Annotated in this window: 41 protein-coding genes and 1 pseudogene; 16 read left to right on the forward strand and 26 right to left on the reverse strand. The window is 71.1% G+C overall.

The genetic code is table 11. The features are described from left to right. Window positions 1-158, reverse strand: a 158-nt coding sequence (locus tag P3L51_RS09900) for an SflA family class IV lanthipeptide (protein WP_354604773.1), incomplete at its 3' end; no start/stop codon positions are given. Between the two features lie 269 nt (window positions 159-427). Here P3L51_RS09900 and P3L51_RS09905 point away from each other — a divergent pair. The 5 genes from P3L51_RS09905 (at window position 428) to P3L51_RS09925 (ending at window position 8,605) form a co-directional block, all read left to right on the forward strand. Beyond that, the gene (locus P3L51_RS09905) at window positions 428-1,609 is read left to right on the forward strand and encodes a phospholipase D-like domain-containing protein (RefSeq protein WP_354604738.1); all 1,182 of its coding nucleotides are present in this window, start codon (window positions 428-430) and stop codon (window positions 1,607-1,609) included. 221 nt (window positions 1,610-1,830) lie between these two features. Then, window positions 1,831-4,608, forward strand: coding sequence for a class III lanthionine synthetase LanKC (gene lanKC / locus P3L51_RS09910; protein ID WP_354604739.1), 2,778 nt, complete (start codon window positions 1,831-1,833; stop codon window positions 4,606-4,608). Continuing rightward, a complete protein-coding gene (ramS, locus tag P3L51_RS09915; RefSeq protein WP_023536623.1) occupies window positions 4,605-4,733 on the forward strand; it encodes a mycelium formation morphogenetic lantipeptide SapB in 129 nt (42 codons plus the stop codon). Before lanKC ends, ramS begins: the two co-directional genes overlap by 4 nt. Window positions 4,734-4,922: 189 nt before the next feature. Next, the gene (locus tag P3L51_RS09920; protein ID WP_354604740.1) at window positions 4,923-6,755 is read left to right on the forward strand and encodes an ABC transporter ATP-binding protein; all 1,833 of its coding nucleotides are present in this window, start codon (window positions 4,923-4,925) and stop codon (window positions 6,753-6,755) included. Further along, complete coding sequence (locus P3L51_RS09925; RefSeq protein ID WP_354604741.1) at window positions 6,752-8,605, forward strand: ATP-binding cassette domain-containing protein; 1,854 nt, start codon at window positions 6,752-6,754, stop codon at window positions 8,603-8,605. Before P3L51_RS09920 ends, P3L51_RS09925 begins: the two co-directional genes overlap by 4 nt. Window positions 8,606-8,639: 34 nt before the next feature. Here P3L51_RS09925 and P3L51_RS09930 read toward each other — a convergent pair whose 3' ends face one another. The 8 genes from P3L51_RS09930 to P3L51_RS09965 form a co-directional block, all read right to left on the reverse strand. Next, window positions 8,640-9,269 (reverse strand): response regulator transcription factor, encoded by a 630-nt coding sequence (locus tag P3L51_RS09930; RefSeq protein ID WP_354604742.1) that lies wholly within the window; start codon window positions 9,267-9,269, stop codon window positions 8,640-8,642. A 511-nt stretch (window positions 9,270-9,780) separates the two neighbouring features. Further along, entirely contained in the window at window positions 9,781-10,449 is a 669-nt protein-coding gene (locus tag P3L51_RS09935) for an O-methyltransferase (protein ID WP_354604743.1), read from the reverse strand. A 322-nt stretch (window positions 10,450-10,771) separates the two neighbouring features. Continuing rightward, on the reverse strand, window positions 10,772-11,584 hold the full coding sequence (locus P3L51_RS09940) for a thioesterase II family protein (RefSeq protein ID WP_354604744.1): 813 nt from the start codon (window positions 11,582-11,584) through the stop codon (window positions 10,772-10,774). Window positions 11,585-11,642: 58 nt separating this feature from the next. Next, window positions 11,643-12,383, reverse strand: a complete 741-nt coding sequence (gene fabG / locus P3L51_RS09945) for a 3-oxoacyl-ACP reductase FabG (protein WP_354604745.1) — start codon at window positions 12,381-12,383, stop codon at window positions 11,643-11,645. Continuing rightward, window positions 12,380-12,637, reverse strand: a complete 258-nt coding sequence (locus P3L51_RS09950) for an acyl carrier protein (protein ID WP_354604746.1) — start codon at window positions 12,635-12,637, stop codon at window positions 12,380-12,382. The genes fabG and P3L51_RS09950 overlap by 4 nt, the downstream gene beginning before the upstream one ends. Window positions 12,638-12,651: 14 nt before the next feature. After that, the gene (locus P3L51_RS09955; RefSeq protein WP_354604747.1) at window positions 12,652-13,689 is read right to left on the reverse strand and encodes a beta-ketoacyl synthase N-terminal-like domain-containing protein; all 1,038 of its coding nucleotides are present in this window, start codon (window positions 13,687-13,689) and stop codon (window positions 12,652-12,654) included. After that, window positions 13,686-14,852 (reverse strand): beta-ketoacyl-[acyl-carrier-protein] synthase family protein, encoded by a 1,167-nt coding sequence (locus P3L51_RS09960; protein ID WP_354604748.1) that lies wholly within the window; start codon window positions 14,850-14,852, stop codon window positions 13,686-13,688. Before P3L51_RS09960 ends, P3L51_RS09955 begins: the two co-directional genes overlap by 4 nt. Beyond that, a complete protein-coding gene (locus tag P3L51_RS09965; RefSeq protein WP_354604749.1) occupies window positions 14,849-16,741 on the reverse strand; it encodes an AMP-binding protein in 1,893 nt (630 codons plus the stop codon). The genes P3L51_RS09960 and P3L51_RS09965 overlap by 4 nt, the downstream gene beginning before the upstream one ends. A 437-nt stretch (window positions 16,742-17,178) precedes the next feature. On the opposite strand from P3L51_RS09965, the gene argB reads away from it, so the two are divergent. After that, window positions 17,179-18,129, forward strand: coding sequence for an acetylglutamate kinase (gene argB, locus P3L51_RS09970; protein ID WP_354604750.1), 951 nt, complete (start codon window positions 17,179-17,181; stop codon window positions 18,127-18,129). On the opposite strand, the gene P3L51_RS09975 is transcribed toward argB, so the two are convergent. The 3 genes from P3L51_RS09975 to P3L51_RS09985 all read right to left on the reverse strand — a co-directional run bounded on the left by P3L51_RS09975 (window position 18,113) and on the right by P3L51_RS09985 (window position 20,593). Next, window positions 18,113-18,634, reverse strand: a complete 522-nt coding sequence (locus P3L51_RS09975; RefSeq protein ID WP_435594416.1) for a GNAT family N-acetyltransferase — start codon at window positions 18,632-18,634, stop codon at window positions 18,113-18,115. The two genes, argB and P3L51_RS09975, sit on opposite strands and share 17 nt — an antisense overlap. Before the next feature lie 81 nt (window positions 18,635-18,715). After that, entirely contained in the window at window positions 18,716-20,320 is a 1,605-nt protein-coding gene (locus P3L51_RS09980; protein WP_354604751.1) for an amidohydrolase, read from the reverse strand. Between the two features lie 60 nt (window positions 20,321-20,380). After that, window positions 20,381-20,593 carry an MbtH family protein gene (locus tag P3L51_RS09985; RefSeq protein WP_354604752.1) on the reverse strand — a complete coding sequence of 71 codons (213 nt, stop codon included), beginning with the start codon at window positions 20,591-20,593 and terminating at the stop codon, window positions 20,381-20,383. 215 nt (window positions 20,594-20,808) lie between these two features. On the opposite strand from P3L51_RS09985, the gene P3L51_RS09990 reads away from it, so the two are divergent. Next, a complete protein-coding gene (locus tag P3L51_RS09990) occupies window positions 20,809-21,906 on the forward strand; it encodes an alpha/beta hydrolase-fold protein (RefSeq protein ID WP_354604753.1) in 1,098 nt (365 codons plus the stop codon). Window positions 21,907-21,951: 45 nt separating this feature from the next. On the opposite strand, the gene P3L51_RS09995 is transcribed toward P3L51_RS09990, so the two are convergent. The 8 genes from P3L51_RS09995 to P3L51_RS10030 all read right to left on the reverse strand — a co-directional run bounded on the left by P3L51_RS09995 (window position 21,952) and on the right by P3L51_RS10030 (window position 42,345). Next, the gene (locus P3L51_RS09995; protein WP_354604754.1) at window positions 21,952-23,652 is read right to left on the reverse strand and encodes an ABC transporter transmembrane domain-containing protein; all 1,701 of its coding nucleotides are present in this window, start codon (window positions 23,650-23,652) and stop codon (window positions 21,952-21,954) included. Further along, window positions 23,639-34,651 carry a non-ribosomal peptide synthetase gene (locus P3L51_RS10000; RefSeq protein WP_354604755.1) on the reverse strand — a complete coding sequence of 3,671 codons (11,013 nt, stop codon included), beginning with the start codon at window positions 34,649-34,651 and terminating at the stop codon, window positions 23,639-23,641. Before P3L51_RS10000 ends, P3L51_RS09995 begins: the two co-directional genes overlap by 14 nt. A gap of 71 nt (window positions 34,652-34,722) precedes the next feature. Beyond that, window positions 34,723-36,513, reverse strand: coding sequence for an ABC transporter ATP-binding protein (locus P3L51_RS10005; protein ID WP_354604756.1), 1,791 nt, complete (start codon window positions 36,511-36,513; stop codon window positions 34,723-34,725). A 58-nt stretch (window positions 36,514-36,571) separates the two neighbouring features. Beyond that, window positions 36,572-37,624, reverse strand: a complete 1,053-nt coding sequence (locus P3L51_RS10010; RefSeq protein WP_354604757.1) for an iron-siderophore ABC transporter substrate-binding protein — start codon at window positions 37,622-37,624, stop codon at window positions 36,572-36,574. Between the two features lie 166 nt (window positions 37,625-37,790). Then, on the reverse strand, window positions 37,791-38,645 hold the full coding sequence (locus P3L51_RS10015; protein ID WP_435594417.1) for an ABC transporter ATP-binding protein: 855 nt from the start codon (window positions 38,643-38,645) through the stop codon (window positions 37,791-37,793). Window positions 38,646-38,703: 58 nt separating this feature from the next. Then, complete coding sequence (locus tag P3L51_RS10020) at window positions 38,704-39,798, reverse strand: FecCD family ABC transporter permease (protein ID WP_354604776.1); 1,095 nt, start codon at window positions 39,796-39,798, stop codon at window positions 38,704-38,706. Between the two features lie 65 nt (window positions 39,799-39,863). Continuing rightward, a complete protein-coding gene (locus P3L51_RS10025; RefSeq protein WP_354604758.1) occupies window positions 39,864-40,922 on the reverse strand; it encodes a FecCD family ABC transporter permease in 1,059 nt (352 codons plus the stop codon). Window positions 40,923-41,010: 88 nt separating this feature from the next. After that, the gene (locus tag P3L51_RS10030; RefSeq protein WP_354604759.1) at window positions 41,011-42,345 is read right to left on the reverse strand and encodes a lysine N(6)-hydroxylase/L-ornithine N(5)-oxygenase family protein; all 1,335 of its coding nucleotides are present in this window, start codon (window positions 42,343-42,345) and stop codon (window positions 41,011-41,013) included. A 241-nt stretch (window positions 42,346-42,586) separates the two neighbouring features. Between P3L51_RS10030 and P3L51_RS10035 the strand changes: the two genes are divergently transcribed. Further along, complete coding sequence (locus P3L51_RS10035) at window positions 42,587-43,534, forward strand: methionyl-tRNA formyltransferase (protein ID WP_354604760.1); 948 nt, start codon at window positions 42,587-42,589, stop codon at window positions 43,532-43,534. Window positions 43,535-43,601: 67 nt separating this feature from the next. Here the strand turns inward: P3L51_RS10035 and P3L51_RS10040 are convergent, their stop codons facing one another. Both P3L51_RS10040 and arsM read right to left on the reverse strand, forming a co-directional pair. Beyond that, entirely contained in the window at window positions 43,602-44,141 is a 540-nt protein-coding gene (locus P3L51_RS10040) for an EF-hand domain-containing protein (protein WP_354604761.1), read from the reverse strand. A gap of 172 nt (window positions 44,142-44,313) precedes the next feature. Further along, window positions 44,314-45,075, reverse strand: a complete 762-nt coding sequence (gene arsM, locus P3L51_RS10045) for an arsenite methyltransferase (RefSeq protein WP_354604762.1) — start codon at window positions 45,073-45,075, stop codon at window positions 44,314-44,316. A 108-nt stretch (window positions 45,076-45,183) separates the two neighbouring features. On the opposite strand from arsM, the gene P3L51_RS10050 reads away from it, so the two are divergent. From P3L51_RS10050 to P3L51_RS10075, 6 genes and pseudogenes are all read left to right on the forward strand, one after another. Beyond that, window positions 45,184-45,579: an ArsR/SmtB family transcription factor gene (locus tag P3L51_RS10050; protein WP_354604763.1), complete on the forward strand. Its 396-nt coding sequence runs from the start codon at window positions 45,184-45,186 to the stop codon at window positions 45,577-45,579. Further along, complete coding sequence (arsB, locus tag P3L51_RS10055) at window positions 45,576-46,685, forward strand: ACR3 family arsenite efflux transporter (protein ID WP_354604764.1); 1,110 nt, start codon at window positions 45,576-45,578, stop codon at window positions 46,683-46,685. Before P3L51_RS10050 ends, arsB begins: the two co-directional genes overlap by 4 nt. After that, the gene (locus P3L51_RS10060; protein WP_354604765.1) at window positions 46,678-47,085 is read left to right on the forward strand and encodes an arsenate reductase ArsC; all 408 of its coding nucleotides are present in this window, start codon (window positions 46,678-46,680) and stop codon (window positions 47,083-47,085) included. The genes arsB and P3L51_RS10060 overlap by 8 nt, the downstream gene beginning before the upstream one ends. A gap of 115 nt (window positions 47,086-47,200) precedes the next feature. Beyond that, window positions 47,201-47,521 (forward strand): WhiB family transcriptional regulator, encoded by a 321-nt coding sequence (locus P3L51_RS10065; protein WP_354604766.1) that lies wholly within the window; start codon window positions 47,201-47,203, stop codon window positions 47,519-47,521. A gap of 242 nt (window positions 47,522-47,763) precedes the next feature. Then, window positions 47,764-48,105, forward strand: a pseudogene (locus P3L51_RS10070) (hypothetical protein); the annotation flags it as partial. Between the two features lie 106 nt (window positions 48,106-48,211). Next, complete coding sequence (locus tag P3L51_RS10075; RefSeq protein ID WP_354604767.1) at window positions 48,212-48,940, forward strand: DJ-1/PfpI family protein; 729 nt, start codon at window positions 48,212-48,214, stop codon at window positions 48,938-48,940. A 48-nt stretch (window positions 48,941-48,988) separates the two neighbouring features. Here P3L51_RS10075 and P3L51_RS10080 read toward each other — a convergent pair whose 3' ends face one another. Further along, window positions 48,989-49,924 (reverse strand): LysR family transcriptional regulator, encoded by a 936-nt coding sequence (locus tag P3L51_RS10080; protein WP_354604768.1) that lies wholly within the window; start codon window positions 49,922-49,924, stop codon window positions 48,989-48,991. Between the two features lie 84 nt (window positions 49,925-50,008). Between P3L51_RS10080 and P3L51_RS10085 the strand changes: the two genes are divergently transcribed. Beyond that, window positions 50,009-50,788 (forward strand): sulfite exporter TauE/SafE family protein, encoded by a 780-nt coding sequence (locus P3L51_RS10085; RefSeq protein ID WP_354604769.1) that lies wholly within the window; start codon window positions 50,009-50,011, stop codon window positions 50,786-50,788. 1 nt (window position 50,789) lies between these two features. After that, window positions 50,790-51,248: a hypothetical protein gene (locus P3L51_RS10090; RefSeq protein ID WP_354604770.1), complete on the forward strand. Its 459-nt coding sequence runs from the start codon at window positions 50,790-50,792 to the stop codon at window positions 51,246-51,248. 275 nt (window positions 51,249-51,523) lie between these two features. Here the strand turns inward: P3L51_RS10090 and P3L51_RS10095 are convergent, their stop codons facing one another. The 3 genes from P3L51_RS10095 to P3L51_RS10105 form a co-directional block, all read right to left on the reverse strand. Beyond that, on the reverse strand, window positions 51,524-52,321 hold the full coding sequence (locus P3L51_RS10095) for a phosphate ABC transporter ATP-binding protein (RefSeq protein WP_381901888.1): 798 nt from the start codon (window positions 52,319-52,321) through the stop codon (window positions 51,524-51,526). Between the two features lie 146 nt (window positions 52,322-52,467). Continuing rightward, window positions 52,468-53,385, reverse strand: a complete 918-nt coding sequence (locus P3L51_RS10100; protein ID WP_354604771.1) for a sortase — start codon at window positions 53,383-53,385, stop codon at window positions 52,468-52,470. A 52-nt stretch (window positions 53,386-53,437) separates the two neighbouring features. Continuing rightward, window positions 53,438-54,346, reverse strand: coding sequence for a hypothetical protein (locus P3L51_RS10105; RefSeq protein ID WP_354604772.1), 909 nt, complete (start codon window positions 54,344-54,346; stop codon window positions 53,438-53,440). Window positions 54,347-54,411: the final 65 nt, after the last annotated feature.

Consider the following 54,411-nt stretch of genomic DNA (forward strand, 5'->3'; position numbering starts at 1 on the left):
TCGCAGGCGACGCGGGTCGTGGCCGTCGGCCAGGGCTCGGGCAGACACGCCTCGATACCGCGACTGGGGTCGAACTCGTCCTCGAACGGGATCTCTTCTTCCTCCACGGCCACGTCGAGTGGGCCGGCGTCGCGGATCTGCACTGCCAGAGGGCTCATGACGGTCCTTGTCTGTGCGGAGAGGCAGAGGGGACGACCCGAGGCGCCAGGGTCGTCATGCTCCTGACAGTTTCACCAAAGCCGACCGCTCCCGCAAGATGGGGACGCCCGGGACGCGGCCCTCTCGCGCCCGCGATCCTGGCCGCGGCCGGGGCTTCGGCCACCACCCCGGCCCAACCCGACACCGGCCTTCTCGACGGCATCCGGCCAAGATCCACAGCCTTTCTGAAACACCGTCACCAGTTCTGGACATGCCATACGATGCGCCGGTGAACACACATAAGCCCATTTTCAGGCGTCGTTCTCTGACAAGCACGCTCCTGCTCATCATGGCCCTGATGGTGACGGTGATCTCCGCACCCTCGGCGTCGGCCGCGACCAGCGACTGCGAGGAGTCGACATCGGGCCGTTACGAGACCTGCTTCATCTACGGTGGCGGAGCCCCGGATCTCCTGCTGGTCTCCAAGATCAAGGGCAAGATCGACGCGACCGCCGACGCGACCGCGGCCGGCGAGACGGGCAACTACATTCGCATCGCCCTCTTCAACTGGTTCGCCGACGGTGGCGGCCAGGACATCGCGAACGCGGTCGTACGTGCCCAGAACAGCGGCGTGAGCGTCCGCGTCGTGATAGGCCCGTCGGATTCCGGGATCAGGACGCAGCTCGTGAACGCCGGTATCGACGTGAAGTACTGCGCCAAATCCTGTATGGAGACCGACCAGGGCTCGATGCACAACAAGTTCTTCCTGGTCAAAAAGGGCGACACGAAGCTGGTGATCCAGAGTTCGAGCAACCTGGGCGCGTTCCAGGCCCAGCATGCGCAGAACCTGCTGATCAGCCGGGACGACGACGCGCTGTTCTCGGCCTACGTCAACTACTGGCGGCGGCTGTACCTCGGCAGCTGGACGTACGACAACGTCTCGTGGGACACCAACACCACCAGGATGATCGACGGCACCTACGACCTCTCGAAGGCGTACTTCTACCCTCAGGCCGGAAGTAATCGGGTCGCCGACATCCTGGGCAACGTCTCGGCCTGCGAGCCGGGCAACGACCGGGTCTGGATGGAAGCCAGCGGGCTGGACGACAGCGGCTACTCACAGAGCATCGTGGCGCAGCTGAAGCGCCTGCGCGGCATCGGCTGCGACATCAAGATCATCGTCCAGAAGCAGGAAGGCCACGACATCCTGACGGGTTACGGGATCGCCGAATCCGACATCCACTGTGACGGCTGGAGCCACAACAAGCTGCTCCTGATCGACGCGAAGTACGCCAGTGAATGGCGGAAGCCGGTGTTCGTCGGCTCCTACAACATCACCGAGAACTCGGCCTACCGCGCCAACGACGCGATGCTGCGCGTCATCGACGGGTCGGTCACCAATCGGTACATCAATCAATTCCAGGCGCTCTGGATGAATCCGCGCACGTGCGACGCCCCCGATGAGGGATAGCGGGTCCGTCACGACGTGAAAGCCGGCTTCAACCGGTGAATGCCGCCGCCGGCTCCGGTCCCGTGTGTGAACACGAGGCCGGAGCCGGGTCGTTGATCCGGTCGCTCACGACACACTCCTGTTACTCGTGCGTAACGCATGGTCGTTCGGTGACATCGGCGACTATGGGCCGCCCTCCGCGGCGTGGCACGGTTGGCGCTGTCGCCGACGAGGGAGGGTGCGTGAACAAGGGTTACGCCGTGTTCTGCGACGCGGACCGGCATTTCTACGACTCACCGCACCACCTGTCCCCCGCCAACGACCCGACCGACCCGACCGAGTTCACCGATTCAGCCGGCACCGCGGTCGGCAGGACGGGCGAGTGGTACGAAGCCGCCCGCCGCCCGGTGCCCGACGGCTGGCAGCGCCATCACAGCGGCGACTGGCTGGCGTTGCGCCCCGTGGAGCACGAACTGCCTTCCCAGGGCTGGAAGATTCACCTGTCGGCCTGTCTGGACAATGCCGAGTCGATTCTCGACCGGACCATGGCCTACTGCTTCGCCCGCCGTATCGCGTTCAAATTCGTACCGAGCAGATATCTGCTCCACACGCGGAACGCCAAATACGCCGACCGCGGCGCCAGCGGGAAATTCATCACCGTCTATCCGGCGGACGAGGAGCAGTTCGGCCGCGTCGCCGGGGAACTCGACGCACTGCTGACCGGGGAGCCCGGCCCGTACATCCTGAGCGACCTCCGGTGGAACGCGGGCCCGGTCCACGTGCGGTACGGCAGCTTCACGCGCCGTGACTGCTACGCCGACGGCATGCTGCGCCCGGCGGTCGAGAACGCCGACGGCAAGCTCGTACCCGATCTGCGCGGACCCGTCTTCCGGATACCCGACTGGGTCACCCCGCCCGACGTCCTGCTCCCCCACCTCGAAGCGCGCGCCGCGACGACCGTCCAGGCGTCGCCGTACGTCGTGGAGCAGGCACTGCACTTCTCCAACGGCGGTGGCGTGTACGTCGGCCGCGACAGCCGGACCGGCGAGAAGGTGGTCCTCAAGGAGGCCAGGCCGTACGCCGGCCTGGCGGCGGACGGCGCCGACGCGGTGACCCGGCTCGGCCGGGAGCGGCACGCCCTGGAGACGCTGTCGGGGCTCGCCTGCACCCCGGAGGTCCGCGACACGTTCGAAATCGGCGGCCACCACTTCCTGGTGCTGGAGTTCGTGGAGGGCAAACCCCTCAACTCCTTCTTCGCCCGCAGGCATCCGCTGATCGACGCGGATCCCGGAGCCGAGCGGCTCGCCGAGTACACGCGGTGGGCGCTGCGCGTGTACGGGCTGGTGGAAAAGGCCGTCGAGGCGGTGCACGAACGCGGGATCGTCTTCAACGACCTGCACCTGTTCAACATCATGGTCTCCGAGGACGAGTCCTCCGTCGTACTCCTGGACTTCGAGGCCGCGGCGCCCGCCGCCGACAACGGGCGGCAGACCGTAGCCAATCCGGCGTTCGTCGCACCGGCCGGCCGACGCGGCTTCGATGTCGACCGGTACGCCCTCGCCTGTCTGCGCCTGGCCCTGTTCATACCGCTGACCAGTCTCTTCGCGATCGACCGGGAGAAGGCGGCGCATCTGGCGGAGGTGGTGGCGCGGGAGTTTCCCGTCGACCGCGCCTTCCTGGACGAAGCGGTGGCCGAGATTCTTCGCGACCCGGGCTGGGACTCCGACCGCGACGCCGACCGGGGCGCCGACCGGGGCGCGGGACCCGATTCGGTCACCCGGGCGGCTTCCCCGAAGCCGACCGCGCCCTATCTGCCGGCCGAGCCCGCCGACTGGCCGTACAGCCGCGACTCCATGGTCCGCGCGATCCTCGCCTCCGCGACCCCGGAGCGCGACGACCGCTACTTCCCCGGCGACATCGCCCAGTTCGCCACGGCCGGGGGCGGTCTCTCCTTCGGCTACGGCACCGCCGGAGTCCTCTACGCCCTCGCCGAGAGCGGCGCCGACCCGTGCCCCCGCGCCGAGGAATGGCTGCTGGAGCGAACCAAGCAGCCGGAGTCCGGCACCCCGCTGGGCTTCTACGACGGCCTCGCGGGCCTCAGTTGGACCCTGCACCGGCTCGGCCATCCGCACCGGGCCCTGGAACTGGCCGAGTTGACACTCCGTCAGCCATGGGACGAGCTCCCCGCCGATCTGCACGGCGGCGCCGCCGGCCTGGGCCTCGCGCTCAGCGCGCTCGGCGAGGCGACCGGCGAGAGCGGACTGGACGACGCGGCCCTGGTCTGCGCGCAGCTCGCCGCCCGCGCCATGGACGCCGCTCCCGCGGGGCCGGTCGCCGACGGAACACGCATCGCCGACGGCACACACCGGGCCGGGCTGCTGTACGGCGGCGCCGGCGTGGCACTCCTCTTCATCCGCCTGTACGAACGCACCCGCGACACGGCCCTGCTCGACCTCGCGGCGCGGGCGCTGGGCAGCGACCTGGACCGCTGCGTACGGAGCGCGGGCGGCACGCTCCAGGTGAACGAGGGCTGGCGCACCATGCCCTATCTGGGCGCGGGCAGCGTCGGCATAGGAATGGTCCTCGACGACTACCTCGCTCACCGCGCCGACGAACGATTCGAGCGGGCACGCGGCGAGATCGTACGGGCGGCCCAGGCCACCTTCTACGCGCAGCCCGGCCTCTTCCGCGGCGCGGCCGGCATGGTGCTCCACCTCAGCCGTACGTCGGTGACGGGCCCCGGCACCGAACCGGCCGACATCGCCCGGCAGTTGGGCACGCTCGCCTGGCACGCGCTGCCCTACCGGGGCCAACTCGCCTTCCCCGGAGAGCAGATGATGCGGCTCTCCATGGACCTCGCGACCGGTACCGCCGGTTGTCTGCTGGCGGTCGCCGCCGCCCACGCGGACGAACCCGCGCGACTGCCGTTCCTCCCGCCGCTGAAGAAGCGGCCCATGAACCGGCTCCTCGTGGAGTCGCGAACAGAACACCGTCCCCATAAAAGAGAGGCACAGTCATGAACCTTCTTGACCTGCAGTCGATGGAGACCCCGAAGGAAGAGGCCACGGGCGACGTCGCCACCGGCAGCCGGGCGAGCCTGCTGCTCTGCGGTGACAGCAGCCTGAGCATCACCACCTGTAACTGACACCGCCGGTCGTCGGCCGGCCGATGACCTGGTGCCGCGAGCGCCGGACGGGCTCTCCATCCCGTCCGGCGCTCGCGGACGTTCAGTCGCGCACCACGCGGGCGGAGGTACGGTGCCGCAGCGCGTATCCGTACGACGCGGTACGGGAGAACCGCACCGGCCGCCGCCCGAACCGAGGGGACCCCCTTCTTGAAGACGCCGTCCGCCCCCGACGACCGTGACGCGACAGCCGCCGGTCTCCTGCTGGGGGCCGCGCGGCACAGCGCGGGCCGCACCGCGGCGGTCTTCCTCTGTTCCGCCGCGTCCGCGGTCGCGTCCCTCGCACTGCCCGCCGTCCTCGGCCGCACCCTCGACCTCCTGCTCGCACGAAGCCCCGATGCGGACCCCTGGCTGCTCGCCTGCACGGCCGTCATCGTCGCCGAGGTACTGCTGGACGCGCTGGTGGCACTGTTCGGCGGTACCACGAGCGCCCGTTCCGCCGCCTGGCTCCGCACCCGGGGTGTGCACCACCTGCTCGCCGCGTGGCCCGGCCACGCCTCCCGCTTCCCGCCCGGCGACGTGGCCGTCCGGCTCACCGCGAACGCCACCGAGGCGAGCACCGCGCCCGTCTCCGCCGCGACACTCGGCGCCTCGCTGCTCGCGCCGACGGGGGCGATCGTCGCGCTCTTCCTGATCGACCCATGGACCGCGCTCACCTTCCTCGCGGGCCTTCCGCTGCTGATGCTGGTCCTGCGCGCCTTCGCCCGCGGTTCCTCCGACAGTGTCGCGAGCTACCAGCACGTCCAGGCCGACATCGCGACGCGCCTGGTGGAGGCGCTGGCCGGGGCCCGGACGATCGCCGCCGCCGGCACCGAGGCCCGCGACCGCGATCGTGTCCTCGCCCCGCTGCCCGAACTCGCCGCGCAGGGCAGCCGCATGTGGCGGATCCACGGCGCCGCCGTCGCCCGCAGCGGTGTGCTCATGCCGCTGCTGACGATCGCGGTCCTGGCGGTCGGCGGCGTCCGGCTCGCGTCGGGGGACATGAGCGTCGGCGATCTGCTGGCCGCCGCCCGTTACGCGGCGCTCGCCGCCGGTGTCGGTACGGCGGCCGGCCTGCTCGGCTCCCTGATCCGCAGCCGCGCGGCGGGCCGCCGGACGGCGGAGCTGATGGCCCTGCCCGCCATGACCTACGGAACCCGGAGCCTGCCGCCCGAGGGGCGCGGCACGCTGGACCTGCGCGGGGTGGCCGTGACACGCGACGGCCGCACCGTCCTCGACGGAATCGACCTGACGATCCCCGGCGGCACATCGGTGGCGGTCGTCGGCCGCTCGGGTGCGGGCAAGTCCACGCTGGCGGCGGTCGCGGGGCGCCTCACGGAGCCGGACGAGGGAGACGTCCTGCTGGACGGTGTCCCGCTCGGCGCCGTACCGCACGACGAACTGCGCCGCGAGGTCGGTTACGCCTTCGAGCGCCCGGTCCTGTTCGGCGCCACGCTCGGCGAAGCGCTGGCCGGCCGCGCACCGGTGGCGGAGGAACGGGCGCGAACCGACGAACGGGTCCGGGCCGCCGAGGAACGGGCGCGGACCGACGAACGGGTCCGGGCGGCGGCACGCGCGGCGAGCGCGGACGCGTTCGTACGGCTGCTCCCGCAGGGGTACGCGACCCCGCCGCACACCGCGCCGCTCTCCGGAGGTGAGCTCCAACGCCTCGGCCTGGCAAGGGCGTTCGCCCGTGCCGGGCGGCTGCTGGTGCTGGACGACGCGACATCCAGCCTGGACACCGTCACGGAGCACCAGGTGGAGCGCGCCCTCGCCCGGGACGTCCGCCACGGCACCCGGCTGATCGTCGCCCACCGCCTCTCCTCGGCGGCCCGCTGCGACCTGGTGATCTGGCTGGAGGAGGGCAGGGTGCGGGCGACGGGCCCGCACGAGGAGTTGTGGTGCTCCGAGGACTACCGAGCCCTGTTCGCCCCTCCGGAACCCACGCCGGCGCCCGCCGCTGAGCGGACCACCGAGCGGACCACCGAGCGGGCCGACCGATGAGCGCCGCCGTGAAGGCGCCGGCCGGCGGGACGCGGCCCGGCCGGGGGATGCTGCGCAGGAACCTGCCGCCCGCGCGACGGTTCCTGGGGAGCAGGAAACGGGTGCTCGTACGGCTGGGCGGCTGGTCGTTGCTGGAGTCCGGGCAGACCTTCCTCGGCGGGTACTGCCTCGCCCAGGCCCTCGATCGCGGCTTCCTCGCCGGGCACACCGGCACCGGTCTCGGCTGGCTCGCGGTCGCCGCCGCGGCGATCCTCGGAGCGGGTCCTCCCGTACGCGGCGTCTTCGCTCAACTCGCCCAGCTGACCGAGCCGTTGCGGGACGCGCTCGTACGGCGCGCGGTCCGGCAGGCGCTGCGCCGGGCGGTCACCGACCCGGCCCGTACCGACGACCGCTCGGACACCGGCGCCGTCTCGCGGCTCACCCACCAGACAGAGATCGTCCGCGACAGTTTCGCCGGACTCGTCCTCACCGTGCGGGCGTTCGTCTTCAACGCCGTCGGCGCGCTGATCGGCCTGCTGGCCCTCGCCCCCGAACTGCTCCTCGTGGTTGTGCCGCCGCTCGTCGTGGGCATCGCGCTCTTCCTCGCCACGCTGCTCCCGATGGCCTCGGCGCAGCGGCGCTTCCTGGACGCGGACGAGGCCGTCGCCGAGGGTGTGGGGGCTGTCTCCGCCGGCCATCGCGACCTCGTGGCCTGTGGCGCGCAGGCGGACGCGGCGGCTCGTACGGGACGGCTGTTCGACTCCGCCGAGCGGACGTCCCGTGTGCTGGCGCGCTGGGCGGCGGTACGTACGGTGGCGCTCGGCGTCGCCGGCCAACTCCCCGTGCTCCTTCTGCTCGTCACCACGCCGTGGCTGCTGCGGCAGGGGGTGACGACCGGGGCGCTGGCCGGGGCGCTCACCTATCTCCTCCAGGCGCTGCTGCCCGCGCTGCACAGCATGATGACCGCGCTCGGAGCGGCGGGGACACGGCTGTTGGTGGTGGTCGACCGTTTCCAGGACGCGACGGCCGTTCCCGGGCCGCCGCTGCCCGCGCCCCGGCCGCCCGGGAACGGCCGTGTCGTCGGATCCGTACCCGGTCCCCACGACCGCCCCGCACCGGCGGTCGAGGTCCGCGCCGTCACCCACGCCTACGGCCCCGACTCACCCCCCGTACTGGAGCACCTCCACCTCACCGTCCGGCGCGGCGAACACATCGCCGTCGTCGGCCCGAGCGGCATCGGTAAGTCCACCCTCGCGGGCGTCGTCTCCGGGCTCGTCACGCCCGACCTCGGCACGGTGCTGCTCGGCGGGGAGCCGGTGACCGGCGGGACGGCCCAGGAGCTGGCGGAGCGCCGCGTCCTGATCCCGCAGCAGGCGTATGTCTTCACCGGCAGCGTCCGCGACAATCTCCTGCACCTGCGGCCGGACGCCTCGGACGACGAACTGGCGCACGCCGTCGCGGTGTTGGGCGCCGAGCCCCTCGTGGACCGGCTGGGCGGCCCGGAGGCCGTACTCGACCCCCGGGGACTGTCCCACGGTGAGCGCCAGTTGCTGGCGCTGTGCCGGGCCTATCTCTCCCCCGCGCCGCTCGTGGTGCTCGACGAGGCCACCTGCCATCTGGACCCGGCCGCGGAGGCACACGCCGAACGCGCCTTCGCCGCGCGGGTCCTTGTCGACGGGACGCGCGACCGTGACGGCGCGCTGATCGTCGTGGCCCACCGGTTGTCGTCCGCGCGCCGGGCGGACCGGGTGCTCGTGCTGGACGGCACCGCACCACGGTTCGGGACGCACGACGAACTGCTGACGAGTTCCCCGCTCTACCGCGACCTGGTCGGCCACTGGCAGCACACGCCGCCGGCCGCCGACCGCTGAACGCGCCGGGCCGGATCCCAGGTCGCGGCCACCGCTACAGCCATCCCGCGTCCTGGGAGATGCGGATGGCGTCCATGCGATTGCGCCCGCCGACCTTGCGTATGGCGGAGGCCAGGTAATTGCGTATCGTCCCGCTCGAAAGATTGAGCGAATTCGCGATCTCGCTGATCGGCGCCCCCTGCGCCGCGAGTCCCAGTGCGCTCAACTCCCTCGGCGTCAAGGGAATCTTCGTCGCCTGGAGGAAATCACAGGCCAGGGAATCGTCCACGAATCGCTCACCACGCGCGACCTGGTGAATGCCCTCGATCAACCGGCTCGGATCGCCGTCCTTGTTGACATATCCCAGCGCTCCCGCCTCGAATGCCCTCAGCAGCGCGCCCGGCTTTCTCGCCGGGGTCAGCACCAATAACGCCCCCATGCCGCCCTGCCCGTTGCCGGATCCGGACCGCCCCGTGCGCGCCGGGTCATCGAGACAGTCGATATCGGTGACCCAGACGTGCGGCGATGGTCCGTGCGCCCCCTGGCGGCTCGGCCGTTTCGGACAGGCCGACACGTCGAGTGTCTCCTCGCAGCGCAACAACGCCACGAGGGCCGAACGGAACAGTCCCACCCTGTGTACGACTTGAACAATGATCATGCGCGCCCCCTTGTAGTGCTCGGTCACCCATCGACATCACATCCACTGCCCGTCTTGCGCCGACAGGAACTCCGTACCGACCGGCAGGTGAGGCACTTTTCATACCGCTGTGAGCCCCCGCCATGCACGCGCGCTCCCCAGTACGCCCCCCACGATTTATTCGCTACTCGCCTTCCCCGGAAAAGCTGTCACATCAACTCGACAAACGGAAAGAAAAAGGGATATCCAGTCAACCGGCGATTGAATCAAGTCGAATTTTCGGGGGTGACCAATCCTTGCCGCCGGGCCGCATATGCCCCGCGCCTGGGCCGTCGGCGAACAGGTCTCACGGATCCCTCTGCTCGAAGCAGGGCGCGTGTTCCGGTCACGGGCCAGGGGCGGGGGAGCGGACCACCGCCGAGTGGCGTGCGGGAACGCCGCGTACGGCGACGGCCGACACCTCCGCGGGTGCGACACGGTGCCGGTGGGACGCCAGGTCTGAGCCGGGCGCGCGGCGGGAGCCGGCCACGCCCCGGCTCCGCGGCGGTGACCGGCGCGGTCAGCGTCTGCGGGCGATGGTCAGGCCGTCCGCGATCGGCAGGAGCACGGACTCGACCCGGTCGTCGGCGCGCACGTGTGCGTTGAACTCCCGGATCGCCAGGCCGTTGCCCTCGGCGTCGGTACGTGCCGCCTCGCCGCCGTACAGCACGTTGTCGGCGAGCAGCAGCCCGCCGGGACGCACGCGCGGTACGAGTTCGTCCCAGTAGGCGCGGTAGCCCGGCTTGTCGGCGTCCAGGAAGACCAGGTCGATCAGCGGCTCCGTCGGCAGGGCCCTGATGGTGTCGAGGGCCGGGGCGATCCGGAGGTCGATACGGTCCCGGAGACCGGCCTCCTTCCACGCCTCCTCGGCGATGGCGGTCCATTCCGTGGAGACGTCGCACGCGAGAACGCGCCCGCCGGGGGCCAGCCCCTGGGCCAGGGCGAGGGTCGAGTACCCCGTGAACGTGCCCACCTCCACAATGCTGCGAGCACCGGTCAGGCGGGCCAACAGGGTGAGCAGGACGCCCTGTTCGTGCGGAATCCGCATCCTCGCGGGGCCGCCGAGCGCCTGGGTGCGGGCGATCAGCCTCTCCTGGACGGGGGTTCGCGGTTCCGCCTGGGCAAGGACGTAGTCGTAGAGATCGGGGGTGAGGGGAACCGTCTTGATCGCGTCCGCGCGGCTGCTCATGTCGTGAGTCCTTCGGGAGGGGCAGGGAGTGGGAATCTGATGCCCGCCGGGCCAGGAGGAGATGGGCGGGGCGGCGGGGCGGCGGACCAATTGTGCCTCGCGGGCCCCGCGGCACCCGGGACGCGGCGTGCGCGGCGGTTTCGCGTCGTACGACAAGGTCGGCCAGGGACCTGGAGCGACCCGGCGCGCGGTCGGACAACGCACGATACCGGCGTGACCCGCTCCGCCGTCCCAGAAGGACAGGGGCGCCGCCACGCCGGTCTCTGGCACATTTCCCTGACACCGGCCCCGGACGCGGTGAGTGACACCGGTCAGGGGCCGCCTACGGGTGCCCGGCCGGTCCCCCACCCGGTGTGTGCGTCGGCTTCGGCCGGAGCAGGGCGCGTACCGTCCGGGTGATGTGCCCGGTCAACTCCTCCCGGTGGTCGTTCAGATAGAAGTGCGCTCCCGAATAGGTGTGCAGCCCCAGGAAGTTGTCCGTCAGATGGGGCCAGGCGTCCAGATGGTGGCGGGCCACCACGGTGTCGTCCGAGCCGGTGAAGAGCGTCAGCGGCACCGGAAGGGGCTTGTCGGGTGTCTCACGGTCCCAGGTGTCCGCGAGTCCCAGATCACTGCGCAGTACGGGGGCGAACGCGTTCCAGAGGCCGTCGTCGCTCAGCAGTCGCTCCGGGGCGCCGCCCGTGGCCCTCAGCCAGTCACGGAGCGCCGCCTCGGAATCGAGGCTCCGGCTCATCGGTGGCCCCACCGAATCCGGTTGGGGCGCGCGGAAGGACGACATCCCCAGCCAGAGGGGCAGTTGGCGTGAGGTGTCCGCGAGGCGGCGCGTGAGCGCGTAGGCGACGCGGGCCCCCACGCTGTGGCCGAAGAACGCGAACGGCCCGTTCAGCAGTGGTGTGAGGGCGTCGTCGAAGAACGCCACGAGGTCCGCGCAGTCGCCGATGAGGGGGAGGCCCTGCGCGTTCCCGCGGCCGGGCGCGTCCAGCAGGCAGATGTCCCAGTCGTCCGGGAAGTGGCGCGTCCAGCCGCGGTAGAGCAGATGGGAGCCGCCCGCGTGGTGGAAGAGGAACAGGCGTACCGCGGGGTCGTCGACGGGCCGGCGCCGGGTGACCGGGCCGAGCGGGGCGATGGCACTCATGCGTGTCCTGCCCGTCGTAGAGGATTCGGGCCCGGTGTCACCGGGGCGGCCACGCCGTTCACATCACCAACCCGCCGTCGACGCCCAGGACTTGCCCGGTGATGTAGGAGGCGCGCGCGGACAGGAGAAACGAGACCAGGTCGGCCACCTCCTCCGACGTGCCGAACCTCGACAGCGGGATCTGGCCGAGATACTTCTTCCTGGCCCGCTCGGACACGTCGGCCGTCATCTCCGTCTCGATGAATCCCGGCGCCACGGTGTTGGCCCGTATGCCGAATCTGCCGTACTCCTTCGCCATGGCCCGGGTGAAGCCGATGATCCCGGCCTTGGCGGCGGAGTAGTTGGTCTGTCCGACGCTTCCGTGGACTCCCGCGATCGAGGACAGCGTCACCAGCGAGCCCGCCCGGCGCTTGACCATGCGTTCGATGGCGGGACGGCAGATGTGGTACGTCCCGTCCAGGTTGGTGGTCAGGACGTCATGCCACTGGGCGTCCTCCATCATCGCCAGCGGTTTGTCCCGGGTGATGCCCGCCGCGGTCACCACGGCGTCGATCGGGCCGAGTTCGTCCTCCGTCGCGGCGAGGAAGGCACGGCTCTCGTCGGCGTCGGCGACATCGGCCCGCATGGCGAGGACACGGGAGCCGAGGGCCGCCGCCTGCCGCTCGGTCTCCTTGGCGGCGTCGCCGCGGGAGACGTAGCAGAAGGCGACGTCGAATCCGTCCTGGGCCAGCCTGGTGACGACGGCCCGGCCGATTCCCCGGGATCCGCCGCTCACCAGCGCTATTCGCCTTTCGGTCACGCCGACGACTCCTCGGCCAGCAGCGATTCGACCAGAGCGCGCAGTTCGGTGAGGTTCTGTACGGAGCCGATGGAGGTGTCCTGGACCGGTACGGCGTAGCGCTGCTCCAGCTGGGAGGATATTTCCAGCACCATCAGCGAGTCCATTTCCAGATCCTCGGCGAAGTGGTCGCCGTCACCGACCTCTTCGGGTTCCAGCTCGAGCGACCGGGCGACGATCGTGCGCAATTCCTCGACGTCCACTGTCAATTCCACTGCGGATTCTCCTTTCATTCGGCGTCCGGGCCGGTCAACAGGAGGGCGGCTGCCGCGTCATCGGCGTCGGCACCTCCCGCCAGCGCGAGGACGGCTTTGGTTCCGTGCGTTCGGATATGGACGGCGCCGACGGCGGCCTGGAGGACTCCCAGGGCGCCCGAGCAGTGTCCGAGTCGCGCCGTGAGGTCCAGGCTCCGGCCGGCGTGGGTGTCCGGCGGTCGCGCCAGGTCGCCGGTGAGCCGGAGTCCGACGGGTGCGGGTGCCAGGGATTCGGTGACCGCGACGGTGGGCGCGAGTTCGGCGCCGCGCGTGTAGGCCGACAGGCGCGCGTAGACGCCCGCCCTTCGTACGGAGGCCTCGCCCGCCGCTTCGAGCACCAGGGCGCACGCCACGTCGGGAACCGGCCGGCCGAGCAGTTTGTCGGCGTGTTCGGCGGCCGGTTCGACGCCGATCACGACCGCTCTGCGGCAGCGGCCCGCCTCGATGAGGTTCCGGGCCCAGTGCACCGCGTCCAGGCCGCTGGTGGCCCCGTTGCAGACGGTGAGGTTCGGGCCGCGCAGCCCGTAGCGGATGGCGACCCAGCCGGCGACGACATTGCTCGACGTCTGTGGAAGGCCGAGCGGACTCAGCCCGGTGACCGTGTCGCGGGCGATGGTGTCGGTGAAGTCGCAGGCCATCCGCAACGTGCCGAGGTTGGAGCTGACCACCACGGCCGTGAGGTCCGCCATGTCGTCGGCCCCGGTACCGGTCTTGGTACCGGCCGCGGCATCGGCCTCGGTGCCGGCCGTCACCCGGAAGCGCCCCTTCTCGTCGAGCAGGCCCGCGTCGTCGAGCGCCTGCTCGGCGGCGTACAGGGCGAGCCGAGACGCACGGTCCTTGTGGCGCATCTCCCGGCCCTTCAAGGCCGTCGCCGGATCGAATCCGTCCGTAGGAGGCAGGGCGGTGAGCAGATCGCGCACGGACCGCAGGCCGGGCACGGCCAGCCCGACGCCGGTGACGACGGTGCCTTTCGGTAAGGGGCGTACGAGGGCCGCCGCTCCCGCGTCGGTCATGCCGCCGCCTCGACGAGCGCGACCGCGTTGATTCCGCCCATGCCGAAGGCGTTGATCTGCGCGGTGGTGATGTCGGCCGCGGTCGCCCCGCCGCGGACCAGGCCGAGTCCGGCCGCCTGCTCGATGGGCTCGGCCAGACCGAGCACCGGCGGGACGGTGCTGCGCCGCATGGCCAGCACGGCGACGACCAGGCTGAGGAGTCCGGAGCCGCCGAGCGTGTGGCCCGTCATGGATTTGATGGCCGTCATCAGCGGGGCCCTGCCCGTACCGGCGAACACCTCGGCGAGGACGGCGGCTTCGGTCTCGTCGTTACGGGGCGTACCGCTGCCGTGCAGCATCACCAGGTCGATGTCCTCACTGCTGACACCGGCACGCCGATGCGCGTCGAGAACGGCCGCGCGTATGCCGTCGGGGTCGGGTGCGGTGGCGTGGCCAGCGTCGCAGTTCATACTGACGGCCTTCAACCGGGCGAGCGGACGCCGGTCGTGCGTCCCCGGGCGCCGGAGGACGACCGCGACGGCGCCCTCTCCCATCAGCATCCCCTTGTGGGACACGTCGAACGGCCGGAGCTCTTGCGGGGATTCGTTCTGCACCCGGTCCAGCATTCCGAAGGCGCTCTCGGTAATGGAGTCCGTGCCCGCCACCACGACCGTGTCGGTCGTGCCGGACTCGATCATGTCGGTGGCCAGGCCCAGTGCGTACAGCGAGGCGGAGCAGGCGTTGGCGAAGGTGTACGTGGAGACAGCGCCGAACGCGTCGCGCAGGGCGCCGCCGAAGTGGAGGTCGGCGGGGTGGAGGGGGGTGCCCTCGGTCCACCACAGTTCCGTGCTGCGCTGCTCGCGCAGCGTCGTCCCGACGAGCACCGGTGTCCGGGAAAGGTCGTCGGACAGGCCCGCGTCGGCGAGAGCCTGCCGGACAGCGTGGATCAGCCACTTGGTCGCCCGCAGCGGCTCGTCCCGGTGGGCGGCGGCGCGGTCGTCGGGAGTGCGGCCGGAAGGGGCACGGTCGTCGATCTCGTAGGCGTGGCGGGTCCGGTACTTGCCGCTGTCGAAAGCCTTCAGCGGGTTGCGCGTCTCCTGCCCGGCGCAGAGCGCGTCGAATATCTCCCCGGGTGTGCGGCCGATGTTGGCGACCGCCCCGCTCCCGGTGATGTCCCAGGTCACGGCTGGTTCACCCGCTGACGGAGCTGGAACGCGGCCAGCTTTCCGGTGGAGGTGACCGGCAGTTGGTCGAGGAACTCCACCCGGGCCGGGCGCTTGAAGGGGGCCAGGCGCGTGCGGATGGCGGCGGTGATGGACCGGCGGACCTGTCCGGTGTCGGATCCGGTCTCGGCGACGGCGTACAGAACGGCCTGTTCCAACCCGTGCGCGTCGGCCTGGCCCACCACCACGCACTCGCGGACGCCTTCGACGGACCGCGCCACGGCCTCGATCTCGCCGGGCGGGACCTTGTAGCCGCCCAGATTCAGCAGGTCGTCGGCGCGGCACAGGTGCACCACGGCGCCGTCACCGCCGGCGTCACCGTCGGCGTTGCGGATCGCGATGTCGCCGGTGTACACGCCACCGTCGGCGAAGGTCTTCGCCGCGGCGTCCGAGCGGCCGATGTAGCCGAGCGCGACCGTGGGGCCGCTGATGTGGAGCCGCCCTTCGACGCCGTCGGGTACCGGGAGGCCCTCGGCGTCCCGGATGGTGGCCCGAACTCCCGGCACGGGCAGGCCGATGGTCCCGGGCATCGGCCGGCCGGCGGGGGTCGCCACAACGATGTGCAGTACCTCCGTCGCACCGAGCCCGTTGATCAGTTCGGCGGAGAAGGTGTTCTGGACGCGCTCGCCGAGCGGGGCCGGTAAGTTCTCGCCGGCGGCGACGCACAGCCGCACCGACTCCGTCCACAGGCCGCCGTCGGACTGGGCGTCGGACGGGGCGTCGGACGTGTCCGCGGAATCGGCGGCATCGACCATCGCCGCGTACAGGCGCGGCACCGACCAGACCACCGTCGGCCGATACCGGTCCAGGGCCGCCGTCACGGTGTGCAGATCGACGCCGCCACGCAAGAGGACCGCCCGAGCGCCGGCCGCGAGCGGGAAGAGCACCGTCCCGCCGAATCCGTACCCGAAGGACATGCGTGCCGTGGACAGCACCGTGTCGTCCTCACGCAGCGCCAGCAGCGAGCCGAATCCGGCCAAGGCCGCCTCGATGGCACCCGCGCTGTGCCGAACTCCCTTGGGCAGGCCCGTACTTCCCGATGTGTACTGGATCAGCGCCTCGCTCTCCGACGGCCAGGCGAACGCGCCGTCCCGGCCGGGGCCGTCGGCGCCGTCCTTACGGAGGTCCGCGACACCGTCCGATCCGCCGCCCGATCCGCCGTCCTCGCGGAAGTCCTGGCCGGCGATCCGGCGCCGGTCAGCGAAGAGGGCTTCCAGGGCTCGCTGCCGCTTGGGCGCGGCATCCAGGTGGATCACGCTCGCCCGGCAGTCGTCGGCGATGTAACCGATCTCCTCGTCGTTGAGGAGAGGGCTGACGACCGCCGGTACGCACCCGCGCCGCCACATGCCGAGGGCGGCCGCGACCGTGGTGACGGAGTCGTCGGCGACGATCAGTCCACGGGTTCCGGCGGGGATGTCCTGGGCGGCCAGCGTCGCCGCGTATCGCACGACGGCGTCGTGCAGCCCTCTGTAGGAGAGGTCGCCGGTGTCGGGGTCGGTGTACGCGATCCGCTCCCCGCGGCCCTGGGCGAGGTGGACTCCCACCAGCCGCTCGACGAGGTCGACGGGCTGCGGCCCCGCCTCCGGACGGCTACTGCCGCCCAACTTCCCGAGCAGCACCGCCGCGGAATCCTCGACGCAGCGCATGGCCGCCGCCTCGACGGGGCTGAGTTTCACCTTGAATTCTTTCTCGGTACGGACGACGACCTCGGTCTTCTCGAGAGAATCGAGGCCGAGGTCTTCGTAGAAGAGCGCGTCGTCCTCGACGTTTTCCTCATCCGTTTCAAGAACTTCGGCCACGATCGTCCGTAATTTCTGCAGTGGTGTGCCGATATTCGCTGCGCCAGACACGAGGTGACACTCCTTCATGTACGCCACTGTCCGACGGCGGCAGAAATTTGCACGGGGCACGGATTTCAAAGCGGCGCGCCGAACAGAGGCGGTCCAAATGAGCCATTGACGAACCAGGTCGATCATTACCCTTGGCCGCCGATTTCACAAACGTCGAAAACAGGCCGCCGGGCGGGTCATCGGTGCGTCGATGGCGCGAACACTGCGGATGCACGAGTACACGGCCTCGGTCGGCAACTGCCCTTCCCGGGGCGGAGAGTTGACCTTCACCCGGCCGCCGGGGGCGACAGGTCCGACACGGACCAGAATCGTCGCTATTTAGGTTAGGCTAAGCTAAGAACACCCGGTGGATCGACCCGATACGGGCCCCGCCGCCGGTCCACGCCGCACGGAACCACCTCACCGGCGCGTTCGACACCCCACGAGAGACGGAAACCATGACGGAGCGGGCCGCGGTGGCCGGAACTAGTGGCGGCGCCGATACGGTCGTGGTCAAGTTCGGCGGCAACGCGATGGTGGACGCGAGCCTGCAACGGACGTTCGCCCAGGACGTCGTGGAGCTGTGGCGCGCGGGTCTGCGCCCGGTCGTGGTGCACGGGGGCGGGCCGCAGATCAGCGCGATGCTCGACCGACTCGGCCTGGAGACCCGGTTCGAGGCGGGCCTGCGGGTGACCACTCCGGAGACCATGGAGGTGGTACGCATGGTGCTGTCCGGCCGGGTCCAGCGGGAGTTGGTCGGCCACATCAACGCCCACGGGCCCTTCGCCGTGGGGATGACGGGCGAGGACGCGCACACGATGACGGCCGTGCGGCGGCCGGCCTGGGTGGACAGCCGGCCGGTGGACATCGGTCTCGTGGGCGACATCGTGGACGTGAACCCGGGCATGGTGCGCACGCTCCTGGAGCAGGGCCACATCCCGGTGGTCTCCCCCGTCGCACGCGGCGAGGACGGTCAGGTCTACAACGTCAACGCGGATCTCGCGGCGTCGGCCCTGGCCGTGGCCCTGAACGCCGCGCGCCTGGTGATACTCACCGATGTGGAGGGGCTGTACGCGAACTGGCCCCACAGCACCGAGGTGATCGAGCACGTGACCGCCGACGCGCTGGACGGGCTGCTGCCGGGGCTGGCGAGCGGGATGCTGCCGAAGATGGAGGGCTGTCTGCGGGCCGTTCGCGGCGGCGTGCGCAAGGCGCACGTACTCGACGGCCGCGTCCCTCACGCGGCGCTGCGGGCCGTCCTGGACGAGATCAGCCCCGGCACCACCGTGGTCCCCGACGACACCCCGGACGGCAGCACGGACAGCCGTCCGGACAGCGACCACGACATCGGCCGGGCCCACGGCCCGGGCAACGCCCGACGGGCGCCCACCGTCACAGGATCCTCCTGAGGATCCGCGCGTCGCGCCGGGGGTCCAGGGACGCCGCCCAGGACGCGGGCGCCAGTCGCGCGGGCGCGGGCGCGAAGCCGTACCGGAGGAACAGACCGCCCCCGCCGGTCGTCGCCGTGAACAGGGCACCGAGCGACTGGGCGCGCGCCGTCGCCAGCGCGGCGCGCAGGAGCCCGGCCCCCACTCCGTGTCCCTGCCGGTGCCCGGCCACACAGAAGCTGTAGAGCACGCCTACGGGCCCGCGACCCTCTCCCGGGGCGCCCTGGTGCACGCGCAGGCCCACACAGCCGTCGAGGGGGCTTCCGGGGGCCTGTGTCACGAGGAAGTCGGCGGCGTGGGCGGCGTAGAGCGAGGCGGGCCGCTCCCGCAGCGCCCCCGAGCGCACGAAGGGCCGGGACAGTTCGGCGAGTGCGGCGGCGTCCTCCTTCCGGGCGGAGCGCACGGAGGGGGTCGGCGCGAGGAGCGCGTGCGACTGGGGGGCGGGGCGCGGCGTAGCCGTGATCAAGGCTTTCCTTCCTCGGTTCCACGATCGAAGGACGGCTCGGCGCCGTGGCACTCCGACGAGACAAACGAGATTAGGTTAGCCTTACCTTACTTTCAAGTCCAGTCGGGGACGGCCCTGTTGGACCGCCGCCTCGCGGCCGTCGACATAGGTGGCCACCACCTCGATGTCCCCGATGCGCGCCGTGTCGACCCGCCGGGGGTCGTCGCCGAGCACGACCAGGTCGGCGGACTTGCCCGGGGTGAGGCTGCCCAGGGTGTCCTCCCAGTGGCAGGCGAAGGCGCCGGCGACCGTATAGGCGCGCAGGGCCTCGTCGACGGTGATGCCCTCGTCCGGGCCGATCACCTGGCCGGAGCCGGCGGCCCGCTCGACCATGAACTGGACTGCCCGCAGCGGGGATCCGTCCGTGACGGGGCGGTCGGAGCTGCCGACGAGGGGGATGCCGTGGTCCAGGAACGCCCTCCCCCGGTAGAGCCACGGGGCCCGCTCGGCGCCCATGATCGCCGCGTAGTCGTCGCCGAAGTGGCGGAGGAAGTTGGGCTGGACGACCGCGCTGACGCCGAGCCGCGCGAAGCGCGGGAGCTGGTCGGGGCGGATCAGCCCGGCGTGTTCGATACGGTGCCGGGCGCCGGGGCGCGGGCGGAGGCGCTGGGCCCGTTCGAGGGCGTCCAGGGCGAGATCCGCCGCGCGGTCGCCGATCGCGTGGACGGCGAGCTGCCACCCGGCGAGGTGACCGGCCACGATCGTGTCCGCGAGCACGTCCGGGTCGTCCTGCAACTGGCCTGCGTGGTCGAGCCCTTCGTACGGGCCGCTGAGCGCGGCGGTCCGGGCCATCATGCCGCCGTCCGTGTAGATCTTCAGCGCGCCCAGGGAGAGCCGGTCGTCACCGAAGCCGGTGCGTATGCCGAGGTCGAGGGCCCGGGGAATGCCGTCGTCCTCGTGCGCGCCGGCCGGGCGCAGCCGGTCGGCGGCCACCATGAGCTGCACACGCAACGGCAACAGACCTTCCTCGCGGGCGAGTTGGTACGCCCCCAGCTCGACCGGACTGTGACCGAAGAGGGCGCCGCCGATGCCCGCTTCGGCGCAGGCGGTGACGCCCTCGGCCAGACAGGTCCGGGCGGCGCGCCCGATCGCCTCGGCCAGCTCCCGCTGGGAATGGGGCAGGCGCAGCGCGCGGGCGGCGCCCATGGCGCCCTCGGTGAGGAAGCCGTTCTCGTGCGGGATGTCGGCGGGGAGCAGGCCGAGGACGGCGGAGTTGACGACGCAGCCGTGTCCGGAGTCGTGCAGCAGGAACACCTTGCGCCCGTGGCTGACCGTGTCCAGTTCGGCGGCGGTCAGATGACGGCCCAGGGCCCGCTGGTCGTAGCCCGCGATGCTCAACCAGCCGCCGGGCGAGCCCTTCCGGGCGGCGGCTTCGGCCACGACGGCGAGCACGTCGTCGATCCGTGTGCGGCCGGCGATGCTCGCGGTGTTCGCCTTCAACCCCGTCCAGGCCAGGTGCACATGGGCGTCGATGAACCCGGGCAGCACGGTGGCGCCCTGGAGGTCGATCACCTCACGTGCGGGCAGCGAGGTCACGGCCTCGTCCAGGCCCACGATCCGGCCCCGCCAGATGCCCAGGTCGTGGGCGACGGGGTGGTCCGGATCCATGGTGAGGAAGCGCGCGTTGGTCAGTCTGCTGCAGAGCATCGGCGGTGCCCCTCCGAGGTGTCAGCTGTCGGGGCGGGTTCACCGCGGGACCGCTGGAGGTCACACGTCCGTGGACGCCGCGAGGGATCGGGGGCGCAGATCGGTCCAGCGGGTCTCGACGAAGTCCAGGCACGCCTGTCGGGTGTTCTCGTCGAAGACGATCGTCCACCCCCCGGGCACCTCGGCGAAAGACGGCCAGAGCGAGTGCTGCCCCTCGTCGTTCACCAGGACCAGGAAACGGCCTTCGGGGTCGTCGAAGGGGTTGGTACTCATGGGCGGGTGCCTCCTCGGGGCCGACGCGGCGGGTGACGGCCGCGTCGGGTGGGTGCGTCAAGTCGTCGGCGTGGGGCGGTCGGTGAGCCGCGAGGCGCGCTCGCGCGGCCGTACGGTAGGTGGATCGGGGATGGAAGGAGAGACTACGTTAGGTTAGGCTCCCCTAATCAATGGCGAGCCTAGCCTTTCCCCTTCCCTCTCACAAGGAGACGTCGATGCGCCTCGCGGCCGACAGGGAGCACTCCTTCGCCGAGTTCGGACTGCCCGGCGAGCCCGGCACCGACGCGTTCTGGGTGACGGCGCGCACGCCCGCTTCGGTCCCCGCGGACGACGGTGGCTGGCTGACGTTGTTCCTGTGGCGCGGGTCCCCGGCGAGTGTCGACTTCGAGAGCTGGTCGCCGCCGGTTCCCCTGCGCCGATGGGGCGACACGGACTGCTGGTACGCCGAGGTGCGCATGCCCGCGCGGCTGCGGGTGACGTACCAACTCCGCGCGGGCGACACCGCGTACGCCGATCCGTTCAATCCGGTCGGCGCCGGCGGTGACCGGTCCGTGGCCGCGACCCCGGACGCCCCGGACCAGCCGCACTGGCCCGCCCTCGGCCCCGAGGACGTCCTGCCCCTCCCCCGCGCCCGGCTCCGCTGGAACAGCGCACGGCTCGGCGGGCGGCGTACCGTACGCGTCCACCCGGTGGGCGGCGGCGGACCGGTGGTCCTGCTGCTCGACGGGGACGACTGGCTGTATCTGCACCCGGCCACGACCGCGTTCGACTCGGCCGTCACCGGCGGCGACATGCCACCGGTCACACTCGTCTTCCTGCCGGCCAAGGACCGGGAGGCCGAGTTCGGGTGCCGCCCCGAGCTGTGGGAGGCCGTACGGGACGAACTGCGGCCCCTGGTGACGGAGAGCGGCGTACGCGCCGACTGGGACCGGCTGGTGGTCGCCGGGCAGAGCCTCGGCGGGCTGAGCGCGCTGTACGCGGCCCTGGAATTCCCGGAGTTCGTGTCCCGCGTCGCCTGCCAGTCCGCGTCCTTCTGGTGGACTCCCGACGCCATGGGCCTGCCTGACCCCTTGGGCGGCCCGGTCGGCGGCGACGTCGCCGCGCGCCTGCGGGAGCGCCCCGAACTGTCGGGTCTGCGCGCCGCGTTCGACGTCGGCGAACACGAGACGCGGATGCTGCCGCACTGCGAGCTGACCGAGACGCTGGCCGAACAGGCGGGCGCCACCGTGCGGGTCTCGCGGTCGCCGTCGGGCCACGACCGGGCGGGCTGGCGGCACGCCCTGCTCAGGGACGTCGCGTGGGCGCTCCGCTGAGCGGTTCCGGGCCGTACGGGAGGATTCCCGGAACCGCTCAGCGGCTCATCGCGTCACGGCCAGGCAGTAGTCCTCGTCCGTGGCGAGCAGGTTGCGGTGGGTGTCCTCGGCGACGACGACCCCGTCGTCCAGTACGAGGACCCGGTCGGCGGCGTCCAGGAGCGCCGGGCTGCTGGTGATCACGACGGTAGTACGGCCCCGGCGCAGCTTCGCGACGTTGCGCGCGATGAGCTGCTCGGTGACCGCGTCGACGGCCGTCGTCGGGTCGCGCAGGACCAGGACGTCGCTGTCGGTGGCGAGCGCGCGGGCCAGGGACAGCCGTTGGCGCTGCCCTCCGGAGAGGTTCGCGCCCCGGTCCCGGACGGCGTAGTCCAGTCCGTCGCGGTGGAGGGCCACGACGTCGGTCAGCATGGACGCCTCGACGGCCTCGGGGACCATCCGGCTGGTGCCCGACGGGTCGATGTTCGTACGGAGGGTGCCCGCGAAGATCTCCCCGTCGTACGGGTTCACCAGCATGTGCTCGCGGACCGCCTCGATCGACAGGTCCGAGATCGCCCGACCGCTGACGCGTACCACTCCCTCGTACGCGTGGGGCGGGACGTTGACGGCCAGGACCGACGCGAGGTCGGCCGCCGCGCGCGGCTGGTAGACGGTGATCGCCACGAACTCACCGGCGGGCACCTCGAACTTCAGCCGGTTCAGGGAGCCGTACCGGACGCAGTCGACCTCCAGGTCGCCGCCCGCGGCCGGGCGCTCCGGCCCGGGGGTCGTCACCGGCGGCGCGGTCAGCACCAGCGCCATCCGGTCGGCCGACGCGCGCGCCATCATCACGTACTTGGGCATCTCCGAGAACAGCTTGAGCGGTTCGATGATGAACTGCGCGAGGCCGACGGCCATGACGAGTTCCCCGATGGTGATGTGGCCGCCGAACGCCAGCCAGCCGGCCGCCAGGGTCACCGCGGCGGCGAGGACCGCGTTGAGAGCCAGTGCGGTGCCCGCGTACGCGCCGTTCACCCTGGCGACCGTGATCGCCTGGCGCCTCGCGTCCGAGCTGACCTTCCGGTACGACAGGAAGGCCGCGTGGTTGCCACCGAAGCCGTGCAGCGGGCGCAGGCCGGTGATGAGGTCGGCGACCTTCGCGCCGGCCCGTGCCACCCGCGCCTGCTGTTCGCGCGTACTGGCGCCGATCCGCTTGGACATCACGGCCAGGATCGACAGGATCGCGACCGTGCCCGCGATCACCAGCAGGCCGAGCCGGATGTCGGCCAGGCCCAGCGCGACCGCCGTGACCAGCACCGCGACGAGCGAGCTGATCAGCAGCGGCACCACCTCGATGATGTCGGCGGTCTGGTCGGCGTCCTCGGTGGCGATGGTCAGCACCTCGCCGGACTTCAGGTCGACGTCCCTGGCCACCGGCTGGAGTCCGCAGGCGGCCACCCGCACCCGCCAGCGGTGCGCCTCGGTCGTGTTGGCCTTCTGCAACGTACGCATCCCGAACCGCCACGACAGCGAGACGGTCGTGATGATCACGGCCAGCGCGGCGATCGACAGGCCGAGGGCGCCGAGGCTCCGGTCCCGCATCGTGTGCTCGACGATGAGGCCGAGCGCGATGGGGAAGGCCGTCTCGCCCGCCTGGTACAGGCCCATGAGGCCGGTGCCCTTGGCCATGGCGCCGACGTTGCGGCGCAGTGCGGTCCGGAGGATGTCCGACCCCGGGGAGGGTCGCTGCGGGTCAGGAGTTTTCATCAAGATGGCGGGCAATCGCTTCCGGGGTTCGCAGGGTGAACAGGTCACGGATGGTGACCACTGGACCGTACTCACGGCGGAGCATGCCGATCAGCCGCACCGCCAGCATGGAGTGCCCGCCGAGGGACACGAAGTCACTCACCGCGCTCACCTCGTCGTCGTCCAGGTCCAGGGCCTCGGCGAAGAACTCGCACACCGCTGTCTCGGTCCCGGTCTCCGGGCCACGCTCGCGCGCCGTGGTCAGCGCGCCCAGCGGCTTGGCCTCCGGCAACGCCTTGGTGTCAGCCTTCCCGTTCACCGTCAGCGGGATGCCGTCGACCTCGGCGTAGTGCGTGGGGCGCAGGAAGTCCGGCAGGGCGGCGCCCACTTGGGCGGCGACCGTCGCCAAGTCGGCGCCGTCCAGGACGAGATAGGCGGCCAGCCGGTACGCGCCGTCGACCTGCGGGTCGGGCTGGGCCACCGCGGCGACGAACCGGACCGCCGGGTGCGCCGCGAACGCGGCCTCCACCTCGCCCAGTTCGACCCGGTGGCCCCGGATCTTGACCTGCTGGTCGGTACGGCCCAGATACGTCAGGTTCCCGTCGGACCGCCGGACCACCAGGTCCCCGGTGCGGTACATGCGTTCGCCGGGTGCGCCGAACGGGCAGGCGACGAAGCGGTGCGCGGTCTGGGCGGGCTGCCCGAGGTAGCCGCGCGCGATGCCGATCCCCGACACGTACAGCTCACCGGGAACGCCGTCGGGCAGGGGCCGCAGCCACGGATCCAGCACGTACACGTCGGTGTTGTCGATCGCCACGCCCACCACCGGGTCCTGGCACTCGAAGGTGCCGACGCCGAGGGTGTTGATCGTGTACTCGGTCGGTCCGTACAGGTTGTAGCCGACCGTCCCCTCGGTCTCGGCGAGGCGCCGCCACAGCGTCGGGGTGACGGCCTCGCCGCCTAGCAGCACCAGCGCCGGCCGCCGTTCCGGATTGTCGAGGAGTCCCTCGGCCACCAGCTGCTGGGCGTAGGTCGGGGTCACGTTGATGACGTCGATCCCGTGCTCCAGGCAGTACTCGACCAACCGGGGCGCGTCGCGGCGTAGTTCCTCGTCGCAGATGTGCACCTCGTGGCCGTCGGCGAGCCACAGCAGCTCCTCCCACGACATGTCGAACGCGAACGACACGGTGTGCGCGATCCGGAAGACCCGGTGGTCGTGCTCCGCGAGGACCGGCTCGAAGATGCGGCGCTGATGGTTGATCAGCATGTTGGTGAGCCCGGCGTATTCGGTCACCACGCCCTTGGGCCTGCCGGTCGATCCGGAGGTGTAGATCGTGTAGGCGGGGTGCCGCAGGCGGTCGGGGTCGTCCGCCGCGAACGTCCGGTACGGCTCGGCCTCGGGCAACGGGCGGTCCAGCTCGATCAGTTCACCGGTCAGCCGTGGCGACACGGCGCTCACGGTGAGGGTCACCGCCGGGCGGGCGTCCGCGACGATCGCGGCGATCCGCTCGTCCGGGTGGTCCAGCTCCAGCGGTACGTACGCGGCGCCGGTACGCAGTACGGCGAACAGTGCCACGATCGAGTCGACGGAGCGCGGGATCGCGAGCCCCACGGTCGTCTCGGGGCCGATGCCCCGCCGGGCGAGCACACCCGCCACCGCGCGGCTGCGGTCGCGGAGTTGGGCGAACGTCATGGCCGAGCCGTGGGCGACGAGCGCGACCCGCTCCGGATCGCGGTCCGCCGCCTCGTCGAACCGGTCGACGACGGTGTCCGTGCCGACGTGCGTACGCCCGGCGGGCTCGGGCGCCGGTCCCACCCCGTGCAGCGCGCCGACCGGACCCGTCGACCGGGCCAGGTCTTCCAGTACGCGCAGATAGCCGTCGAGGAGACGCCGGGCGTTCGCCGGGTCGTCGTCGCGGTGCTCCAGCTTGACCGTGAGCCGCTCGCCGGGCGTGACGACCCAGGTGAACGGGTAGTGCGTGGAGTCGTCCGCGCGCACGGAGTCGATGCCGTGCCTGGCGTTCATCTCGGCGAACGCGTCCATGTCCAGGAAGTTCTGGAGCACGAACAGGTTGTCGAACAGGGTGGTGTGCCCGCTGGCGCGCTGGATCTCGCCGAGCCCCACGTGCTCGTGCTCCATCGCCTCGACCCTGGCCGTCTGTACGGCCGACAGGTACGCGCCGACCGTGTCGTCGGGTCGTGCCCGGGTCCACATGGGCACCGTGTTGAGCAGCACACCGACGATGTCGCCCAGCCCCTCGCCCTCGCGGCCCGAGACGGTCACGCCGAACACGGCGTCGCCGCGGCCGGTGTGCGCGCCGAGGAGGAGGCCGAACGCGCCGGTCAGCACCGAGTTCAGTGTGACGCCGTGCGCCTTCGCCGCTTCCCGCAGCAGGTCCGACAGTTCGGCGGACATCGTCCGCACGAGCGCGTGCGGCAGGTCGTCCGGGAGGGACGGTTCCGGTCCGGCGAGCAGTGTCGGGCCGGTGAGACCGGCCAGGTGGTCCGCCCAGAAGCGTTCCGACACGGCGGCGTCCTTGGCGGCGAGTGTCCGGGCGTACTCCTCGAAGCTCGGAGTGGCCGGGGTCGCGGTCCGCGGCTCGCCCGCGAGGACGGCCTCGTACGCGTCGAACAGGTCGCGCAGCAGGATCTCGCGGGACCAGCCGTCCCACAGCAGCAGGTGGTAGCTGAGCAGCAGGCCGTCCCGGCCGTCCGGCTGCCGCACCACGGTCAGCCGGATCAGCGGCGGCTCCCCCGGGTCGAATCCGGTGTCCCGGTCCCGGGTGCGTATCTCCTCGACCTCCGCGTCCGTCGCCGGCGAGACGGTACGGACATCGACCCGCCGGCCGGCTTTGAGGATCTGGACCGGGTTGCCGTCGTCGTCGGTGGTGAAGCCGGCGCCCACGACCGGGTGGCGTGCGATCACGTACGCCATCGCCTCGGCCAGCGCGTCGGCGTCCAGCCGCCGGTCGAAGGTGAACCAGCTCTGCGCGACGTAGTGTCCGGCCGAACCCGCCATCTGGGCCTGGAAGAACAGGCCCCGCTGGAGGGGGGTGACCGGCGCCGTGCGCTCGGCCGTCGCGGAGGCGTCCGCGACGTGCTCCAGCGCGCGCCGCCAGTGCTCGGTGATCTCGTCGGGGATCCCGTCGGCGAGGGTGAAGGCCGCGTGCAGGGATCCGGTGGCGTCGTCGGTCCACGCGTTGACCTCGACGGCGTACGGGCTGCCCTGATCGCCGGCGGTGAGACGCAACGCCCGGGACTCGCCGCCCCGGCCGAGGTAGTTGAACAGCACCTGCGGGCGGGCGGTCAGCAGCGGGGCCGTCTGCGGGTTGAGGTACCTGAGCCGGCCGTAGGCGACATGCCCGCACTCGTCCGGCTGACGTTCGTCGATCTCGCGCGCCGCCGCGACCGGGTCGGTGTGGGCGGTGAGCCGTACGGGTGCGATGGAGGTGAACCAGCCGACCGTACGGGTGTAGTCGTGGTGGTCGAGGGCGGGGACCCGGCCGTGTCGCTCCAGTTCGATCGCGAGGTCGGTGGGCGAGGGCTGACTGTGTGTCAGCGCGGCGCGCAGCGCGCCGCACAGCAGCTCCGTGAGCCCCACGCCGAGCGCGGCGGGCGCGGTTCGCGTCAGCCGCTGGCTCACGTCGGGCGGGAGGACGACGGTGGTCTCACGCAGTTCCCGGACGGCGGGCAGCAGCGCCGGCGCCCGGAGCGTGGTGACCCAGTGCCCGAGGTCGTCGATGACCTGGGTGGACCGGGACGCCAGCGCTTCGGCGTACTCGGCGTAGGAGGTGGTCGGCGGTGGCAGGGCCGCGCCGCTCATGGCGGTGGCCAGGTCGTCCAGGAGGACCAGCCAGGAGACGGAGTCGACGGCGGTGTGGTGCACGGTGACGACCAGGGTCCGGCTCGCCTCCAGCCAGGAGAACGCGATGACGTCTCCGGACTCGGGGTCGAGCCGTCCGGCGGCCTCGTTCGCCACGGCCGTCGCGTCGGTCCCCGCCGCGCGGTCGACGGTGACCTGGCGGGTGGGTTCGGTGCGCAGCGCCCACACGCCGTGCTCGACGCGCAGCCGCAGGCGGAGAACCGGGTGCGCGGCCACGACGGCGTTCGCGGCGCGCTCGGCGTCGGCGAGGCCGGTGCCCTCGGCCGCCACCAGTGTTCTGGCCTGGGCGAACCGGGCGAGCGATCCGCCCAGTTCGCGCTGGCGCAGGATGATCGGCGTCGGTGTCAGTGGGCCGTCCTCGCGGCGGGACACGGCGGGCGCCCGGTCCCGCGGGGTGCGCGTCCCCAGGTTCTCGGCGAGCGCGCGCGGTGTCCGGAACAGGAATACGTCGCGGGGCGCGATCGGCAGCCCGAGCGCCCTGGCCCGGTTGATCACGGTGATGGCGACGATGCTGTCGCCCCCGGCCATGAAGAAGTCGGTGTCGGCGTCCACGTCGGTGCCGGGCAGCGTCTCGGCGAAGACGCCGACCAGTGCGGCGAGCGCGGAATCACTCGCGGCCACCGGGATGTCGTCCTGTGCGGCGAGCGCGGTGAGGGCCTTGCGGTCCAGCTTGCCGTTGACCGTCAGCGGCAGGCTGTCGGCGTGCAGTACCCGGCCCGGCACCATGTGCGCGGGCAGCTTCGTGGACAGCCGTGGGGCAAGGTCGCCGGGCACGCGGCCCACGACATGCGCGACCAGGTGGTCGCCGCTGTCCGCGACGGTGACGGCCACATCGACCACACCGTCCAATTCCCTGATCGCGGACTCCACTTCACCGAGTTCGATACGGAAGCCCTTGAGCTGTACCTGGTCGTCGGCGCGGCCGGCGAACTCCAGCTCGCCGTCGAGCGTGCGCCGGGCGAGGTCGCCCGTGTGGTACATCCGGGAGCCGTCGTCCGCGAACGGGTTCGCCACGAACCGGCCCGCGGTCAGCCCCGGCCGGCCCAGATAGCCGAGCGACACCTGTTCGCCCGCGACGTAGATGGCGCCCACCCGGCCCGGCGGGACCGGCCGGAGCCGGTCGTCGAGCAGGTAGGTGACCAGGCCGGGTATCGGTCCGCCGATCGGGCTGATGTCGTCGCCGGCGCCGAAGTCCTCGTCCGTCAGGACCCGGTGGGTGACATGGACGGTGGTCTCGGTGATGCCGTACATGTTGACCAGCTCGGGAGCGCCGGATCCGGGACCACCGGTGCCGTGCCGCTCGACCCAGCCGCGCAGTCGGCCGAGATCCAGCGCCTCGCCGCCGAAGATGATCCGCCGCACCGCCGTGACCGGCTCGTCGGCGTGCCGGTCCGCCTCGATGAACTGGTAGAAGGCCGACGGGGTCTGGTTGAGCACGGTCACACCGCGCTCGCGGACCAGCCGGTGGAAGTCGACCGGGGAGCGCGTCAGCCCGTACTCCGGCACCAGCAGCTCGCCGCCGTGCGCCAGGGCGCCCCACAGCTCCCAGACGGCGAAGTCGAAGGAGAAGGAGTGGAACTGGACCCATACGTCGTGCGCGCCGAAGTCCATGTCGGGGCGGGTGTTCGCGAGCAGCGCGACCACGCTGGAGTGCGGGACGACGACGCCCTTGGGGCGGCCGGTCGAGCCGGACGTGTAGATCACGTACGCGGGGTCGTGCCGGCCGGCCTCGGGCGGCTCGGTGGTGACGTCCAGGAGCGGTTCACCGCCCTGTCCGTCACCCTGTTCACCGTCCTGTCCGTCACCCTGTCCGTCGCCCTGTACGAGTACGCGGGCCGACACGCCCGCTCGGGCGAGCAGGCCGGTGAAGCGGTCCCGCTGGTCACGGTCCACGAGGACGACCTGCGGCGCGGCGTCGGCCAGGATGTACTCCAGTCGTTCGTCCGGATACGCCAGATCCAGCGGTACGTACGCGCCGCCGGCGGTGACGACCGCGACGAGGGCGACGACCTGCTCGATGGAGCGTGGGACGGCGACGGCGACCCGCTTGCCCGGCCGGACACCGGCGGCGCGCAGGGAGAAGGCCAACTCGTCCTTGGCGTCGGCCAGTTCGCGGTAGGTCAGGGACCGGGAGCCGCCGTCGAGAGCGCACTGGGTGACGGCGGTGGCGGCCGGGTCGCGGTCCGCCGCGGCGTCGAACAGTCCGCCGAGGGTGGTCGGGGTGATGGGCGCGGGACGCCGGCCGGCCTCCGGTGCGACTTCGTCGGCCAGGCCCTTGACCAGGGCGTCGGGCCGGGTGAGCAGGCCGGTGAGGGTCCGGGTGAACGTACGCAGGATCCTCTGGGCGCTCGCCTCGCGCAGCAGTTCACCGTCGTAGATCAGGTTGAAGCGCGGGCGGCCGTCGAGGGTGCGCTCCACCACCAGCGTCAACGGGTAGTGCGGGGCGCCCTCGTTCGCGATGTCGGTGATGACCAGCGTGTCGTCCGGTCCGCGCAGAGCGCCCAGATCGGTCGCGACGTCGAACACCACCAGGGTGTCGAACAGGGCGCCGACTCCGGCCTGGCGGCCGATGCGCGCCAGCGAGACATGCTGGTGCGGCAGGACGGCGCCCTGGTGGTCCCGTACGGCGGCGAGCAGGTCGCGCGCCGTGGTCGTGCCGTCCCAACGGCCGCGCACGGGGATGGTGTTGATGAACAGACCGACCATCTCCCCGATGCCGGGCACATCGGCGTCGCGTCCGGACACGGTGGAGCCGAAGACCACGTCGCTGCCGTGCAGGAGGCCGCCGAGCGTCACCGCCCAGGCGCTGTGCACGGCCACGCTCAAGGGGACACCGGCCGACCGGACGGCCGCGTCGATGTCGCCGACGCCGTCCCCGGTCGCACCGTCGGCACCGGGCTCGACGGCGATGTCGGCGAACCGGTCGGACGGGATGTGCCCCTCGGCGACCAGCGACGGGCCGGGCAGCTCGGCGAGTTCGTCGCGCCACACCCGGTCGCTCTCGTCGGCGTCGCGTTCGGCGAGCCGGCTCAGGTAGTCGGAGAAGCCGCCGAGCGCGTACACGGTGCCCGGCGCGTGGTACTCCGCCAGCAGGGCGCGGAGCATCGGTGGCACCGACCAGCCGTCGGCGATGATGTGGTGCACGGTCTGCACCAGGACGGTGCGGCCGGCGCCGGCGCGGATGAGCGTGTACCGCATCAGGGGCCCGGTGGCCAGGTCGAACCCGGCGCGGCGGTCCCGCTCGGCGTGGTCGCGTATCTCGTCGTCGGTGATGCCGGGGCGGTCCAGTGTGCTGAAGGGCGCCTCCACACCGCTCTCCAGGACGGAGACCACCCGGCCGTCGGCGAGCGCGGTGAACCGCGCGGCGAGGTTCGGGAACAGCGCGAGCAGACGGGTGGCCGCCGCCGCGAGCCGGTCGGCGTCCACCTCCCCGTCCAGGGTCAGCAGTTGCTGCTCGACGTAGCTGCCCGCCGAGTCGTCGTCGAAGACGGAGTGGAAGTACAGCCCCTCCTGCAACGGCGTCAGCGGCAGGATGTCCCGCAGCGCCGGGCCGTCCAGGCCGTCGACATCGGCCTGCGTGAGCGGCACCAGGCCGAAGTCGCTGGGTGAGTGGCCACCCCGGTCGAGCGCGGCCAGACCGGCGAGGGCCCCGCGGAAGTACTCGCCGAGCGTCGCGACGTCCTCGTCGGTGAACATCCCGTCGGGCCAGGAGATGGTGGTGACCAGTTCGTACTCGCCGGTCGTGGCGGCGGGTTCGGCGATCGCGTTGAACTCCAGGGCGCGCGGGAGGCGCATCCTCGGGTCGCGCTTCTCTCCCAACTGCCCCGTAGCACCGGCGAGTTGCCAGTCTCCGGACGCTCCCGCGTCGAAGCGGCCCAGATAGTTGAAGAGCACCTGCGGTGCGGGCGCGTCGAACTCGGCGTGGGCCAGGTACCGCAGGGCGCCGTACGAGACGCCGTTGTCCGGTACCCGGGCGAGGTCTTCCTTGACCGCTTTGAGCGCCGCGGCCAGGTACTCGGGCGCGGTGAGATCGGCCGCCGCGCCGGGGTCCACGGTCACCGGGAACAGGGTGGTGAACCAGCCGACGGTGCGCGACAGTTCCGGTTCGAAGCCGGCGCTGTTCGCCACGAACCGTCCCTCGCGGCCGTGGCCCTCGAGTTCGATGTGCGCGTACGTCTGGTCCTGCCCGAGATCGCGGCGCCACCGGGCGAGGGTGACGGCGAGCGCGGTCAGCAGTACGTCGTTGACGCCCGCGTGGAACTTCGCCGGAATCTCGCCCAGCAGCGCCGCCGTGACGTCGGGGCCCGCCGTGACGGTCCGCGTGCGCTCCCGTGCGACGGTGTCGGCCCCGGACAGGGCGCGCCTGCCCACCGGTGCGTCCACGCCGGGCAGTTGACGCCGGAAGTAGGTACTGTCCGCGTCGAACGCGGCACGCTCCAGGAGCTGCGTCCAGCGGCGGAACGATGTGCCGACGGGGGGCAGCTCGACCGGCGCGCCCGAGGTGAACTGCCGCCACGCGGTGGCCAGGTCGTCCATCAGGATCCGCCAGGACACCCCGTCGATCACCACATGGTGGACGGCCACGACCAGTTGGCGTGCCTCGCGGCGCCAGACCGCGCGCAGCATGACGCCGTTGTCCGGGTCGAGCCCGCCGGTGGCGAGCGCGACGCACTCGTCGAGCGGACGGTCGCTCTCCTGACCGCCCACGACGGTCCCCTCCGTGGCCGGGGACGCCTCCGGGATGTCGAAGCTCCAGCGGTCGCCGCGCACGAGCCTGGCCCGCAGCATGTCGTGCCGCCCGGTCACCGCGGTGAGGATCTGGTCGAGGGCGTCGGGGGTGAGGTCGGCCGGGGTGTTCAGTACGACCGACTGTACGAAGCCGTCGATCGCGTCGGTGGTCTCGCCGAGCCACTGCGTGACGGGTGAGCCGACGACGGAGCCGGTCGCCACGTCCCGGTGGTCGACGGTGGCGACGTCCTCACGGCTCGCCACCGCCGCCAGTGCGCCCACGACGCTGTTGGTGAAGATCTGCCGGGTCGTGACGTAGAGGCCCGCGTCACGCAACGCGCTCAGCAGCGAGATCGCCAGAATGCTGTCTCCGCCGAGCTGGAGGAAGTCCTGGTTGACCCCGACCTCGTCCAGCCGCAGCACGGCCGCGACCACCGCGCACACGACGCGCTCGTTCTCGGTGGTGGGCGGGAGGACCGGGCCCGTCCCGATCGCGGGCTCCGGGAGCGCGGCCCGGTCGAGCTTGCCGTTCGCGGTGAGCGGGAACTCCTTCATCACGACGGTGTGCGCGGGCACCATGTACTCGACCATGTGCTCGACGGCCCACGCCTTGACCTGTTCGGCCCGCAGGTTCTCGTGCCCGGCGGCCGGGATCACATACCCCACCAGGTAAGTGCCGCCCGCCGCGTTCTTCTTCGCGACGACGCAGGTGTGCCGTACGCCGGGGTGCTCGGCGAGACCGGCCTCGACGTCCTCGATCTCCAGGCGCATGCCGCGGATCTTGATCTGGTTGTCGGCGCGGCCGAGGAAGTCCAGCGACCCGTCCGGGGCGAACCGGGCGAGGTCGCCGGTCCGGTACAGCCGGGAGCCGTCCGTGGCGAACGGATTGGCGACGAAACGGGAGGCGGTCAGGCCGGGCGCGTTGACGTATCCGCGACCCAGGAGGAATCCGCCGACGTACAGCTCGCCGCCTACCCCGACCGGGACCGGGCGCAGTTCGTCGTCCAGCACGTAGAGCTGGGTGTTGGGGTTGGCCTTGCCGATCGACGTCGACAGGCGCTCCGCCTCGCCCCGGTAGATGACGTGCGAGACGCCGATCGTCGTCTCGGCCGGGCCGTAGCCGTGGTAGAGCGGGATGTCGAGCTTGGTGCGGTAGCGCTCGTACAGCTCAGGCGTCAGTACCTCGCCGCCGCACCACACGTGGCGCAGGCTGTCGAGGCGCCCGGAGTCGCCCGCCATCTCCAGCAGTACGTCCAGCATGGACGAGACCAGATAGGTGAAGGTGACGCGCTGTTCGGCGATCACGCTCAGCAGATGGTGCGGATCGCGTTCGCCGCCGGGCCGCAGGACCACCAGTCTGCCGCCGGACACCAGCGGCAGGAAGATCTCGTTGATGGAGATGTCGAAGGAGAGCGGCGCCTTGAACAGCGACGCGTCGTCGTGGCCGAAGCCCAGGATCTCGTTGACCTGCCACAGCAGGCGTTCGCTGATCGCCTCGTGACGGATCATCGCGCCCTTGGGCCGCCCGGTGGAGCCGGACGTGAAGATCACGTACGCCAGGGCCGTGCCGGGGGCGGATATCCCGGTCCCGTCGACGGGGTGGGAATCGAACCGCCAGTCACCGAGGTCGACGGCCTCGGCTTCCGGTTCGCCCGGACCGGGCTCACCCGAGGTGTTGAGTTGCAGGACGACCCGGGCGTCCTCGACGACGACGGCGCGGCGCGCGGCGGGCCACTGCGGATCGAGGGGTACGAAAGCACCGCCCGCCTGGAGTACGGCGAGCAGCCCGATCACCATTTCGGCGGAGCGGCCGAGCGAGATGCCGACGACCTGTTCACGGCCGACTCCGCGTTCGATCAGCCGGTGGGCCAACTGACTTGATCGCTCAGCTAGTTGACGGTACGTCAGCGATCGGTGCTCGTCGATGACGGCGATGGCGTCGGGCCTGTTCCGTGCCTGCTCGCGGAACATCTCCACGACGGTCGGACGGACCCGGTCGGCCGTGGTGTCGTTCCACCTGCCCAGGGCTTCGAGCCTCGCCGCCGCGTCGGACGGGCCGATGGTGCCGACGGGCCGGTCGGGGAAGTCGGCCAGGTCGTCCAGCGCGAGCTGCGCGTCGGCCGGCTCGACGCCCTCGGGGACGGTGATGCGCCAGGCGTCCGGGCCGTCCGCCTCGACCTCCCAACCGCCGGGTCCGGCACCGCCGTTGCCGACCCATCCGAGGACGTCGGCGAAGAGGGTGCCGGGGGCGAGGTCCATGCCCTCGGGGCTCCGGCCGGTCGCCCAGTACGACAGCCCGACGGCGCAGGCTTCCGCGATGGTCCGGCCGGAGTGGTCACCGGCCCGCCGGCGTACGTCGGCCGCACGTGTGGGAGAAAGCAGTACGAGACGAGCGCTCGGTTCCATCATCGAAGACTCAGCATCCCTTCCAGGCATGAAAGTTAGCCTAACCTAACTTAGGCTCACCTAATCAAGGGAGCCTAACTACCTTCTCGCCACGCCTGCCACAGTCGCGCGTACCGGCCGCCCAGGGCCACCAGTTCGTCATGGGTGCCCCGCTCGACCACACGCCCCGCGTCCAGTACGGCGATCCGGTCCGCCGCCATCGCCTGGGTCAGCCGGTGCGCCACGAACAGCGTGGTCCGGCCCGCGCACGCGGCCAGCACGGCCCGCTCCAGCTCGGCGGCGCCCTCGCTGCCCGCCTCCGCGGTCGACTCGTCGAGCACCACCACCGGCGACCGTCCCAACACCAGCCGGGCCAGGGCGATCTGGGCGACCTTGGTCACATCCAGGCGTTCGCCGCCCTCGCCGACCAGGGTGTTCAGCCCGTCGGGCAGCGCGTCGACCCATTCGTGGGCGCCAACTGTGCTCAGGGCTTCGGTCAGTTGGACATCGGTCGCATCGGGCGCGGCGAGCCGCAGGTCGTCGGCGAGCGGACCGGAGAACACATGCGTCTCCTGCGTCAGGATGCTCACCAGGGCCCGCGCCCCGGCCTCGTCCAGACCGGCGAGGTCGTGCGATCCGATACGTACCGAACCGGCCTGCGGGGTGCCGATGCCGGCGATCAGCGCGGCCAGCGTCGACTTGCCCGCGCCCGTCGCCCCCACCAGGGCCAGCGAACCGCCCGCGGGGATCGTCAGGTCGACGTCTCTGAGGACCGGTTCATCGGTGTCGGGATAGCTGAACGTCAGCCCCTCCACCGTCACGGGGTACGGCGCGACCTCGGCGGCCGCGACGGAACGGTCGCCCACCAGGCGGTCCTCCGCGTCCTCCCCCAGCACCCCGACCAGGCGGGTCAGGCTCGCACCCGACTTCTGCGCCTCGTCGAAGGTGAACATGATGGCGCCCAGCGGGGTGAACAGCCGGTGGAACATCAGCGGAGCCGCCGACACCTCGCCCAGGCTGGCGGCGTCGGCCTCCAGCAGGGCGTACCCCACGACAAGGATCAGGACGAGGCCGATGAACTCGGCGCGGTTCTCCCTGCCGACGAACCGGCCGAAGAACCGGAACACCTCGATGCCGAGATTCCGCACCCGCCACGACTCGCGGGTGACCGTCTCGCGGACGGACTCCTCCAGGCGGTACGCCCGTACGGTGTCGATCCCGTTCAGTCCGCTGATCAACGCCTGCGCCCGGTCGGCCTGGGCCACCCGCTGCTTCCGGTAGAGCGGGGCGGACCGCGGGAGGTACCAGCGCAGCGCCAGCACGTACGCGGGCAGGGCGCAGGCACCCGCCAGGCCGAGCCGCCAGTCCAGTCCGAACATGCCGACCGTGGCGATGAAGACCAGCACGCCCGCCGAGAACACGGTGGGGACGGCCGTACGGATGCCCTTGGACAGCACGGCGACGTCGTCGCCGACGCGGGACAACACGTCGCCCCGGCCCACCTGTTCGATCCGTGCGCTCGGCATCCCCAGCACCGCCCGGACGGCGCGTTCCCGCAGCCGTGCGAGCAGATCCGCGCCCAGCCGTCCGATCAGATACGTCGACACGGCGGTGGCCGCCGCGCCGAGCAGCGCGGCGGCCCCCATCAACACTCCGACGGTGACCAGGACCGAGCGCGATTCGCCCTCGACCACGCCGTCGACCACCTGCCCCAGCAGCAGCACCGGCAGCACTTGGAGCGCCGCCCCGGCCACCGTGGTGAGCACGGTGGCGAGCGTCAGCCACGGCGCTTCGCGGCAGTGCGCCACGACCCACCGGGTGGCATCGCCTCCGGTCGCCGTACGCAGGCTCGCTGCCGGGGCGACGCGGGTGCCGGTGGCGCTCACCCGGAGACCGGGTCGAGTCGGGGACGGGAGCGGGAGCGGTTGATCACCATCGTCATCTCTACTTGGCCGACTTGACGAGCTCGTCGATCGCGTACGGCAGGGACGGCAGGGTGCCCTGGGACATGGCCGCGCCGACCGCGGGGCCCTCGCTGTCCAGCAGGTAGGACACCTTCCCGTTCTTGACCGCCGGCAGGTTGGCGAACAGCTCGAACTTCTTCAACGCCTCGGTGTCCGCCTTGTCGTTGACGACGAAGATGCGGTCGACGTCGATCAGGTCGACGCGCTCGGGCGACAGTTCGGTGGAGAAGCCGCCCTCCGCGATCTCGTCGATCTTGGTCTGGTACTTGAACCCGGCGCCGGTCACCAACTGCCCGCGCACGTCGGTCGAGGTGAACGGGGCGATCGAGTCCTTGTACCAGGAGATGACGACCGCGGTCTGGTCGGCGAACCCGGGGTTGGCCTTCTTCGCCGCGTCGAGCTTGTCCTGGATGCCCCGCACCTGCTCGGCGCCCTCGTCCTCCTTGCCGAGCGCCTTGGCGATCTGGGCCGCGTTGTCCTGCCAGGGAGCGCTGAAGGGCTCCTTCTCGGCCTTGGTGCGGCCCACGGTCGGGGCGATCTTGGAGAGCTTGTCGTAGGCGGCCTGGTCGACCTCGGAGTAGACCGCGATGATCAGGTCCGGTCGCAGCGAGGCGATCTTCTCGTAGTTGGGGCCCGAGTCACCGTTCTTCATGATGACCTCGGGGCGGCTGTCGCCCCACTTGTCCTTCACCCAGGGCCACTGGGTGTTGATGTCGGGGGTCTTGCCCGCCGGGTTCGGGTACTGGTCGACCATGCCGACCGGCTTGATGCCGAACGCCAGGACGGCCTGGTCGTCCGTGTAGCCGACCGTGACGACCCGCTTGGGGGCCTCGGTGACCTTCGTGGATCCGAACGCGTGCTCCACGGTGACCGGGAACGCCCCGGAGGCGCCGGCGGGGGCGTCGTCGCTCGACTTGTCCGTCGAGTCGTCGGAACCGCATCCCGCGAGGAGGCCGACGCCGAGCGCCGCGGCGGACAGTGTCGCCGCCAGTCGCCGCCATGGCCGCACGAGCGTCGTTCTATGGAGAAGCATCCGGAATCCCTTGCGTTCGCACTGTCCGCTGCACCTTGTCTTAGGGCAGCCAAACCTTATCCTGCGTTGGTGAGGTTAGCCTAGCCTAACTTGTGAATTGCCTTTACCGGTCCTTGGGTTGGACCAGGGCGACCGGCGCGTGCGGCCGGCACGGGCATCGGGCGAGTCAGATGTGCGTACGGCCGAGGGGCACGATGATCGGGCTGTCGCCCACCGGGGCGTCGATCACCTGGGCGCGCAGCCCGAACGCCTCGTGCAGCAACTCGGCGGTGATCACGTCACGCGGATGCCCCTGCGCCAGGATCGACCCCTCGCGCATCACGATGAGGTTGTCGCTGTAACGCGTCGCCAGATTGAGGTCGTGCAACACCATGACCACGGTGCACCCCGCCTCGTGCAGGTCGTCCACCAGGTCGAGCACGTCGATGGCGTGCGCCAGGTCCAGATACGTGGTCGGCTCGTCCAGCAGCAGCAGGTCGGTGCCCTGGGCCAGCGTCATCGAGATCCAGACGCGCTGGCGCTGTCCGCCGGACAGCGAGTCGACCGGACGGTCGGCGAGATCGGCCACCCCGGTCATGGCGAGGGCGCGCTCCACGACGTCGGCGTCGTCCGACGACCACTGCCGCAGCCAACTCTGGTGCGGATGGCGCCCCCTGGCGACCAGGTCGGACACCGTCAGACCCTCCGGCGCGACCGGCGCCTGCGGCAGCAGACCGAGCTTCTTCGCGACGTCCCTGGTCCTGAGCCTGCCGATGTCCTCACCATCGAGCAGGACCGTTCCCCCGGCGGGCTTGAGCAGCCGCGTCAGGGTGCGCAACAGGGTCGACTTCCCACAGCCGTTGGGGCCGATGATCGTGGTGATCACCCCTGGCGGGATGGACACGTCGAGATCGTCGATGACGGTCCGGCCGCCGTACCCGACCGTGACGCCTCTGGCCGCCAACCGTGGAACGCCCTTGACGCCGGACCCGCTCCCGGACGCGGGCGTGGACCTGGATTCGGTGTCGGTGTCGGACTCGATCTCGGTGATGGACTGAGCGGCCACAAGCCCCCCTTATTAGGTTTGCCTAACCTTTTTATCATCTATCTGTCTGTCGGAGGTTCGCCCGCACGAGCAGATAGACGAGGAAGGGACCGCCGATCGCGGCGGTGACCACACCGACCGGGAGACCGATCGGCAGCGCCGCGCGCGCGACCAGGTCCGCGCCGATCAGCAGCAGCGCGCCCACCAGCCCCGAGGCCACCATCGGCGGTGTGGGGCACCGCGCCAGACGCATCGCCACCTGCGGCGCCACCAACGCGACGAACGGGACCGGGCCCGCCGCGCTCACCGACACGGCAGCCAGCAGAACCGCGCACAGCAACAGGATCGCCCGCACCCGGGAGAACCGGACGCCCAGGCCCGCGGCGACCTCGTCACCGAGATGCATCGGCTTGAACTGGAAAGCGGCGCCCGCCACGACGACCAGGAGCACGAGCGTGCACCAGAGCGCCACCCGGACCTCGTCCCACGACCGGTTGTCCAGCGAGCCGATCAACCACACCTGGGCCCGCGCGACGTCCCTGATGTCGGCCGTGACGAGCAGCCAGGTCGTGATCGCCTCCATCACGGCGCTCACCGAGATTCCGATGAGGATGAGCCGGAAGCCGTCGATGCCGCGCCGCCACGCCAGGAAGTACACCAGCAGCCCCGTACCGAGGCCGCCCGCGAGCGCCGCCGCCGACAGACCCACGGAGCTGACGACAGCCGCGGCGGTCCCGCCCGACACCGTGATCAGGAAGACCGCGACCACGCCGGCTCCCTGGGTGATGCCCAGGATGTCCGGACTGGCCAGCGGATTGCGCGCGATGGACTGCGTGATCGCCCCTGCCACGCCCAGCGCGATCCCGACGACGAGACCGGCCAGGGCTCGCGGCATCCGCAGATCCATGATGACGAACTCGTCGACCTGCTCGCCCCGGCCGAACAGTGTGGCGACCACCTGGGGCAGACCGATGGGAAAGTCCCCGACGCCGATGGACACGCAGAACACCAGGAAGGTCGCCGCCGCCAGGAGCAGCGTGACCAGCACGACCCAGGGCCGCCAGACGAACGACAGGTGGCCGAGCCGTACGCCCGGCGCCACCGGTCGCTTCACCCGCTTCTCGCGCTCGTCGTGCTTCTCGCGCCTCATGTCCGTCTCGTGCTTCATATGCGTCTCGTCCGTCGCGTCTGTCTTGCCTGCCCCGTCCGTCCTGTTCACGCGCTCTTGAACTTCCCTCGCCACACGAGGCCCGCGAAGAAGGGGGCGCCGAGGAGGGCGACGACGACACCCGAGTCCAACTCCCCCGGCCGCACCACCAGTCGCCCCACGATGTCGCAGACCAGCAGGACGACGGCGCCGAGCAGCCCCGCGTACGGCACCAGCCAGCGGTAGTCCGGGCCGGTCAGATACCTCGCCACGTGGGCCACCATGAGTCCGAGAAACGCGATGGGGCCGCAGGCCGCCGTCGCCGCGCCCGCGAGCAGGGTGATGGAGACGATGCCGACGGTCCGGCTCAGCGCGATGTTCACGCCCAGCCCGCGCGCGATGTCGTCACCCAGGTTGAGCAGGTTCAGAGCGGGCAGCGTGATCAGCGCCAGCACCAGGCCGACCGCGATGAACGCGGTCACCGGCCAGATGACATCGAATCCGACACCGGCCACGGAGCCGGCGTTCCAGAACCGCAGCGCGTTCAGCGACTTCTGGTCGGACAGCGCGATGGACGTGGTCATCGCCGCGAGGAACACCGTGACCCCTTGCCCGGCGAGCGCGAGCGTCAGCGGATTGCCGGCGCCTCGGCCGATGCTCGCGAGGCCGAACACGACGACTCCGGCGATGCCCGCTCCCACGAAGGCGAACCAGACGTACTGGAACGGGTTGGTGAGCCCGAACAGGGCGACCACCGTCACCACCGCGAACGAGGCGCCGGCGTTCACCCCCAACAGGCCCGTGTCCGCAATCGGGTTGCGCGTGTAGCCCTGGATCAGCGCCCCGCCGACCCCGAGCGCGATGCCCGCCACGATCGCGAGCACCGTCCGGGGCACCCGCACGGTCCGCACGATGAGCCTGATCTCGGTGAGCCGCTGGTCGGAGTCCGGCGCCGCGAACAGCCCGTGCCACACGTCGGCGGGGCTCAGGGCGCGTGCCCCGACGGCCAGCGACACCGCCCCCGCGATCACGAGGATCACCACGAGCGCGCCGACGCCCGTCGCCCGCCACCGACGGGTGTCCGCCGTGCCCCTGGACAGGGGGCGTTCCACTGCAGTCGTGCTCATGTCGACGTACGTTATCCCTTTGATCTACGAGGGAGGCATGGCCGGTTGGGCGTCTCACGCCCCGGGGACGGACCCCCGGGGCCCGCCTTCACACCGACGTCTGCCGGGCCTCGCCGGAGGCGGCCTTGGCACCCCGGTCGAGCATCGAGTCCAGGATCTCGCCGACCCGGATCGCGGTGTTGGACAGCAGCGACGACGTGATGCCGTGCGTGTGCTCCGTACCGCCCTGGAGGTAGATGCCGCAGCGCAGATCGTCGTCCGTCGCGATGCGGTAGTCGCGCTCGACGCGGACGCGGCCCTCGTCGTCGCGGAGGCAGCGCTCGGCGACATCGCCGAGGAGGCCGACGGGGTCGGCCTGGCTGTAGCCGGTGGCGAACACCACGACATCCGCGTCCAGGAAGGTCTCCTCGCCCGTGACGAGCGACTTCACCGTGGCACGGGCCTTGTCCGGCGTCTCCTTGACGTCGACGAGCCGGGACACGTTGATGAAGCGCAGCCGCTCGGTGCCGAGGACCTTCTCCTGGTAGCTCTGCCGGTACAGGTCGTCGATCAAGTCGATGTCCACCACGGAGTAGTTGGTGTTCCCGTGGTAGTCCATCAGCCGGGTCTTGACGTCGTCGGGCGCGGCGAAGTACTGGTCGACCGCCTCCGGGTCGAAGATCCGGTTGGCGAAGCCGCTGTCGTCGGCGGGGCTGTAGCCGTAGCGGGAGAAGACCGCGCAGACCTCGGCCTCCGGGAAGCGGCGGTGCAGGTAGGCGACGTTCTCGGCGGCGCTCTGGCCGGCGCCGACGACGACGAACCGGGAGGGCGAGGTACCCTCCAACGCGTCGACCTTCTTGAGCAGTTCGGAGTTGTGCCAGACGCGGTCGCCGCGCTCCACGCCCTGCGGCATCTGGGGACGGAGCCCGGTGCCGATGACGAGGTTGCGGGCCCGGTGGACCACGAGCCCCTCCGCCGACCGTACCGTCACGTCCATGTACTCCACGGTTCCGTCACGGACGACCGGCGTCACGCCGACGACCTCGTGGCCGTACGAGACCATGTCGTCGACCTTGGCCGCGGCCCACTCGAAGTAGTCGTGGAACTCCACGCGCAGCGGGAAGAGGTTCTTGTGGTTGATGAAGTCGATCAACCGGCCCTTGCTCTGCAGGTAGCAGAGGAAGCTGAACTCACTGGTCGGGTTCCGGAGCGTCACCAGGTCCTTGAGGAAGGACACCTGCATGGTCGCGTCGTCGATCAGCATGCCCCGGTGCCAACCGAATTGTGGCTGCTGCTCGAAGAAGTGGGCGGTGACGGACTCCTGCCTGCCGACGCGTGCGTTGTGCTCGCTGACCGCGATCGACATGGCCACATTGGACGGGCCGAAGCCGATGCCTATGAGGTCGTAGACCGGTGCTGCGTCGCCAGGAAGAACCTGTGACATGTCACTCCCATTCATTACGGGGAAGCCGCCTGTCAGGTGCGGGGGGAAGGTACGAAGGGCGGGCACGCCGACGAAGCAGCCCGCCTGAACTTAGGTGAGCCTAAGCTAATCCCCTGCGGCTGTCGATAGGACCCCCGCCGCTCGGCACCCGCTGACTGGGGTACCACATAGGCGAGTTGCAAACTAAGGTAAGCCTTGCTTAACTCTCCGTCGGTCCATCCCTGCTCTGAGGAGGAACCCCATGCGGGTCGTCATGTTCGGTTACCAGACCTGGGGCCATCGCACCCTGCAAGCCCTTCTGGACTCCGAGCACGACGTGGTGCTGGTCGTGACACACCCCAAGAGCGAGCACGCGTACGAGAAGATCTGGAGCGACTCGGTCGCCGATCTCGCCGAGGAGCACGGCGTCCCGGTGCTGATCCGCAACCGCCCCGACGACGAGGAGCTGTTCGAGCGCCTCAAGGAGTCCGATCCGGACATCATCGTGGCCAACAACTGGCGGACCTGGATCCCCCCGCGGATCTTCGGCCTCCCGCGCCACGGCACCCTGAACGTCCACGACTCGCTGCTGCCGAAGTACGCCGGTTTCTCCCCGCTGATCTGGGCGCTGATCAACGGCGAGCCCGAAGTGGGCGTCACCGCGCACCTGATGGACGACGAACTCGACGCCGGCGACATCGTCCGGCAGGAGGCGGTTCCGGTCGGACCGACGGACACCGCCACCGACCTCTTCCACAAGACCGTCGACCTGATCGCCCCGGTCACCATCGGCGCCCTCGGCCTGATCGCCGCCGGGCAGACGGAGTTCACCAAGCAGGACCGCTCGCGGGCGAGCTTCTTCCACAAGCGGTCCGCCGAGGACATCCGCGTCGACTGGGCCTGGCCGGCGGCGGACATCGAACGCCTGGTCCGCGCCCAGTCGGAGCCGTACCCCAGCGCCTTCACCTTCCACAAGGGCAAGCGGCTCGAGGTGCTGGCCGCGGTGGTGTCCGAGGGCCGGTACGGCGGTACGCCCGGCCGTATCTTCTACCGCGAGGGCGAGGGCGTGGTGATCGTCGCGGGCGCCGACGCGCGCACCGGCCGCAACCGCGGCCTGGCCATCACACGCGTACGAACCGAGGACGGCCGGGAGCTGCCCGCGACGGAGTACTTCACCACCATGGGCGGTTATCTGACCGGCCGCGCCTGACACGCGGACGTGCCGCGGTCCCCCGGGCGGGGGGCCGCGGCGCGGTTTGCCCGCTCAGGGCCGGTTTCTAGCCGGGGAACCGGCCGCAGAGCAAGTTGCCCGGTTCCACCGGGTCGTCGCTGATCCAGAACTGACGCCACAGCACCGCGAACTCCTCGCGGCTGAGGTGGCCGTCGCCGTTCAGGTCGAGCAGCTCGAAGACACCCGCCAAGTCCACCGACCGGCCGTTCCAGGTCTCGACGAGCCTGCGGTGTTCTTCCGGGGATATGACGCCGTCGCCGTTGGAGTCCACGGCGTCGAAGACGGTCTCGGCGGTCGCCGAGACATCCGCGATCATGGCGGGCAACTTGTCGACGAGCGCGAGCACTTCACCCAGGTCGACCGCGCCGTCCCCATTGGCGTCCCCGGTCTCCAGCAGCGCCGCCCACCAGCCCATCAGCAGCGTCTCCACCCGCGTACGCAACTCCGTCCCGGGGCCCACTCCCGGCAACCGGCTCCAGCGGGCGACGAGTTCCCTGAAGTCCTCCTCGCGCAGATAGCCGTCGCCATCCACGTCGAAAGCGGCGAACATCCCCTTGAGCTTGCGCTCCTGAAACGCGCTGGCCATGAGCGGCCTCCCTCGACTTGACGGACAGCCTGTAACTATAGATTCGGACACGCCCACACAACTACGGGCACATTTGCACGAAGAGTCACCCGCCCGAGGGCATGACGGAGCGGGGTCGCCGAGATCGGACACGTCACTCCGTACGCCGATGCCTCAGGGCCGAGCAGGCAGGTCAGCGACAGCGGGACGCGGGCTTGGTCGCGCGGACGATCGCCGAGTGCATGCCGTCGGCGACGGCGTGGGTGGGGGTGATCTCGACGTCGGCGAACCCGGCGGCAGCAAGTCCCGCACGGTATTCGGCGAAGGAGAGAGCGCCTGCGACACAGCCGACGTAATCGCCGCGCTCGGCGCGGTGTTCGGCGGTGAGGTGGTCGTCGGCGACCACGTCGGAGACGCCGATCCGGCCGCCGGGCGCGAGTACGCGGAACATCTCGGCGAAGACGGCCGGCTTGTCGGTGGACAGGTTGATGACGCAGTTGGAGATGACGATGTCGATCGTGCTCGCGGGCAGCGGGATCGCTTCGATGGCGCCCTTGAGGAACTCGACGTTGGTGGCCCCGGCCTTGCGCTGGTTCGACAGGGCGAGGGCGAGCATCTCCTCGGTCATGTCGAGCCCGTACGCCTTGCCGGTCGGGCCGACGCGGCGGGCGGAGAGGAGGACGTCGATGCCTCCGCCGGAGCCGAGGTCCAGGACCCGCTCGCCTTCGTGGAGGTCGGCGACGGCGGTGGGGTTGCCGCAGCCGAGGGAAGCGGCGAGAGCTTCGGCCGGCAGCTCGTCGCGCTCGTCGGCCGTGTAGAGGGCGCAACCGAAAATTTCGTCGATCTCGATGGCCCGGGGTCCGCAACAGGCGGTGCCGCCCTCGGCGACCTGGACGGCGGCTGCCGCGTAACGTCGGCGGACCGTCTCGCGCAGTTCGGTGGACTGCTCGCTCATGACCTTCACTCCTTGCTGGAAGGGGCCGGGGCAGCCCCGGGAACGGCCTGTATTGACGTTCTTTGATGCAAGCTTGCGCTCTGATTCGAAGGCTGTCAATATTGAAGAATGTCGAAACAAGAGCTCGTGGTGCTCGGCCAGGACGCCACCGACGCATGCTGCCCCGGGCTGCTGACCGCCCCGCTCGCCGAGGACCAGGCCGTCGAGTTGGCGAAGATGTTCAAGGCCCTGGGTGACCCGGTCCGGCTGAGGCTGCTGTCGATGATCGCCTCGCGGGACGGTGGCGAGATCTGTGTCTGCGACCTCACCCCGGCCTTCGACCTGTCCCAGCCGACGATCTCCCACCACCTCAAGCTCCTGCGGCAGGCCGGACTCATCGACTGCGAACGCCGCGGGACCTGGGTGTACTACTGGCTGCTGCCCGAGACGACGGACAGACTCGCCGGACTCCTCACCCGGCCCGCCGCCCGGCGGACACCCGAGACCGCCGGGACCTCGGCATGAGCCCGGCCGCGACCGGGCCGGTGTCCGCGCGACTCTCCTTCCTCGACCGGTTCCTCGCCGGGTGGATCCTCATCGCCATGGCCGGGGGCCTGGGACTCGGGCGCCTGGTCCCCGGACTCGGTGACGCGCTGGCGAAGGTGACAATCACCGGGGTCTCGCTGCCGATCGCCCTCGGCCTCCTCGTGATGATGTATCCCGTCCTCGCCAAGGTCCGTTACGACCGGATCGACACGGTCACTCGCGACCGGCGCCTGCTGATTCCGTCCCTGGTCCTCAACTGGATCCTCGGACCGGCTCTCATGTTCGCCCTCGCCTGGATCTTCCTGCCCGACCTGCCGGAGTACCGGACCGGCCTGATCATCGTCGGTCTCGCCCGGTGCATCGCCATGGTCATCATCTGGAACGACCTCGCCGGCGGCGACCGCGAGGCCGCCGCCGTCCTGGTCGCCGTCAACTCCGTTTTCCAGGTGGCCGCGTTCAGTCTGCTCGGCTGGTTCTATCTCTCCGTACTGCCCGGCTGGCTGGGCCTGGAGCAGACCGCCCTCGACGTGTCCGTGTGGGAGATCTCCCGCTCCGTCCTGATCTTCCTCGGGATTCCGCTGCTGGCCGGGTTCCTGACCCGCCGGATCGGCGAAAGGGCCAAGGGCCGGGCCTGGTACGAGGCCGAACTGATCCCCCGTATCGGCCCGTTCGCCCTGTACGGGCTGCTGTTCACCATCGTCGTCCTGTTCGCCCTCCAGGGCGACGCCATCACCTCGAAGCCTCTGGACGTCGCGAGGATCGCGCTGCCGCTCCTGGTGTACTTCGCCGTGATGTGGGCCGGGTCGATGGCCCTCGGAAAGGCTGTCGGACTCGGCTATCCGAAGGCGACGACGCTGGCGTTCACCGCCGCGGGCAACAACTTCGAGCTGGCCATCGCGGTCGCGATCGCCACGTTCGGCGCGACCTCGGGTCAGGCGCTGGCCGGAGTCGTGGGCCCGCTCATCGAGGTGCCGGTGCTGATCGGGCTGGTTCATGTCGCCCTGGCCGCCCGCCGGTTCTTCCCCCGACCGGCCTCGGCGCCCGCCGAGCCCGTCATTGCCGAGGAAGGCCCCGTCCATGTCTGAGACCAAGCCGTCCGTCCTGTTCGTATGCGTCCACAACGCGGGCCGGTCCCAGATGGCCGCCGCCTTCCTCAGCCACCTCGCCGGCGACCGGGTCGAGGTCCGCTCCGCCGGATCCGCCCCCGCCGAGACGGTGAACCCGGCCGTCGTCGCGGCGATGGCCGAGGAGGGTATCGACCTCACCGCCGAGACCCCGAAGATCCTCACCGTGGACGCGGTGCGGGCGTCCGACGTGGTGATCACCATGGGCTGCGGCGACACCTGCCCGGTCTTCCCCGGCAAGCGGTATCTGGACTGGCAGCTCGAAGACCCCGCGGGGCGGGGCGTCGATGCCGTCCGGCCGATCCGCGACGAGATCGAACGGCGGATCCGCGGCCTGCTGGACGAACTGCGGGTGACGTAGCCGTACATGTCGCCGTACCAGCGGACAGTCACCCGAAGGAGTGATCAGAGAACTGCCATCTGTCGCAACGGTAAAGCGTTTTGTAGCGTCTGACCTTCCAGGGGAAGGGGGCGCGATGAACGCACAGTCGGAATGGGGCGGACGGGGTGCCTGCCGGGCCGTTGATCCGGACACCCTGTTCGTACAGGGCCAGGAGCAGAACAAGGCGAAGTCCGTGTGCCTCGGCTGCCAGGTACGCACCGAATGCCTGGCCCACGCTCTGGACAACCGGGAGGAGTTCGGTGTCTGGGGCGGCATGACCGAGCGCGAACGCCGGGCACTGCTGCGGCGGAGACCGACCGTCACGTCCTGGCGGCGCCTGCTGGAGACCGCCCGGGGCGAACACGAGCAGCCCGACGACGGCGAGGGCCTTCAACTGCCCGCCGGCGGCCTGTAGTCCGGGGATCGGCCGGCCGGCCCGTGGGAACGGGCCGGCTGCCGCCCGGCGCCCGGCTGTCCACGCCGACCGCTCCGTGCGCGAACCCGCCTTCCGCGCGGGCGGGGGCGCGTTCCGGGTGGCCGACGCGAACGGGAAATCGGCGCCGTACACCACCCCGAGAGGGTGTGATCACGGTCCAGACTGCGGCCGGCCGGACGTACCACGTCAACCCGGCCGGAGCCCGCGCCCCGGTCTGCCGGGTCGCCACCGGCACCTTCACGGCGGGTACGGCGACGAGCCTTGCCATGACCGTCGACGACGGCACGTCGCTGAAGGTCTGCTCGGTCGCCCTCACCCCGACCGGCACCACGACCACCCTCGGTACCGTGCTGAACGCCGCGGCGGGCGCCGCGACCCCGTCGGGTTGCGTCACCGGTGTCACGCCGGCTTCCGGGACGGGCACGATCACGGCCCTCAACGGCAAGGCGAACGCGGGCGGTTCGACGTGGAGGCTGAGCATCGACGGCGCCTCGGCCACCACGGCGACGCGCGGCACCACGATCAACGCCGGAGACACGATCTCACTGCGCTACGGCAGCTGAGCCCTCGTCGGTTCCCGGCCGGTTACGACGATGTCGGACCCGGCCGGGAACCGGACACGTACGCCGGCCGACGTGTGAACAGGAAGGCAATCTACGGAGGTTGGTCATGGAACGGCGTACGTTCTTGCGCGCTTCGACACTGTCCGTGGGCGCGGCGGCCGGTGCGGGATCGATGGCCGGTGGCGCGTCTGCGGCACCGGCGGTACCGGCGGTATCGACGGTCTCGGCGGCGGATCCGCTGCGGGTGCAGGTACTGATGTTCGACGGCGTGGAGGAGCAGGACTTCATCGCCCCGGTCGAAGTGCTGGGGCTCGCCGGGCGAATGAGCGGCGGGGCGCTGACGACGACGATGGTGACGACCGGGCGCCCGTCCACGGTCACCTGCACCTACGGCACCAAGGTCGAGGTGGAGAAGGGCTGGTCACCGGGCGAGGCGGATGTGCTCGTGATCCCCGGCGGCGGGTACACCGCCAGGACCGGGCCCGGCGTGCACCGGCTCATCGCCGACCAGGGATTCCTGCGCCGGCTGGCCGCCTCCGAGGCGCTGCCCGTGGGGATCTGCACAGGCGTCATGGTGCTGTCGGCCGCGGGTCTCACCAAGGGGCGCGACGCGACCACCCACGCGGGTGCGAAGGCGGATCTGGCCGCCCAGGGCGCGACGGTGATCAACGCGCGCGTGGTCGACGACGGCGACCTCGTCACCGGCGGTGGCATCACCTCCGGGCTGGAGGTCTCGCTCTGGCTGGTCGAGCGGTTCGTGGGCGCGCAGCTCGCCCAGCGGGTGGAGACGGTGCTGGAGTACGAGCGACGCGGCACGGTGTGGCGCCGTGACTGACCGGCCGGGCGCGGCGCTCGCGTCGGCGGAACTGGTCAGGACGGGCCGTCAGGACAGGCCGTCGGGGCGTTCCCTGTCGGAGGCCGGCTCGGAGAACGCCGCGCGGCGCAGGTGCTCCGCGAGCGCGGCGGTGGCCGTCGGCGAGGTCCGGGCGCCCTTCGCGCCCCAGGCCAGCAGATGGAGACGGCGCGCCCAGGTGTCTTCCAGGTCGCACACGTCGAGCGGCAGATGGGGGTCGACCGTACGACGCGGTACGACGGCGAGCCCGACCCCGGCGGCGGCGAGGGCCACGAGGACGTTGAGGCCGGCGACGGTGGTGCGGTAGCGCACCACCGGGGCGTGCGGGCCGAGGTTCTTCTCGATCCAGCGTCGTAGCGAGGAATCGGCGTCGAGCCCGACGAGAGGGTGTTCGGCGACCTCGCTGTACGTCAGTCCGGTCCGCCCGGCGAGAATCCCGCCGGCCTGGCCGATCACGACGAGCGAGTCGTCGCCGAGGGGTTCCATGTCGAGGCCGCAGTCGCGGGCCTCCTCGTCGTCGATGACGATCCCCAGGTCGGCCTCTCCGTCGGTCAGTGTCCGCACGGTCTGCGGGGTGCGGCTCTCGGAGACCCGGACGTCGACGTCCGGGTGCGCGCGAAGGAAGGAGACCAGGGCCCGGGGCACGAATCCCTGCATGGCGGAGCCACCGCCCACCAGGGTCAGCGAAGCGGTCGGGGACCGGGTGTAGCTCGCCACGGCGCTCTCCAGCCGCGCCGTCTGGGCAAGGACGTCGCGCGCGTGGCGGGCCAGAGTCGTACCCGCAGGGGTGGGTCGCACACCCCTGCGACCGCGGATCAGCAGCGCGACACCGGCGTTGTGCTCCAGCGCGCGCACCCGCGCGCTGGCCGACGGCAGACTCAGGTGCACCCGGCGGGCACCTCCCGTGATCGACCCCTCCGCCAGGATGTCGAGAAAGAGCCGCAGGTCGTCCAAGTCGTAGCGCATCCGCTCCAGCCTATGGCACAGCCTTAGGCTGGGTACGGGAATCACGCATTGTGCACCCACCGGACGCGGGGTGATGCTCTGCGGGTGCCCGACATTGTGCTCGTCCTGCTGGCCGGTGCCGTCGCCGGAACGATGAACGCCATCGGCGGCGGGGGAACGTTCGTGGCGCTGCCCGCCCTGGTCGCGGCCGGTCTGTCACCCGTGGCGGCGAACGCGTCGTCCACCGTCGCCCTCGCGCCCGGGGCCGTGGCGAGCGCGTGGGTCTACCGACGCGAACTCGCCCCGGTCGGCGAGACGTCCGCGTCGGTGCTCACAGCGATCAGCGTGCTCGGTGGCGCGCTCGGCGCCGGACTTCTGCTGGTCCTGCCGAGCGCGTCGTTCGGCGCCGCGGTGCCGTGGCTGCTCGCCTTCGCCACGGTGGTCCTCGCTTTCGGCCGTCGAGTCTCCCGTGCGCTGAGCACGGCGGCGGGCCGCTCGGCCGAGGCCGGCATGAGCTCACGGGCCGTCCTGGTCGCGCAGTTCCTCCTCGCCGTGTACGGCGGATACTTCGGCGGTGCCATAGGCATCATGCTGCTGGCGGTGTGGAGCATCGGCCTCGGTCTCGACACCGCGACGAGCAACCCGATGCGGATCGCCCAGGTCTCGGCCGTCAATCTCAGCGCGACCGCGCTGTTCCTCGTCGCCTCGGACGCCCTGCGCACTCCGCTCGTGCTGACGACCATGCTGGTCGGCGGGGTGGCCGGCGGCTTCGCGGGCGCCCACCTCGCGCGCCGTCTCCCCGCCCGGGTGCTGCGCGGCACCATCCTGACCATCGCCGTCACCATGACCGTCCTGTATTTCCTGCGCGGAACGAAGGCCGGCTGACATGGCCGAGGGCGACACGCGATCGCCGTACACGGACACGGACACGGCGCGAGCGAGGCTGGAGATGGCCTTCGCGGCGTACGAACTGACCGAACTCGCGCGCTCGGCCGTCCCGATCGGGGAGCACGAACTGACTCCCGGCTCCACCGTTCGCCCGGCGGGCTCCACGTCGGCCGACGCCGCCCGGGTCCTCGCGGCCGCGCGTCGGTTCTACGAGGCGGCGGCCACGTTCGAGCGCCTCCGCGATGGCCCGCTCTCCGCCGAGGCGAACGCCTCCACCGAAACGGATGCCACCACCGAAGCGGGCGGCGAGGTGAGCTGGTGGCGGCCCTACCTGGCCGTCGCGCCGCTCGAAGCGGCGCGCGACCTCGACGACTGGGTACTGCGCCACCGGGACGGGGACCCCGGTCTCGGCAGCGCGCCGGTGTCCGGCGGGCTGGTCCGCCGGACCGACGGGTGAGTCAACAGGCTTACTCACGGCGGGCGTTCATCCGCCACGGCGCGCCCGGCGTTCATCCGCCACCGTCGGCGCGGACGGCGCCCGGCCGAAGGGCCCTACGTTCGACCATTTCGGCGACGCCCCCGAGCGACCGCGGCCGACAGGAGATTCGGTCCCGGCAGGATCGCCCGGACGGGGCCTGAGCCTGTCGTTTGACGTCCGGCTTCGAACAGGCGCGTCCAAAACCAGCGCCTGACCGCCGTGGCGAAAAGGCGGGAGCGGCACGGGCACCCGACCTAGCCGAAGCGGCCGTTCACGTAGTCGGCCGTCCGGGGGTCGGCCGGGTGGGAGAACATCGCGTCGGTGAGGCCGTGTTCGACGATGAAGCCGGGGGTGCCCTGTTCGGCGAGGAAGAAGGCACACCGGTCGGAGACACGGGCGGCCTGCTGCATGTTGTGGGTGACGATGACGACGGTGACCTCGCCGGACAGTTCGCTGATCGTCTCCTCCACGCGGCGGGTGGACGTCGGGTCCAGTGCCGAGCAGGGCTCGTCCATCAGCAGTACCCGCGGCCGGACCGCCAGCGAGCGCGCGATGCAGAGCCGCTGCTGCTGACCGCCCGAGAGCGCGCCGCCGGGCTGGCGCAGCCGGTCCCGTACCTCCTTCCAGAGGCCGGCCTTCGTGAGGCAGCGCTGCACCAGGTCGTCCTTGGCGTCCCGGCCCAGCCGGACACCGGTCAGCTTCAGGCCCGCGGTGACGTTGTCGTACACCGACATCGCCGGGAAGGGGTTCGGCTTCTGGAAGACCATGCCGATCTGCCGGCGGGCGTCGGTGAGCCGCCGTTCCGGCGCGTACACGTCCTGGCCGTCGAGGAGCACCTCTCCCGCGAGCGCCGCGGAAGGGATCAGCTCGTGCATCCGGTTGAGGATCCTGAGGAAAGTGGACTTTCCGCAGCCGGACGGGCCGATCAGCGCCGTGACCTGCCCGGCCGGCATGGTCAGCGACACCCGGTCCAGCACCTTGTGGTCGCCGAACCAGGCCGAGATCCGGCGGGCGTCCAGTTCGGCGGCGGTGCCGGGGGCGAGGGCCCCCACCGTGGGAAGGGAAAGCGTGTCGGAGGGGGAGGCGGTCACGTCATGTCCTTCGAGGATTCAGAGGTTCGGGGGGTACGGGGTGCACGGGGTGCGGAGTGCACGGGGTGCACGGAGCGGGACTCAGGTCGGCAGACAGAAACCGGCGGTCAGAGCAGATTGGGCAGAAGCCGCGCGGCCTGGTCGGCGACGACGAACCCCAGTGCGCCCAGCACCGGTATGCCGACGACCCACGCCTCACGGCGTCCTGAGCGCGCGCGTATCCAGGCCAGGGCGGCGGCGGCCAGCAGCAGTCCCTGCCCCCAGAGCACCAGCGGCACCCACGCCGACGTCTGACCGGCCATCGGTCTCTCGTCGGCGGGCAGCGAGCCCGTGCTGTACAGCGGGGCGACGGCCGACTGCACCGCCGAGACGAGGTCCGCGTCGACCCGGAGCAGTCCGTCGGGCAGGAACGCGCTGCCGTCCCCGGTGATCAGGGTCAGCCTGCCCTTGCCCGCGGCGAGGACGGGCGGCTGCGGGTCCCCCGCCCTGCGTACGCCGAGCACCCGGTAGGTGTGCCGCCCCTGGCCGGTGCTGACCGTGAAGGTCTCACCGCGCCGCATCTCGTCGATGTGCGCGAAGGGACCTCCGTACGCGGCCTGGCGGCCCATGACGACACTGACGCCGGCCTGACCCGGCAGGACCGTGTCCCGGCGGTGCCCGGGGGCTCCGGCGAGCACGTCCGACGTGGTGCCCTCGGCGACGACCTCCCGCAGACCGAGCTGCTTGATCTCCAGCAGCGCCACGGGGTCACCGAGCGCCAGTTGACCGCCGTCCGCCGTGCGCGGGCCGACGGGCGCGGTCGCGTTGGCGAGCTCTTCGCGCAGCTCGGAGTGCGCGACCTTCTGGTCCCGGCCGTGGCGCAGGTCGCCGAGCGGTCCCAGGGTCGCGACGAAGCCGAGCAGCAGCGTGGCGAGGATGCTGAGCGCGGCGCCCGCGGCCCGCAGGGCCGGGCCGGCCGGGCGCGTGTCGTGCGCCCGGCCGGCCGGTGGGGCGCTGTCCACGCGCTCCAGAGTGTTCTGGGTCACCGTCACTTCGCCTTCACCGACGCCGTGGTGGGGGATGTCGTGGTGCGGGGATTCACCGGTGGTTCCAGCCGCCCACGAAGGTGAGCAGACCGCGGCGGCGGGCCCACCAGACGGCGGCGGTACCGGCGGCGACGAGGGCGAGGGCGATCAGGGTGATCGCGCCGGTGCTGCTGCCGGTCGAGGCGAGAGAGCCGCCGTCGCCACCGCCGGAGACCTCGGTCGTGACGTCCGTACCACCGCCGGACGCGCCGCCGTCGGACGAACCGCCGTCGGTGGAGCCACCGTCCGTGGAGCCGCCGTCGGTCGTGCCCGGGTCGGCGGTGTCGCTCGGGTCGGCGGTGTCGCTCGGCGACGCCGTGTCGGTGGGCTCGGTGGGATCGGTCGGCTCGGGGGACTCCGAGGGGTCGGCGGGCTCGGTGGGATCGGTCGACTCGGTGGGGTCGGGCGATTCGCTCGGCCCGGTCGGCTCCGTGGGCTCGGGTCCGTCGGGGTCGGTGTCCTGGTAGGTGGTGTTCGACGTGAACCACATCGAGCCCTCGTAGTCGCCGAAGGTGCTCTCACCGAATGCCTTGCGGCAGGTCACGGTGAAGTCGTAGCGGCCTTCCAGCGTCTTGAACCCGGCTGTGTTGGCGTAGTCGCGCATGGTCTCGCTGAGCGGGATGTCGAGACCCTCGCCCGCGGAGGGGTAGATGGCGACCTCGGAGTTTCCGACGACGTTCTGGCCCTCGGCGGGGAAGCCCTTGCCCGCCACCTTGACGATCAGGTAGTCGGCCTCCTCCGGGCAGGAGCCCGATGTCGAGAGCGTGACGGAGGAGGTGTCGGTGCCGGTGGGCGGGGTCAGGCTGAGCGTGCCCAGCGTCTCGGCCTGCGCGGACGTGCCGAGCATCAGGACGCCGCCGGCGGCGGCCAGGAGGGACGCGAGGCCGAGCGCGGTCGGCCGGGTGAAACGCTTGATGAGCATGGAGGTCTTCGCTTCCTTGTGAACTGGCGTAACTGAGGGACTGTCTCTTATACACATCTACGAGC

It is taken from the genome of Streptomyces panacea (assembly GCF_040560175.1).
In the GTDB taxonomy this organism is placed as follows: domain Bacteria; phylum Actinomycetota; class Actinomycetes; order Streptomycetales; family Streptomycetaceae; genus Streptomyces; species Streptomyces panacea.

What these genes read in the sequence shown, in the direction of transcription:
- ramS (WP_023536623.1), top strand. Translation starts at nt 4,605, where the DNA reads ATGAACCTTCTTGACCTGCAGTCGATGGAGACCCCGAAGGAAGAGGCC.
- P3L51_RS09925 (WP_354604741.1), top strand. Translation starts at nt 6,752, where the DNA reads ATGAGCGCCGCCGTGAAGGCGCCGGCCGGCGGGACGCGGCCCGGCCGG.
- P3L51_RS09935 (WP_354604743.1), bottom strand. Translation starts at nt 10,449, where the DNA reads ATGAGCAGCCGCGCGGACGCGATCAAGACGGTTCCCCTCACCCCCGAT.
- P3L51_RS09940 (WP_354604744.1), bottom strand. Translation starts at nt 11,584, where the DNA reads ATGAGTGCCATCGCCCCGCTCGGCCCGGTCACCCGGCGCCGGCCCGTC.
- P3L51_RS09955 (WP_354604747.1), bottom strand. Translation starts at nt 13,689, where the DNA reads ATGACCGACGCGGGAGCGGCGGCCCTCGTACGCCCCTTACCGAAAGGC.
- argB (WP_354604750.1), top strand. Translation starts at nt 17,179, where the DNA reads ATGACGGAGCGGGCCGCGGTGGCCGGAACTAGTGGCGGCGCCGATACG.
- P3L51_RS09980 (WP_354604751.1), bottom strand. Translation starts at nt 20,320, where the DNA reads ATGCTCTGCAGCAGACTGACCAACGCGCGCTTCCTCACCATGGATCCG.
- P3L51_RS09985 (WP_354604752.1), bottom strand. Translation starts at nt 20,593, where the DNA reads ATGAGTACCAACCCCTTCGACGACCCCGAAGGCCGTTTCCTGGTCCTG.
- P3L51_RS09990 (WP_354604753.1), top strand. Translation starts at nt 20,809, where the DNA reads ATGCGCCTCGCGGCCGACAGGGAGCACTCCTTCGCCGAGTTCGGACTG.
- P3L51_RS09995 (WP_354604754.1), bottom strand. Translation starts at nt 23,652, where the DNA reads ATGAAAACTCCTGACCCGCAGCGACCCTCCCCGGGGTCGGACATCCTC.
- P3L51_RS10000 (WP_354604755.1), bottom strand. Translation starts at nt 34,651, where the DNA reads ATGATGGAACCGAGCGCTCGTCTCGTACTGCTTTCTCCCACACGTGCG.
- P3L51_RS10010 (WP_354604757.1), bottom strand. Translation starts at nt 37,624, where the DNA reads ATGCTTCTCCATAGAACGACGCTCGTGCGGCCATGGCGGCGACTGGCG.
- P3L51_RS10020 (WP_354604776.1), bottom strand. Translation starts at nt 39,798, where the DNA reads ATGAGGCGCGAGAAGCACGACGAGCGCGAGAAGCGGGTGAAGCGACCG.
- P3L51_RS10025 (WP_354604758.1), bottom strand. Translation starts at nt 40,922, where the DNA reads ATGAGCACGACTGCAGTGGAACGCCCCCTGTCCAGGGGCACGGCGGAC.
- P3L51_RS10030 (WP_354604759.1), bottom strand. Translation starts at nt 42,345, where the DNA reads ATGTCACAGGTTCTTCCTGGCGACGCAGCACCGGTCTACGACCTCATA.
- P3L51_RS10035 (WP_354604760.1), top strand. Translation starts at nt 42,587, where the DNA reads ATGCGGGTCGTCATGTTCGGTTACCAGACCTGGGGCCATCGCACCCTG.
- P3L51_RS10040 (WP_354604761.1), bottom strand. Translation starts at nt 44,141, where the DNA reads ATGGCCAGCGCGTTTCAGGAGCGCAAGCTCAAGGGGATGTTCGCCGCT.
- arsM (WP_354604762.1), bottom strand. Translation starts at nt 45,075, where the DNA reads ATGAGCGAGCAGTCCACCGAACTGCGCGAGACGGTCCGCCGACGTTAC.
- P3L51_RS10050 (WP_354604763.1), top strand. Translation starts at nt 45,184, where the DNA reads ATGTCGAAACAAGAGCTCGTGGTGCTCGGCCAGGACGCCACCGACGCA.
- arsB (WP_354604764.1), top strand. Translation starts at nt 45,576, where the DNA reads ATGAGCCCGGCCGCGACCGGGCCGGTGTCCGCGCGACTCTCCTTCCTC.
- P3L51_RS10060 (WP_354604765.1), top strand. Translation starts at nt 46,678, where the DNA reads ATGTCTGAGACCAAGCCGTCCGTCCTGTTCGTATGCGTCCACAACGCG.
- P3L51_RS10065 (WP_354604766.1), top strand. Translation starts at nt 47,201, where the DNA reads ATGAACGCACAGTCGGAATGGGGCGGACGGGGTGCCTGCCGGGCCGTT.
- P3L51_RS10075 (WP_354604767.1), top strand. Translation starts at nt 48,212, where the DNA reads ATGGAACGGCGTACGTTCTTGCGCGCTTCGACACTGTCCGTGGGCGCG.
- P3L51_RS10080 (WP_354604768.1), bottom strand. Translation starts at nt 49,924, where the DNA reads ATGCGCTACGACTTGGACGACCTGCGGCTCTTTCTCGACATCCTGGCG.
- P3L51_RS10090 (WP_354604770.1), top strand. Translation starts at nt 50,790, where the DNA reads ATGGCCGAGGGCGACACGCGATCGCCGTACACGGACACGGACACGGCG.
- P3L51_RS10105 (WP_354604772.1), bottom strand. Translation starts at nt 54,346, where the DNA reads ATGCTCATCAAGCGTTTCACCCGGCCGACCGCGCTCGGCCTCGCGTCC.